The organism is Vibrio sp. Of7-15, assembly GCF_022347565.1.
GTDB lineage: Bacteria > Pseudomonadota > Gammaproteobacteria > Enterobacterales > Vibrionaceae > NORP241.
Genome location: NZ_JAKRGH010000006.1, coordinates 173,015 through 230,685, shown reverse-complemented (window position 1 = coordinate 230,685; position 57,671 = coordinate 173,015). Strand labels below are relative to the sequence as shown.

Here is a 57,671-nt window from a genome sequence, read left to right as displayed (position 1 = left end):
TAAAGCGCGCATTACTGTTTTGTCTTGCACTACTCACTTGTATGCTTTTAGGGATGCTTTTGATTGATACCACCATTTCCTTTCAAGGATCTGATCGTGTTTTTCAGAATATCGATGATTTACCTGAACGAGATGTTGCCTTAGTGCTTGGTACCAGTAAGTACATTGGCCGACAGCTTAACCCTTTTTATCAATACCGTATTGACGCTGCGATTAAGCTCCACCAACTAAAAAGAGTGAAAAACTTTTTACTCAGTGGTGATAATGCCCATCGTTCTTACAACGAGCCTTGGACAATGAAACGAGACTTATTAAAAGCGGGAATCGAAGATAAGAACATCACCTTAGACTACGCTGGTTTTCGAACCCTTGATTCTATCGTTCGTGCTAAAGAAGTATTTGAAGCGAACCATTTCGTGATCATCAGCCAAAAGTTTCACTGTGAACGTGCCCTATTCATCGCTAATCACTACGATATTGACTCTGTTTGCTTAGCCGTACCTTCCCCTGAAGGTCTTGCGAACATGAAAATTAGAATGCGTGAAATATTAGCGAGAACCAAAGCCGTTCTCGACTTATATGTTCTTAATGTGCAACCAAAATTTCTAGGCCCCAAAGAGCCCATTTCGATTCAAGAATCCCCTCAATAAATCTAACTTATTTTATATCAACAAGTTAGCCTATTTCGTATTCATGGGTATGTTTCTACCCATTCTTAATTTCCACTTTCACACTTTTTGTAACTGGTTTGTTATTCGTCTTTTTTATAAATCAAAACCCTTTAACATTAGCTCAACAGGTCATAACAAGTGACCGATTATAACGATAACAAAGACACCATCGGTGAATTCCGATAGGACTAATACTCTGGACATAAAGTAAGGAAAGCGATTATGACAGCACTCGTTGTTACTTTAAAAAACTGGCTACTTACCCGTAATAGCCTCATTTTTATTGGTAATATCCTATTATTTGTGACGCTATTAAACACACTCCCTCTTGATCCTAAAGTTGCTACAGGCTTAAGTATCATGGTTTTTGTAGCGGTTTTATGGTTAACAGAAGCCGTTCATGTCAGCATTACCGCCTTGTTAGTGCCCCTCCTTGCCGTAGGGCTCGGGGTCTTTAATACACCTACCGCCCTTAACAACTTTTCGAACCCAATCATCTTTTTATTTCTTGGTGGTTTTGCTCTGGCTGCGGCGCTTCACAAACAGAAACTAGACCAAGCCATTGCAGATAAAGTATTAACACTGGCTCAAGGCAAAATGTCCGTTGCAGTATTAATGTTGTTTGGTGTAACCGCTGGGCTTTCCATGTGGATTTCAAATACCGCTACCACCGCCATGATGTTACCACTGGTATTAGGCGTTTTAAGCAAAGTAAACAGCCAAAGTAATCGCAGCACCTACGTATTTGTTTTGTTAGGCATTGCTTACTGTGCAAGTATTGGTGGTATCGCAACCTTAGTCGGTAGCCCGCCAAACGCCATCGCAGCCGCAGAAGTTGGTTTAGATTTCATGGGCTGGATGAAAATTGGCCTACCAATCACCATTGTGCTATTACCGATTACTATCGCTCTGTTATATTTCTTAACAAAGCCAAACCTAAAACACACTTTTGAACTCGACCACAAACCCGTTGAATGGACAAACGCGCGTAAAATTACGCTGGCGATCTTCCTATTTACCGTTTCAATGTGGATTTTCAGCAAACCTGTAAATGCCATGCTAGGTGGCCTAAGTAAATTCGATACTTTAGTGGCTATCACCGCTATTGTTCTACTGGGTGTATCACGTGTGGTTGAATGGAAAGACATCGAAAAATCAACAGATTGGGGTGTTTTAATCCTATTCGGTGGTGGTATTTGTTTAAGTAATGTTCTTAAAGCAACAGGCACCAGTGTTTTCCTTGCCGAAAGTCTAAGTGGTTTTCTTGAGCAAGCAGGCATGTTCTTCACTCTACTGGCTGTTGTTGCTTTTGTGGTGTTCTTAACTGAGTTTGCCAGTAACACGGCAAGTGCTGCGCTGTTAGTGCCTGTGTTTGCGACCATCGCTGAAGCATTGGGGGTATCACCTGTTGTTCTTTCTGCTTTAATTGCTGTCTCTGCATCATGTGCCTTCATGCTACCTGTCGCTACACCTCCAAATGCCATTGTATTTGGCTCTGGTCACATTCAGCAGTCTGAGATGATGCGTATTGGTATCTTCCTAAATTTACTGTGCATCATCGCACTAACCTTTTTTGCATGGGTTTTCTGGTAAACACTGCTGTTCAATAAAAAACATCTTCTCTAACCTTGGGCGACTCCGGTCGCCCTTTTTTAGTTTTAAACACTTCACAGATCCGATCTGTCGTATTATTGTTAGCAAATCGAAATAATAAAAAGAGAGAAAAGATGTTCTACGCTGAAATAACTGGTTGGGGGAAGTGCCTACCACCTGCTGTACTGTCGAATGATGATTTAAGCACCTTCATAGAAACATCTGATGAATGGATTCAAAGCCGTACTGGTATTCAATCTCGTCGTATTAGTCACGTAAACACGTCAGATCTTGCCACTGTTGCTGCTCAGCACGCGATGGCGACCGCAGGCATTACGGGTGATGATGTCGATCTCATTATTGTAGCAAGCTGCTCTCCAGATACTTTATTACCGAATATTGCCTCTAAAGTTCAACTTAATATTGGGGCAAAGCGAGCTGCTGCCTTTGACATGAACGCCGCGTGTACTGGCTTTGTCTATGGCCTTGAAATGGCCACTCGTATGATTCAAGCAGGTAACTACCGCCATGCTATCGTGATTGGTGCTGAGCGCTTATCTTTCTACCTAGACTGGAGCAAACGCGATACCGCTGTTTTATTTGGTGATGGCGCTGGTGCCGCTGTACTAAGCCGTACAGAAGAGAAAGTAGGCTTAATTGAAGCTCAACTTGGTTGTGATGCTGAAGGCCGTGATGTACTGGCTATTCCTGAATTTGGGACGGCAATGGATCGCTTTAACCCGGAAAATGGCTATTTCGACTTTAACTTCGTTGGCCGTGAAATTTTCCGTCGTGCAGTTCGTGGGATGGGTGCAGCGGCTCACACCGTATTAGAACGAGCACAGCTCAGCAGTGATAAGATTGATCTTGTTCTACCACACCAAGCAAACAAACGTATTATTGAAGCCCTGTGTGAACATTCTGGTATTCCACTAGAAAAGGCGTTTGTGAACATTCAAAACTACGGTAATACCTCTGCCGCGACTGTGCCTATCGCATTATGTGAAGCGGTAGAATCTGGCCGCATTCAACCAAACAGTGAGATATTAACTGCTGCCTTTGGTGCTGGTTTAACTTGGGGTGCTGCACGTATTAAATGGGGCAGTCGAGTCACACCAATTGAAACCTCAACTGCCGAGTTACCGCCATGTGAGCAAACCGCAGTGGAATTACTGCAAAAAGCCATTACTCACTGCCAACAAAAAGCAGAACAAGAATAAATTGATTCTCTGAGTTAATCGCTTAATGAAACAAAAAAGCCGCAGCGTCAATTACAACTGCGGCTTTTCTTCAAACGATCTAGCAACTGTTTAGTATTTAGCCTTGGGATCGTAAACCATTTGAACTCATTAATTTAGCTAATACTTCAACTCGATTTCGGCCATTGTTTTTCGCTCGATACAATGCATCATCTGCCCGGGCAATCACTTCTGTAACACGCTCATTCCCTAATTCCGTTACACCAATACTGCATGTTAAACGCTGCTCATGACACCAATCATGCTGCTCGACACATGCTCTGATTGTATCCGCTTTTTGTTTCGCACTCCCCACATCCGTATTTGGACAAAAAACAATAAACTCTTCTCCCCCCCAACGAACCAAAAAGTCAGTACTTGGAATAACAGACGAGACGACCAAGACAAACTCTCTTAAAATATCATCACCCATCTGGTGACCATAGTTGTCATTGACCTGCTTAAAATGATCAATATCCAAATACAGTACAGAGAAAGATTGCTGCCCCCAGCGTACCTGCTGTGCCATACGATCCAACCAATCTCGTACTGCATTTCGGTTGCGTGCCCCCGTTAACGCATCACGGTGAGCGAGCTCCGCAAACTCTAGGCTTTGTTCTTTCAGGCTTTTATTCAACTTTTTAAGATGCTTCTCTCTCTTCTGGCTGCTCTGTACGCTCGATTGTAATTTTTTCCATTCCACAATAATCCAGACAATGGCAAACACAACCCACACCGCTAAAATAAATTTTAATAGTGTCTCTTCTTTAATCCATGAACCTTGTAGTGAGAGTTTATTAATTGTAATTTTGTGCTCCCCCACGAGCGCATTAGTGCCTGTGGCTATTTCAATCATAGGAACATTACTAAACTCAGGAGCAGATAATTCTACAGGCACTGAATAATCAGATAACCACCAGCTAAGAACTTGGAACGTGTTCAATGAAATCTCTTTCAGGCCAGATCCAGCTCCTGGCTGATACTCAATACCATTGAATTTCAGTGAAGCGGGATCATCTCGGCGAGTATAGGCCGGATTACTGTTCCTGAAGTACACTCTCAATCTCTGATGAGGGCCAACCCCCTGATAATCGATATCAAGTAGCACACTGGTATACCCTGAAAAGTCCACTCCTTTATAAAGGCTTTCTGTCAACTCAATGGAAATCTCACAAAAAGGCCAACTATGGTGGTCATCAAGGTGACACTCTAAGATCGCTTTACCATCTTCGATAACTAATTTTGATGTACTTTTTCCACCTTGCTGCCTGTCATCAATGTTTTTAAACGTGTACAAACTAGGGTCAAGTTCAAATACTTTCGACGCCCCCTTAGCATGAAACCACACAATGGATATCACAGTAGCGGCTATCATAAAAAGGAGCAGTACATGTACTTTTTTCACCATTTATGCCTCAGACTTTTTATAATTTACCGTAAGTTCACAATCCTTTGTTTAGCTAATACTGATATTACTGTTTTTTATGGGGCTCGCATTCCATTTGTATATTTCGAATCAACATAGCGTGAGATAAATCACACTCTTATTTTATCTTGAAAAAAATAACTGTTAATTAACAAAGTAGCAAAGTTATTCCTATACTCAAATTCATTCAATTTCCTCATATCCACCAGAATTTAAAACAAATGTTTCAGTGATAATAATTAAAAGAAAATAACTGTGCTTTATTACAGTGAACACCAAATAAGCTAAAAAATATAACCAATTGAATCTATTAAAAATAATATCAAGAAAAACAGAGTCCAACGACTGAGATACCTTTTTACTGACAGCGTCAAGACTTGAAGATCACAGCAGATAATGGTTTGATCTACTACGCTCAACTACAGCAAATTTAAGTGCCCTACCCGGCACTTTTTTCGTTTGTGGTCATGGTGAATTTTTCTAAGAATTTAAGGTGCATCTATAATGGCGAAAACCAAAAACGCAATTGACAGTGAATTTTCCAATGCTATCGATATTGCTTACCAATCGACTTCAATGGAGATCTGGGACAGTAAATACCGTCTAAAAGCAAAGCATGGAGAAGCTGTCGATCAAACGCTAGACGATACTTTTAAACGTGTAGCTAAAGCGTTGTCGGATCTAGAAAAGAAAGATCAGCAAGACAAATGGTATAGCAAATTCTTATGGGCCTTACGCAACGGTGCAATTCCAGCTGGCCGTATCACTTCAAACGCAGGTGCATTCGAACACAAACCTGCAACCTCGACCATTAACTGTACGGTTTCTGGCACCATTAATGACTCCATGGACGACATTTTAGGTAAAGTTCATGAAGCAGGCCTAACGTTAAAAGCTGGCTGTGGTATCGGCTACGACTTTTCCACTTTGCGCCCACGTGGTGCTTTTGTGTCTGGTGCAGGTGCCTACACATCGGGTCCACTGTCTTTCATGGACATCTACGACAAGATGTGCTTTACCGTTTCTTCCGCTGGCGGACGTCGCGGCGCGCAAATGGGCACAATGGATATACGTCATCCTGATGTTATCGACTTCATCCGTGCAAAACGTGAAGATGGCCGTTTACGTCAGTTTAACTTGTCACTACTGATCACTGAAGACTTTATCGAAGCAGTGAAAAATGACCAAGATTGGAAATTGATCTTCCCTATCACGGCAAAAGAAGCCAAGCAAGATGGCTTAGATCTTACGACCTCAGATAAAGTGGTTTGGGCTGACTGGCCAACAAAAGAAGGCTTAGTAGAAGACAAAGAAGGCCGTGTTGCTTGTACTATTTATCGTACGCTTCCCGCTCGTAATCTTTGGAATGTCATCATGACATCCACTTACGATTACGCCGAACCTGGTTTTATCTTGATCGACAAAGTAAACCAGATGAACAACAACTGGTTCTGTGAAGAAATTCGAGCAACCAACCCATGTGGCGAGCAACCACTGCCTCCATACGGAGCATGCTTACTTGGCTCAGTCAACCTAACTAAGTTTGTGCGTAACCCGTTCACAGCAGAAGCCTACTTCGACTGGGACGCTTATCGCGAGGTAGTTGCTGTCTTCACACGTATGCTGGATAACGTGGTTGAGATCAACCAGCTGCCACTTGAAAAACAGCGTCACGAAATTGAACACAAACGTCGTCATGGTATGGGCTTCTTAGGCTTAGGCTCAACTCTAACTATGCTTCAGCACAAATATGGTGATAAGGCATCGGTTGCGTTTACCGATCAAGTCGCACAAGAAATGGCGATTACTGGCTGGAAACAAGGCTTAGAACTTGCGAAAGAGAAAGGCGCAGCGCCAGTCATGAACGAAGATTTTGAAATCACGGCCAAAATGCTACGTCAGCGCCCTGAAATGGTGAAAGACGGCATCAAACTTGGTGATAAAATCTCAGGCAAAGTTCTTCACGCTAAATACAGCCGCTACATGCAGCGTGTTGCCAAAGTTGAGCCAGAACTTATTGAAGCACTAGCAAAAACCGGTTCTCGCTTTACACACCATAGTTCAATTGCACCAACGGGTACGATTTCACTTTCTCTGGCTAACAACGCAAGTAACGGTATTGAGCCAAGCTTTGCTCACCACTACACACGTAACGTCATCAAAGAAGGTAAAAAGTCCAAACAAAGTGTTGATGTATATAGCTTTGAACTATTAGCTTACCGTGAGCTAGTAAACAAAAAAGCCATGCCATACACAACAGATGAAGATGCAAAACTGCCTGAGTATTTCATTACTGCTGATGACATTACACCGGCACAGCACATCAATATTCAAGCCGCTGCGCAGCATTGGATTGACTCTTCTATTTCGAAAACAGCGAATATCCCAACAGACTTCCCGTTTGAAGATTTTAAAGACATCTACATGGATGCCTATGATCAGGGCTTAAAAGGCTGTACCACATTCCGCTTTAACCCTGAAGTCTTCCAAGGGGTACTGGTTAAAGAAGAAGATTTAGAAAATACAACGTACGAGTTTACTTTAGAAGATGGCAGCACATTCGAAGCCAAAGGTAATGAAGAAATCGAATACGATGGTGAAATCCATTCTGCTGCCAACTTATACGATGCCTTAAAAGAAGGCTACTACGGTAAGTTTTAAGTTACTTCATTTTTAAAAGTTAAGAATACTAGGTTCCAACATGACCAAGAAAATAAGCAGTAAAATTGTCGGCTACAAAGTAAAAAGCGCTCAAGAAGAACAAGCGCCGGCAGCACCTGTTCAAGAACCAAGCATCCAACAGATGCACGAAACACTACAGCGCCCTGAGAAACTATTAGGTTCTACTTACAAACTGAAAACACCAGAACATGTATCAGAGCACTCGCTTTTCATTACCATCAATGATGTGATTTTAAACGAAGGGACTGAGCACGAAACACGCCGCCCATTTGAAGTGTTCATTAATTCAAAAAGCTTAGAGCACTATCAGTGGATTGTGGCCTTAACTCGCATTATGTCTGCGGTATTCCGTAAAGGCGGTGACTGCACTTTCCTAGTGGAAGAACTTCGTTCTGTTTTCGACCCTCGTGGCGGCTACTGGAACAAAGGTAAATACGTTCCATCGTTAATTGCAGAAATCGGTAATGTGATCGAGCAACATTTAATGGAAATTGGCCTACTGGCAAACCCTGAGCTTGATCAGCACCAAAAAGCCTTTTTAGAATCCAAAAAAGCAGAGCTGGAAACAAAACCAGCAGAAGATGAAGAAGCGAATAACTCAAGCTTTCCACCAAGTGCTACGCTGTGCTACAAGTGCCACAACAAAGCGGTAATCGTAAAAGATGGCTGCCAGACCTGTTTAAACTGTGGTGATTCTAAGTGCGGTTAATCGCCTATTAAACCACTTATATAGTGCCATCTAAAGCCGACCTTAGTGTCGGCTTTACTTTTTCAACCCATTCATTTCGATCCAGTTCACTCTTTCAATTATTCAGCCAGCTTTATCACTCAATCGCATCAAGTTGTCTCCGATCCAGTCGCTATTATTAATATGTTACATATCAGAATGAAAAATACACAGCTCCTGGAAGATAAATTATGAACAAACTCAGAATGAGAAATAAGCTGTTACTCATTGCCATTGTGCCAATGGTTATTGTACTTACTGTTGCAATGAGCATTATTATTAGCTTGCAGAGCGAAACGGTTAACAAAAACGTTTCAGATTATCGCTCTCAGCTTCTATCAGAACGACAAAAACAAATTCGTGATGCCGTTGTGATAGCTCAAAAGAGCGTAGAACATGAGCTACAAAGTTACGACAACAAAGATGAGGCATTAGAAAAAATCCGAGCGATGCTGGCCCCTATCCGCTTCGCTGAAAATGGCTCTGGTTATTTCTTCATCTATGACAGTAAAGGCAACAATGTTGCTCACGCTGCCAATGCCAACGTCCACGGTAAGAACTTAATCAACCTGAAAGACCCCAATGGAGTTTACATTATTCAAGATCTCATCCGCGCAGGCCAATCTGGCGGTGATTTTTTTGAATACATTTACGCAAAACCGGGCTCACCAACACCACAGCCTAAATTAAGCTATGCCGGGCCAATCAGTGGCACCGACTGGTACATCGGCACGGGTGTGTATATTGATGATATTGACGCTGATACCCAAAAATTTAGCGATGCTGCATGGGAACAAATGCAAAGCCAATTTCAATCTGCGGCCCTTAGCTCAGTTGTCTTGGCCATTTTAACCATCATTATTATGCTTTGGGTTGCCGAGCTAGTATCTAAACCAATCAACACGATGGTTGACACACTCAACGACATTGCCGACGGTGAAGGCGATTTAACCCGCCGCTTAGAAATTGGAGGAAACGATGAAATTGCTCAATTAGCCAATGCGTTCAACCGTTTTGTTAGCAAACTTCATTCGATTATTTCTGATGTGTCTAGTGCAACGCTTCAGGTCTCTAGCGCAGCGGAAACCATCAATAATCAGACGCAACATATTTCCAAACAACTGAATACACATAATAACGAAACTGAGCAAGTCGTCACCGCAGTCACCGAAATGAGCTCCACAGCTCATGAAGTGGCCCAAAGTGCGACCCAAGTGGCCGAAGCAACCCATGCTGCCACTCAAGATTCTCAAACAGCACAAGAAAAAGTCTCTGCTTCTACCACCGCTATCGAAGCACTGGCCGAAGAAGTGGTACAAGCTGGCTCACACATGCATTCACTTCATGAGCAATCGCAAAAAATTGATGGTGTATTACAAGTCATCGGATCAATTGCTGAACAAACGAATTTATTGGCACTTAATGCCGCTATTGAAGCAGCACGCGCTGGTGAACAAGGCCGAGGCTTTGCTGTGGTTGCCGACGAGGTACGTAGCTTAGCTAGCCGTACTCAAGACAGTACCCATGAAATTAAAGAGATGCTAGATGAGCTACATCAGCTGGTATCGCAAGCAGTTTCTTCGATGACAACCAGCCAAGACACCAGTACCCTCGCCGTTGATTCCTCGAACCAAATATCAGAAAGTTTATCGTCTGTTACCGGGGCCGTTGATGCCATTAACGACATGACCAACCATATTGCTACCGCTGCCACGGAACAAAGCTCGGTAACAGAAGAAATTAATCGTAACCTAGTCGCCATACGAGATATTGTGGCTGAACTGCTTAATACCATACAGGAGTCTTCCCAAATATCTGAAGAGCTATCCAGTGCAGGCGGAAACCTCAAACACTTAGTTGGTCAATTTAAACTGTAGAAATAGCTTTAGTCATCTTAATAAATGCACATTCTTTCGAGTGTGCATTGTCTTTTTAGCCTCTCAATTACCCTCTTAATACTTGTTCGAATTTTTCGAATGAATTAGGCAAAAAATTACGCTTACATCCATCCCATGGTTTTCCTATTCTATTTACACAGCAACTAAAACAGCTAAATAAACAAATAGGAATCACAATTATGTCAAATGTACTCGTTTTAAAATCAAGCATTCTTGGTGAATATTCTCAATCAACAAAACTGATCGATCATTTCGTTAGTACCTTAGGAAATCAAACCATTACCACTCGTGATTTAGCCGCCGATGCTCTACCTGTTCTTGATGGTGAAATTGCAACAGGCTTACGTGGGGGTGATGAACTCAGTCAGCGCCAACAAGATGCCATTACTCTATCTGATACCTTGATTGAAGAAGTTAAAGCGAATGACACAATAGTGATTGCTGCACCCATGTATAACTTCACTATTCCCACTCAGCTAAAAAACTGGTTTGATTTAATTGCCCGTGCGGGAGTGACATTCACTTACACTGAACAAGGGCCTGTTGGCTTACTAACGGGGAAAAAGGCCATCATTGTGACGACACGTGGTGGTATGCACAAAGACTCTAACAATGATCACATCGTACCTTACCTAAAAACAATTTTAGGCTTTGTTGGCATTACCGATGTGGAATTTGTGTACGGTGAAGCACTGGCTATGGGACCAGAAATGGCGGAGAAAGCGTTAGCTGAAGCCAAAACACAATTAGACGCTATTTCAGCATAATAACTGAATTGCTATAACTCCGAGAAAATTTCATTCAATTACTCTTCCTTGTTTTGCGGCACTTTCATGCAAGTGCCGCTTTTTTCATTTGTATCTAGAAATCAAATTGGAGGTAAACGGTATTGTAGTTACTGCCCCCTTTAATGCGCCCGTACTGCGAGGCTTTTTCAAAAATAGCGGAGCGATGGTGGATACTGTAGCCTAGCCACACGCCATTCCATTCTTTGTAATTAAACAAATCCCCTAAATTTACGTCTACCGAAAAATCAAGGTAGTTGAGTAACTCACTTGGACGGTAGCCTTTCTCATCCATTTCAGTCTGTTCAATGTACGTAATATTATTGATATAAGACAGACCTTCCGCCACACCAAAGCGCCATTTCGTAGGCCATGATATATTAGCGTACGCTTTAATTGCCATTACGTATTCAGGGCTAGACGCTTGAACCTCAGAGCTCCAGTGCCACACTAAGCCCGGCGTAAGATAAATATCCACCGGCACTCCAAATAGCTCATCGGTTAATGGGTGACCATAAAATACCGAACTTAGCTGATTATTAAACTCATCTTTTTCAGTGTTGCCAGAGATAATATCGCCAATATTTGAAGGCGTTGCCCAACCATGAGCGACTCGTACATAAGGCTTATTTGATAAATCAGTGCGATAAAGTTTGTCCTTATTTTTAAACAAACCAAAACCAACATAAAACTCCCCCTGCCACTGATTATCAATGCTTTCACTAGCAAACGCATTGCCATCAAGTCGAGTGACGTAGGCTCCGCCTAGCAGATACAAATTAGAAGCAACATGGTAGCGTGTCATTGCCCCTAACTTAACATCCACCCCAGCCCCGATCTCTTCATTAGAAAACTCAGATAACGCATAGTAATAACTATTAAACTCGGCACTTTTCCAGCGAAGCTCTAACGAAGGGTTAAACCACCAATCACCACTTTCCATTTCACTGCTGATCCGAGTGTTCGCATGCCACCGATAACTAGGATCCAACATGAATTCGGTATCTAAGTCCCAAGTATCATCCAGATGCCGCCTTAACTGTATACCGCCATCCCCCACATCACCTTTCACTTGATTCTGAATTGACTGAGGCAAATCAAAAAAGCGTAAACGTAAAATTGCATTCATCTGCCAGTCGGAATAATCCCGTAAAGTAACACCACCTTCCAAGCCTTTGATGTAAAACCTCTCCCCTTCATAAAACATCATAGGAATAAAGCTAGAAACCAGAGAATCAGCGGCGGAGTAAGGAATAGTGGAGCTACGTACCACCGCAGCGATGCCCCAGTTTTGCTCTTTTTGAATCAAGATAGGTTCATTACTTATTTCTATCTCCTCCCCCTCAGTGCCATTAGAAGACACCGCAGAAAAAGAGCAAGCCAGTAATAATGAAAATAAGGAGTGCTTAAACAAGTACATACCAATAATTGAAGGGAGTTATAGTTAAAAGATTAACAAAAGGCACCGAGCTTGTGTACTCAGTGCCAGTCTCAGTCAGGATAAATTCAATCACAATGCTTAATGTTCAGCCCTGAGCGTTGCTCCTAAGCGCTCAACCCACCAATTGATGGCATCTTTCGCATCATCCGCAGAGTCAATCATAGTACTGAGGTCTTTATTACCTGTCCGTTTATCAATTGCTGCAATAATCGGATTGCCAGTATGGGCATCACTCAACATGAGTTCAATTGTTGCACTGCCTACGTTCGTATGTTCCCCTGTGATCACCTTAGACACAGTAGAAATACCTAATCCAAACGGTAAAACACTGCTGGTCACTGCCAGAATTGGGTTTGGTGTTTCTACGTTTGTCAGAGCCATACTTAACCTTAATGTTTTTTCTTTAGGTTCTGTCACTACTTCAAAGTGGCTATTGGCTTTAATTTTTAGCTGCTCAACTAAATAATCGGCTAAGTCTTTAATTTCATCACTATCTAGGCTGCCATAACGCTCTTTTTCGTCTAGAACAAGCCACACTTGATCAATAATGATACTGTTATACTTCATCAGCTCATTCTGTAGATCGGCTGGCGAACGAATACCACGCTTTGCCCATATTAAATCAACCCCACCTTCAGGGCCGGGCTTAAAATCATCAAAAGAATCAAACATCTGAGGCTTTCTGAATTCTTGAACAGCACTACAGCCAGTCAACATTAGGGATAGAGAAAGTAATAATATCTTCGTCATGGTTCTGGGTTGCCTTTATATGGAATAGGTGAACTATAAAAAAGATGAAGTGAAAAAAATGTCAAGCATAGCCAGAGCCCCAAAAAGAAGTGATGCTATCACGGTTATGAATAAGCTCACTCACAGAAGCGGGATGTAATGTCACAGAGGTGAGTTGACTGATTTCGACCCACAAAAAGTCTAAGTGAGGCTCACACGAATTAACCACAGATTGAAAACCCTCGCAGAAATGCGCTTCAAACACTAAGTTAATTTCTTGTTGCTGCTCACCTTTATGTAGCCAGTGATTTTCGATGCTGCCATAGAAACGACCAACTTGAATATCTAAACTCGTTTCTTCTTGTAACTCACGCTTCAAAGCCATTTTAGCTGGTTCATTAAACTCAATATGACCACCGGGCAAAAAATACTCAGTAGCCCCTTTTTCCCGAACCAGCAAAACAGAATCATCTTGTACAATAACGGCACGTGCGAGATAGTGAAACATAACACCTCATAACTCAGTTCTAATCCACTGATTTTAATTGAATATTATGTTTAACACCAAATAAGAAAGGTATTTCTAAGCTGTGCCCCTCATTATCTTGGATATCACCTTTAACGTGGTTATACACAAAGAAGAATAGCCAAATAATTAAGGGACACTGCCTAGGCAATTCTGGGGTTAACGCTCCTTGATTTTCTATGTCCACCAGATGATAGATCAGGCTCTACACTCAACCAGCTGTCTAATGTATGCCATAAATGCTGATCCACATTTGGGTTAAACTCTAAAAAGCTGGTACGCTGAGCAAACATTTCTTGATAACAAATATCTTCTGACATAGTCCCAAGCAGTGGGTATTTCATGTGTTTGATCACTCTGTCCACAAATTGTCGGCCCTGCTGTTGACCATTACACCGTGTGATCACAAACGCCAGCTCTACTTCGTTACTGTGAAATACTTTGGAAGAAATTAAGCTTTTTACAAAACCCAACATAGAGTGAACATCGATGGGCGAAGGCTGAACAGGAAAAATTATTTTATCAACCATTGAGACATATTTTTCCATCTCAAATTGGCTGAAATTAGAAGGAGAATCCACCACCGTTAAGTGTGTATCGGCTTCGAGCCTTAGTGCCAACGAAAAAGGTATGTTGGAAGTAGGTAAGAATTTCTGAGCACGCACCCCCTCGTTTTTCGACCCCCAGAAATAACTTGTTCCTTGAGGATCCAAATCTACGATTTCAGTTTTAAAACCTTGATGGGCATACCAAGAGGCAATCGAAATCGCCAACGTTGATTTACCCGCGCCACCTTTTCTGTTGATGACCAGCACTTTTTTACAAGCTGCTCTTTTATATCCGACTAATATAACCAACTCCTTAATGACGTTTTTTTACTGTAATCATCATCACGCCGCCATGGTTTACTAAGGCTCTTAAGTCTTGTTATTGTCGTTGTCACTGTTTAAAAACATAGTTTAAAAGGGATACAGCCGCCAGGTAAATCTTGTATTTCGCCGGATTGCTCAAACCCCAAAGAGCGGTAAAAAGATTCACCAGCATGAGAAGAGTTCAATGATAGCGAACCTCCTGGACAATAAGCCCGGCAGTCTTCTAAAACACTATTCACTAGCTTTGTTCCAACCCCTTGCCTTTGGTAGTCCGGGTGAACAAACAAATTCATTAAACGGGTACATTCTTTTAACAGAATCACTCCAATGATTTTGCCTTCTATGCGGGCCACTTTATGAATCGCCAACGCGGGATTTTCTTGCCACCACACTAAGCTTTGTAAAATTTCATCAATCAAAAATCGTTCTGTTAAACCACTTTCACCAATACAAGATTCGATGGTGTAACAGATTAAATCTTCAATACAAGCCATGTCTTTTTCTGTTGCGGTATCAATATGCACCTTTGAGAAATCCCTTCCATTAAATTAACAATATAGCCTTTCATATTGTGCTTAAAAAGCGAAGCAACTGTGTATGATTTTCATCTTGGTATACAATAGACAGAAGCAATAACCAAGGTTTTCTGCCAGATTGTAATAAGGCTACCCTTTTGAAAACATCCGAATTAATTCAAAAGCTGACTGAAATCAGTAAATTATCCCCGAATGATTGTGAAGTTGTAACGGGAGAAGAGTGGTTTCCAGAGCAGCTACTTGAAGCATCACATCAAGATCCACACGTTTTCCTTCATTTCGATAGCCCACCCGTTGACATGCCACGTGAAGTTGATGCCAGAGGCTTTATTGACCATGAAGTGGATTTAGTAAAGAAATCGATTACTGATATTGTTTTGAGCCAACAAGAGCCCGAGCAGATTATCGAAAAACTGACCGAGTTACTGATCTTCAGCCATGAACACATCAGTGCCGATGTGATTGAGCGATTAAGTGAGCTCGACGAAAATTAAAGTTCAATGAGGTAGCAGGAAGCTACCTCATCTATTATCCAGAAAGGCAGTAAACTAGAACGGATACCAAAACAGCGCTTCATCCATCATACGCTTTGCAATGGACAGTGCAAAAACAACCGCTAAACCCAATAACACCAAACCATCTTTTTTCGTCATTGGCTTTAAGCTATACCATGTTCGCTTCTTCGCACGGCCAAAACCACGCAACGTCATGGCATTAGAGATCACTTCTGCGCGATCTAAACTTGAAAAAATCAGCGGTGCTAAAATTTTCACTACATTACGTAGGCGAGTAAATAACGGCACTTTGTTTGATAGATCCACCCCTCGTGCTTGTTGAGCATGCATAATATTCACAAAGTCTTTTTTTACTTCCGGTAAATAACGCAAGGTTAAGCTCACGGCATAAGCGACTTTATAAGGCACACCTAAGCGATTTAAGCTGGCCGAAAACTCCGTTGGATGAGTAGTGAATACAAAGACCAAAGCAATCGGGAACATACTGAAATATTTTAGTGTTACCGTTACCAAGTAAAACAGCGTTTCAGCCGTAATATCATATCCGCCCATTAAAGGTAGAAGTACGGTTTGAGTACCCATGTATTCCATACCCTGCTGTGGGGCAAGCAAAAACATAAACAGAGCATTGATAAGTAGGACGGTACTTGTACCAATCAATAACGGTTTATATACCCGGAATGGTACTTTTGTTAGCTTTAAAAGCACTAAGCCAGCAACAATCAGCCCCGAAATAATACGTAAATCAAAAGTAACCAGTACCACGGTGACCCAAGTAAGGAATAAAAGAAACTTAGTCACACCATTTAGCTGATGTAAGCAAGATTGGGTATTAACATAATTAATCCCAAACTTCATTTTATTGGCTTTCATTTATTTCAAACCTGCTTCATGGGCAATAAAACAACGCATAAAACGATCGGCATCTGTCATGCCTATCTTATTCGCGAGTTGATACAAACTTGTTTCAGCTAAATTCGCCGATTGCAGCAATTCCGGCTGACTAAAAATAGAGGTAACGGTACCATCAGCCAGTAGTTTGCTGTCTGCAATAACAATTGCACGCGAGGTGTATTCCAATACTAAATGCATATCGTGTGAGATGATCAAAATGGTAATACCTAATGTTTCATTCAACTCACGTACAAACTGCATCATCGCAGTATAGTGACGGTAATCCTGTCCGGCTGTTGGCTCATCCAGAATTAATAATTCCGGCTCTAATACCAACATGGAAGCGATAGTTACTCGTTTTTTCTGACCATAACTAAGCGCTTCAATCGGCCAATTCCGATACTTCTTCAAACCACACAGCTCTAAAACTTGTGTGACTTTTTCATCAACCAGAGCGTCATCTGCCCCGCGATTTCTTAGACCTGATGCAATTTCATCAAAAATCATATGATGAGAGATCATATGATTCGGGTTTTGCATGACCACGCCCACTTTCTGGCTACGCTCAAAAATAGACATTTCTGCCATATCGCGACCCTTAAGAGAAATTGAACCCACATCAGGGCTTAATACACCCATGATCAATTTAGTAATGGTGGACTTGCCAGAGCCATTTTTACCTAAAATAGAAACAAACTCGCCTTTTTTCACCTCAAAAGAGATATCTTCAAGGGCGTTTCGATCGCCTTCATAAGAATAAGTGAGCGAATCAATACTCAATAATGTTTCTGAAGGTGATTCGAGTTCTGTCAAAGCAGCATCAGACACCCATTGGTGCAACTTTTCATGGTATGGCAATAAATTTAACGAAGATAAGTAAGCAGGTTTATCCTGTGCTGTCACATGACACCCTGCTGCTTTGAGCGCACTGATATAAAGAGGTTCACGAATGCCATATTCTGGCAAAAGAGGGCTGGCAATAAGAGCATCGGGTAATAAATCTGCCACAATTTCGCCATTATTCATCAAGATAATACGATCAACATGGCAATGCAGTACATCTTCTAAACGATGTTCAATAATCACAACCGTTTTACCAGTATCTTGATGTAGTCTATCGATGATTTCGATAGCCGCTTTACCCGTTTTTGGGTCTAAACTCGCCAAAGGCTCATCAAACAGTAAAGTATCGACATCATCAACCATGATACCTGCTAACGACACACGCTGTTTCTGACCACCACTCAAATCATGAGGTGACTTTTCAAGCATAGAGTCAAGATCAACCATCTTGGCCGTATCTCGCACCAGTGTGTGCATCGGCCCTTGTGGAATCATTTGGTTTTCTAATGCAAATGCAATATCTTCACCAATGCTTAGACCAACAAATTGACCATCAGTATCTTGTAATACCGTACCCACTTGTTCAGTACATTGGTGCAAATCTAAATCTTTAACATCATGTCCATTGATGCGAAGAGCCCCTGTCGACTCCCCTTTTATAGCAAATGGAATTAAGCCATTTAAACATTGGCCCAGAGTTGATTTACCACAACCACTCGGGCCAACTATGACAACCTTTTCGCCTTTCTCTATCCTTAGAGTAATATTCTTCAGTGTTGGTTTATCCAGTGACTGATACTTAAAAGAGAAATTAGAAAATTCGATTGTCATCCGTTATTGAGCCTCAGTTAGGTTACTGCTTTGCTTTTTACGTTTTGCTACTGAATGAAGAATAAAATAACCCACAACTGCAATCAGTACCGTATTACCAACCGCAATAATAGACAACTGCGTAAACACTTTAGTGAACGGTTCTGCGTAAAGCACTGTATCTAAGAAAGCAGAACAACCGTAACCCACGACATTACCAATTAAGGCTAGAACCACAAATAAGACAAAATCTTTAATATCAAATTGCCCTTTCTCGATACGACCTTTAGTGATTTTCGGGAATAAGCCGATCACAAGCCCCACAATGCCGGATCCTAGTACCCATGTGAACCAAACGCCCCATCCAGCAAATAAATCCGTTACCCAGTGGCCAATAAAACCAACTAAAAAACCAACCAATGGACCAAAAAGTACAGAGAAAAGAGCCAAAACTGCCATGGCTGGTTTTAATGTCGTATTTGCAAAGACTGGAATACCAAACATAGGTAGACCACCAATACCGTACAGGGCGGCACCAATAGCAATAACTACCACTGTTTTTGCTGAAAGATTCATAGATTAACCTTTTACTGTCATCGTAAGTTATTTAACTTCATTAAGTTACAGCGCATTCACATTAAATCTTAATAAAATTAACATCTTGTATTTACAAGCATTTAAGGGCGCACATAATACAGCATGGGCAAGTAGGAAGAAAGTTTTACATCTAGACGTCTATTTATTCAGCAATTATCGGCTGTGTCTATTTCTTGACACTAGGTTTATAGCAACTGCTTTGCTCGATTTATCGAATGAATAATGGCAACGCGATCTAAATCAGGCTCGTTGCTATCCAGTAGCAACTGCCACATTGTGATCGCTTTTGTATAACGCGCATTCATAAACAAATCAGAAGCCATTAACATAAGCGCTGTCGTATTATTGGGGTTCACTGCCAACGCTTTATCTAGTAAATATTGTACTTCTACCGTTAGGTTTTGTTTCTCTACATAATAGAGCGCTGAGGCTTTTGCTGAAAAAAGATTTGCAATCGGATCAGAAGATAATCGGATCGCATAATCAAAAGCAATCACTGCATTTTCGAACTCTCCGCTGTACATATAGGCGTGACCTAAGGCATACCACGCATCACCATCTTGAGTATTTTTACGAATTTCATTCTGAATCTCGGTAATACGTTCTTGCTGTGCCTGTTGAGGGTGTATGCTCACTCCTTCTTCAGGTTGAACTTGGCTAGTATTATTTAACAGATAGCTTGGCTCTCCTAAATAAGCATAGATTCCACCAGTACTCCCAATTGCCAACATCCCTATCATGAGTGACCACTTCATACTCTTTCTTAGTATCACGGTAAGACTCTCTTTAACATCTTTGATAAGCACATTATACCGTCTGTTTTTTCACCGATTTTGATGTTCCTCAACCTAAAGGGCTTGGCTCTCATTACCTCTATAAAAAGCGCTTTACACCAAAGTGCAAAGCGCATATCCAACTGACGGTGTTAACGATATTTAATGTATGCCTAACTGCGTGAAGGAGTACAATGCTGCACTTCAACCCATGGAGAGCTTTCTGTTAGCCCGGGCATTTCGAGCATGGTCCACCATTGAGCCTGCCAAGTTTTTCCTTGATAAGATACAGTATCACCCTCACTATAAGTATGATGTACTTTCCATTCTGCATCAGGGCAAACAGCAAGTGACTTCGGTTCTTTAACCCAATCAATGATCTGTTTATGAGTTACAAAGCGTACTTCAGGCTGCGCCAATGCGTATTTTACAAAACGGCTCAAGACATTTTGGCGGTTAACAACTGTAGTTTCAGGCATTCCCCAATGTTCATTACCGTCTAAATAACCGTAGAAGCCTGAATGTAAACCTAGCACTAACGGTGCTCTATTCCCTTCCAATCGAAGATCAAGGTTATATTTATAGATCGCAACGACATCGTCTTCATTTAAGCCAGCAGCACCAAAGTTGGGTGTGCTATATAGATTCCAGTCAAAGTTATCACCTTTGCCTGAAACTGGATCAAAATGCCCCACTCGGCTAGCAATTTTATCTCGCAGTGAATAAGCAAGACCATATTTGTCCATATGACTATCAGGCGGAACAATCAAGGTATGTAGCGGAACTTCCCATAAGCCCGGGTAATTTTTAATCGCCGGTTTCCACCAACCAGCAACAGCTAAATCATGAGTTGGACTGCCGCTGTCCAGCGTGTAAGGCCAATAGTTATTACGGCCATTTTGTTCAGGCATGATGCCAGCGGGGAAACTCACATCATAACGAACGCCATTATCAACAATAGCTTGTAACGAATTATCGTTATAAGTCAGGTATGGCGCTCGAAAACCTGCAACTGAATCAACACCAATCCCTCCTTCTTTTGTTGGCTTCGTTAACAGAGCATTACACAAGCTGATTTCATCCTGCCACTGCTCTGGCGTCATCCAATTTTCAAGCGGATTATAATTAACTTTATCGTCTGGGTGAGTATAAGTGTGGTTACCTATTTCATGACCTTGCTGTAGTAGCTGACGCCACAACGTTTTAATTTCTTCATCTTTTTCTGCTGGCTGACAGTTCATAAAAAATGAGGCCGCTAATGCTTGGTTTGCAAACTTATCTGCCCCCTCCGGATTTTTGTTATTAGCTAACAAATCCATCACCCAGCTTAAACCATCTTTATCTAGATTATCGTCAAAGCCTAAACCAATAAACATCGGTGTTTTTTCAACTGAAATAGGAGATACAGAAGAAGGGGCAACAGCATCAGTTGATTGAGTTGCAGCGTGCACAAATGCACTGGCTGCCACAGCGACGCTTAAAGAAATAAGCTGACTAATAACCTTTCGGTTCGTTCGAAGCATTAATAATTCCCTCTATTATTGATCACAAGATTTTTTACCGTTAGTCAATGTAGCAGTGCCGAGTAATAATCGAATGGCTCTTTCGTGACACAATCTTGTTTTGAGAGTGAATTCGAACTTTATTTGAAAGGGGTTGTTCACTTTTATTGCAAATTAAAACTTTGCTACGGCAACTCATCAAACCAAAATGCAACGGTTGCCGTAATTAGGGAAAAAGAATTACCAGTTCACTAATTTTAAACCTAAGCCAAAACGCGTCTGGTTATTATTGTAATCAATTAAGGTTTCACCGTAGCCATGCCATACTTGACCATAAAAGCCAACATACTCATTAAGATAAAAGGCGTAGCCAACTTCAAAACCACCTCGGTTATTATCGAAATGTTGGGAAAAACGAGCATTAAACTCCCCTAATGAATTATAGGTTTTTAGCCAAATTTCATACGGTGCAATATAGTCTTCTATATCACGGTTTTCAGAAGTGTCTCCCATCACGTACCAATATTCAAAGCCGTACTCGATCACATTACCTAAGTTTTCGATGGCAAAATAAAGTCGATCCCAACTGCGTGATAAATCTCCAGTTCGACCGTTCGATTGGTGCTTAAAGCCAACTTCTAAACTATTAAAAATAGGATAGCTACCCTGAGACATTAAAAATATCTGAGGCGTATAATTGGTCTCTCTAAATGGAGAAGAAATACTGGAATTGGCCAATTGCCATAAAGACATTTGAGTATAAGATGCCATTAAAGCCGTAGAACCATCAAAGGGAATCAATGGAATAGATAACGAAAATTGATACTTCGCTTCAAAGTGATTAAGCTCCTCCGCTCCTTCAAAACCACTTGCACTGTATACATCTTTATTAATATCAGACGTATACGTCCCTAAAAAATAGTTATCTTTATAACTAGATATTTTGCCAGTTTCTTTACTCTGAACGATGAAAGGCGTCGCTACCACCAGCAAGCAAAGACATTTCATTATTATTCTTTTCATATAAACGTACCAAATCCTATTGATTCCTTTAGTGTATCAACCTCTTATCCATTTTTTCTATTTACTTTCTACAATATTTAGCTCAACAACTCAGAAAAAGTAGGTATCTCAAATCACAAAATAGCTTAAATGACCGTCTCTTTTGCGTTGTATTTACACCACCAACATTTCACTCCAAGACCAATCATTAACGTAAATAGCAGCACTTTAAAATGCCAAATTAACGCCCACATACCCAATATGCCTGTCAATGGAAAAGTAATGACAGGCATATCTTTAAGAAGGTCAACCCAAAGTGGTGAGTAAAGGTAATACATCTCTATAAAATGGCTACCGTAAGGAAACGGTAAGATCACATCGTCACGGATACTTCTAAGAGCCCCTAATAACATCGGACTGTTTGGAAATAACGCAGTTGCGATAAAACAGCGACTATCGCTTTCTGAACTGGCGCTAGCTACTGAGCTTATCGCTTGAGTATATTGAATAGTGATGGCATTCGGTTCTGAATTTAAATCATAAGCACTCTGATCAGTCACACTTAAAATAGCTTGATGAGGTTGTACACTCACCGATGATTCAGTGCCCGTTGCAGAGCCATTAGAGATTAACTCGATATTTTGTAACGCCACATTGGTGGTATCTTTAACGGTTATGTTGATAAGGGCAAGTGGACTATCACTGCTGTCTACATCGATCTGGGTAATTACGGTTCCCTCTTGCGTAAACTGAGAAATAGCCGAAATCCCCCCCGATGTTGCTTCAATAAAAGTTTGCGACTGCTGTGAAGGAGTTTGCCAACTGGTTGAAGACATCACCTCCAAGTCGAAGCTTCGGCTCCAACTATTCGTATTATCCGTCGCTTGCAAGGTAAATGTATAATTACCAGCTTGGGTGGCTTGACCAGCAAGGTAGCCATTTTCAATCGTTAAGCCACTAGGCAATGATCCATCACTCAGTGTCACTTGCAGCTCACTGCTTACACGTAGTGGCAGCTTCACTGGCACATTAACGGGAATATCTGCCCACTGTAATAACTGCCACGGATTGTTTTGCCATGAGTGACTAATCGCAGCGCTATACTCAGACATTTGCTCTTGTAAAATATTTTGGTAGGGCGCTTGAGAAACATAACTTGTTTTCACCCGGTAACGTACTTCACCTTCTTGATTTGGGTTATCAGTAAACTGGGAGATAGGCGCTTCAACTCGCCCTAAAAATTTAAATCCTTCACTAGGTAATGCACGATATACATACGTTTCATTCACCGAGGCTGGCAAACGCCACGATAAAATGAATTCATCACCGTTAGCAATCAACGATAAGTTATCTGCGGGTTCAACCGGAGCGTAATAATATAATTGTGCCTGTTGGTCAGCAGTGGCTACCGTGATCATGCCAGATGCCACTGGAGGTTCAGTTAACTTTATTTGCTGACTACTGCTGTCATATTCAAAAGCCAATGACTGATTTTCTAAATGTGTCGCATCATAATCAATGTTGACTGCGGTGACTGAGGCCAGTTCTTGCCCGAGTAAATGCAGCTTATTTTGCTGCCAAGTTAAACCATATAAAGCGACTGGTTTCTGCTGATACGCTTGCAATGCCGCTTGAGCATTCACAATGCCGCCACTTCTAATTTTCGCCTTTAACACATCAGATTGAGTGACCGTTGAACTCAATACTGCTCGTATTTGCCCTGGCGTTAATGACTCATCTTGCTGCCAAAGCATAGCTGCAATAGCGGTAACAAACGGGGCTGACATAGACGTGCCCGTTCTGTGGGAGGAACCATTATTCAGATTTAAATTTAATATATCACTGCCAGGTGCTGCAACATCCACACTGCTTAAACCATAATTACTGCTACGATATAAAAGCCGTTCGTCCGTGTTGTTCGCAACGGCAATCACCCCAGAAATCGTCTGACTTAATTTTGCCGGATAAACATTATTACGATCGTTATTGGCTCCACTGTTTCCCGCCGCCGTGATGTGTAACATGCCTTGTGCAGTAGAGCTTGTCATAATGTCAGCAAGTGCTTGATTGTATGAATTCACTGTCCATGAATGGTTCATCAGCGGAATGTTATTATCAACAGCCCACGCGATGGCTTCAACCGCGTCACTCACACTGCCGCCACCCGCTTGGTTTAAAAATTTTAAAGGGACTAAACGTGCGCTTTTACAGGCACCTGGATGAACCACATCTTGTGAACCAATAATTCCTGCGACATGAGTTCCATGACCATAATCGTCAGTTGCAGAAACCGAACTATTGATAGTATTGACTCCAACCACAGAGCCCATGCTTTTTTCTAACACCGACTGTAAGTCTTCATGGTCAAAATCAATGCCACTGTCTAGCACACCAATCCGAATACGATCACATTGCCTTTCACTTTCTGACAATACGTCTATTTTTAATTGTTCTAATGCATAACTGGTTTCATTGGCTTGGAAAGTAGCTTGACGCTTAACTAAAGGTAATGAGGAAATCGGCTGATCAAACTCGACATAATTCACTTCTGAGTGATTTTTAAGTGCCAAATAGATAGTTTGCCAAGGTTCATTGTCACCCACTGTCACTAACACAATCTTTGGTTGATGCTGGCTTAAAACACGGTAACTCACTTCATACTGATCATTAATTTGCCAAAACAACTTTTCTTCTGGGGAAGTGGTTTTAAGCGACGAAGAAGGGAGTAAGCCAACAATTAAATGTGTATTCGAAAAAGCCGACAGAGGAATAACAAGAAGAGCCGTTAGCACAAGGAGCAATCGAGATAAAGACATAACAATCCTTATTAATAACGCCTTGAACATCCACTGTTCAAGGCGATTTCTCATTACTGGGTGAGGTTAAACTTCAGTATTGTATTACTCAATAACAACCCCTCCATCAACACCATAATCAACCTCTAAATTGGACGCTTTTAATGTAAATGGCTGAATACACATCTCGGCCTGCCATTCAGAAATAAACGCGTCTACCTGAGTGGTAACATCTGCTGTTGCTATGATCGTCACAAGTGACTCTATATAATCACCTTTGTCTGAGTATAGTTCATCATGGTCATACTGCAGTTCTAGGTTTTCAACAAATACGCCGGCTTCAAAGAGCTCCGCCGTTCCGTTGTCATCAAAGTCGAAGAAATTGGACAATTCCGATATTTGGGAGTTGTAGTGTGCGATGGCTTCCGTATAGGCAGAAACACGCCCTTGCTCCCATTGAATTTGATTATCGATATTTTCAAATTCAAAATAGCCATTCACACTTTTAGCGGCTTCTACATCAGCACGTAAAGGATCTAAGATGGCGCTGTTACTCTCAGAGCCAAATCTAAGCTCCGATAGCTCTCCTTCCGCAGTATTTAGTGCCGTTTCAGCATCATCCCTTGCGGCTTTTACCGCTCCCGCTTCAGGTGAGCCTTCACCAAACTCATCGACTGCATCCCAGTAGTCATCATTCAGATCATAATACGTCTCTCGTAGGCCATCGACTTCCTCTTGCTTGCTGGTAATACCTAAACTTGTTTCAGCCGTCATAAGTGCGACTTCAGCGTTATTAACAGCAATTCGAAGATCTAAGCCATAAGTGTTAATAAGATTGGCGATATCAGCATCAAAATTACCTAACCGATTTTCACTTTCAGATAAACGCTGCTCTGCCTCTTCTAATCGACGCTGTAAATCACTCAGTGGCCCATCAGAGTTAGGTAACAGATCGCGATTAAAGTAACCGCTTTGCCATTGCATCAACTCTTCATTCCATACGTAAGATGAGCTGTAATCTTCATAACCACCTTGTAATTTAGTGCATGTGGCATCGGCATCACCAGCGATCAAGCCTTCTTCAACCGCTACTGTTTGCAACGTTTTGGTTAAATAAGCATTTGGAGTTCGTTTATTTTCATCATTACCATCCTGTGAGCCTTGCCAAGTACTGACTCCTTCAATGAGCACCCCAGTAATGGTTTCTCCATCAGTGAAGCGATTTTCACTTCCCCCTAATGTGTTCACCATCACATCAAGCCAGTTCGTGTCTACACCATTACTGTCTTGGAAAGTTTCAGTTGAAGTGCTGATCCACACAACTTTATAATCACTTTCCACCCATCGCTGCTGCTCATAATCCCAGTAGCCAACTTCTTCTTGATAGTTAATGTGCCGCTCAGTACCAGCATCGCCCTCTTCTTCGGCCATCGTCGCATAACCAAATGCTAGCCAGGCATCAGCACCTTGGCTGCTATATCTATTTGCCGTCCAATCATCCGTTGAGTGCTCTTGCCATAGCTCCCATTCTCCTAACATTAATGCGTATTCATTGCCTTCATTTGTATTGTATTGCTGAATCAGCATGGCAGGTGTGCTATGTACACCGCCATTCATACGCTCACAACCAACAACATTTTCTCCTTCAGATAACGAATCGTTATGGTGCGTAGAGCAATTATCCCATTCATTGTTCCAGTCGTCGCCCCAGTCACCATTCCATTCATGATCCCACTCATCGTCCCAGCTGTCGCTCCAATCATCATCCATATCGCCTTCCATTGCTAATGCAGTCGTACCTTCCTCCAAGCCACTATCTAACGAATTGCCTTCTGAAGTCCCGTCCGAGCCATCACCAAGAACAGGCTCAGACTCAAAATAATAATCATTCATTGGTTCAATATCCGTTTCACCACCCGCCCCATCAGACACTCTTAAAATAGGGCGAAAAAACGTAGCAAGACCATGATCCGTTCCTAGGTTCCAAAAACCACCAGATAAGACTAGTAGTGGGTCTAAATCATCGCTTTCTTCCGCTTCAAAACCGTCAGGAAACGTCAGTGCTGAAGGTAAATGTAACCCGATTAACTCAGTTTCAATTCCTAACGCTTGAGCTGGCGTTTGAATACCATCGGTATTTCGATCCCAATCTAGGGCTTCACTATCAGTTTCAGGCACTACTGGTTGGTTTAATAAAGCTAAGTTTAGTGGCTCTTCTAGCGTCCAGCTAGCTTCCATAGCACGTAATACAATGTCATGATCGCCTTCTGCTAGTTCAACATACGCCACACTCACCTCACGGCGCTCACCCGAAGCATTCGCCACATGAGCTTCCACTCGGTATTTACCGGATAATAAATTAACAGCGACTTCTGGTGAGTCTGGGTTTAATAACACAGAGGTAGCAAAACTCCCTTCAAGGCCATTCCCCCTTAGCTCATTACACTCTAGCATGTCGCCATCAAGCTCAATCCACCCATCATCAGAGCCTCCCGAGTCATGGTCTTCACCAAAACCGCGACACATATCCAGCAGTTCAAACGCCTCTTCTGCCGATCCCACCAGCTCATGTGAGAAAAATTTAACTTCAATCTCACTTGCTGTCCCAATCCAAGCCACACCCGCACTGGATGGAAATTTTGTCGCCAGTGTTACTGTAGCTGATTCTGCTGCCAATATACTTGGCGTCGATGATCCTGATGTACTACCTGAAGAAGCGCTGCCTGAAGAACCACCGTTACACCCTGTCATGCTCAATCCTGCGAGTACAGCAACAGTCAGAGCGTTTAATCTAATCCTGTTTAACATGGCTGTTTTCCCTTTATTTATCTATTTATTAATTACTCGATAATCACGCCCACGTTGCCACTACTCGGCTCTAGGACTGTAAAGTCGACGGTTTGCTCAGTCACTAATCCAAATGGATCCGTCACTGTTAACGTCACTACATACTCACTCATTGGCACCGTGCCAGCTGCAAAGCGAATCCTTCTTTGGCTTTCGCTTACTTCAAACGGCACACTCGGAGAAACAGCCCAGTTAAACGTTAATTCATGATCACTTAGTACCGAAGAACGGACAACAATCTCGACGGGGTTAGTATTATTGGCATTTGCATTCTGGCGGCGAGGCTCCGTTTCCAGGTTGCTGATCACAGGGGCTGTGGGAGCCTCTGTTCTGATCGTGATAGAATTTTCAGTCTTGTTACCTTTTTCATCAGTAACCAATACTTGGGCCACTAAGGTACCATCCGAATTTAACGCACTCGGAATAATGTCTGTGGCAAGTACCATAATCGACCGCAAATCATCAGCCAAAGTAAATGGCAGCTCCGGCGTTAACGTCCAATTAAACGTCAGCAACTCCGTCGCGGTGACATCATCATCGGCTTCCACGGTCACCACAAGATTGCTTGCGGCACCATCCGATTCGGTGACAACGAGCACAGGCGTTGGTGTGGTGAGCTTCACTGTAGGGGGCTGATCAGGCGTCACACTAAACAGCCCTTCTGTTGTTGCCGACGTAGTGGTTTGACCCGCTTCTCCTGCCGTATTCAAATCCGTCACCATGACTTGTGCACGATAAGATCCTATTGGCAGGCTGCGAGCAGGAATAATGTCATTACTGTCACCTTCAAGAGTAATGTCCACTAGGGTTTCCGTCTCCCCGCTACGGCTATAAATTTGCCAAGTTTGCGTCAAGCTACGTAATGGAGTGAAATCATCATCAGTGAATGCAAATAAGAAAATAGGCTCATCATTGCTATCCGATTCCAGAGCTAAAGCTGGCGATGGGAAAGCAACCACTTCCTCCACTGTTGGAGGAGAGTCTGCTTTGACTTGTACCGTCACAGAGCTAGTGTCCGACGAGCTTGCATCACTAACCGTCACGGAATACACCACACTACCAAAGCTGTTAGTATCAATTTGGCAACTGCTTCCTTCACAAGTAGGAGATGCATCCGGCGTTGTCGTCCAGCTATAGGTAAGCACATCTCCATTACGATCAAACGCTCGTACTGCTAAAGTTGCACTTTGGCCCTGAATAATTTCAACAGTATCTCCTCTACCCAATGTTTCATTCACATTTGCTGTACCTATGGTGCTTGAAGCGTTGAAGCTGATGATTTTAGGCGGTTTGTTACCTTCAGAGTGAACCGTCACCACTTTACTGGCTGTTCCGGTATCCGTTCCATCACTGGCAGAAGCTTGCAACGTATACGTTCCGGCAGAAGTGAAATTCAATGCCCAGGCGTTTGTCCCCGTTTCGGTAATAGGACACGTTTGCGCAACGCCCCCCATTAAACACACTAATTCAGCTGGCTGAACATCATCGCCATTGGGATCAAAGGCATACCAGCCCAAACGATACGCCATATTCAAATTTACTTCAGATCGACCCGAGAGTGATATTTTGGGCGGTAAATTAGACTCAGTAAAATTCACTTCTTCCGTTAAATCCGCCAACTGGGCAGCAGATACACTTTGCGTCTGACCAAGTGCGGATACGGTTTGCGTTGCGCATAACGTTTTTAATGAATATGTGCCATTGGAATCAGTAACGGCAAATGACTGATTGGATGAATTTTTAGCAACAACCACAGTATTGGCAACAACGGTGCCATCCAGAGCGATTACGGTTCCAGTTATGGTACATTGCCAAGGGTTTGCTAACTGGTGATCAATATTCTGATTACAGTCAGTGCCTGTTACTAATGGGGTCGGTAAGGAGGTAAATTGCTCTGTTTGCTGAGTTCGAATATTAAAAACATCCAACGTCCACTTCGTCGGATCCGTAGTGTCCGCAGTGTTGATGACGTTAGTTTCGAAACGATACTGCCCATTATCTACATAGGTATAATTAAAACCGCCATCAGGCATCCGAATATTAATATGGCCGTTATATGGCTCATTACTGGTGCCGCTGTAAGTCACGCTCCCAGTAAGGCACATATTAACGACATCACCACCCGTTTGAATGGGCCAATCAAGGTTAATCCAACGTAACCACTGATTCGCATTATTAATAACTACTCTCGCAAACAAAGTGATAGAGCCAACCGCAGGGGTTATATCTAACTCATTATTCGTTTCATCAAATGTTTCACCGTTACTAAATGGAAAATCTGCCCCGCCATACACATTATCAAGCGCATTCACTAGGGTTCCATTACCCACAAAACGCCAGCCTTGACCGCTGTCATACACAAAAATAGGAACTTGAATACCATCCGTATTCGTATCTGCATCTTGATTAATGGTGCCGTAGCTTCCATCAGGGATCATCATCTTAATGATCACTGGCTCATCTGCGGCGGCACTGGCTTCACTTTCTAAATTGAGTAAATTGCCATCCTGATCTTCTAAAATAAGCTGGCTAAACGTACTGGAGATTAATCGATAATTATCTTGCGCATCCCCCGTCGTAGTGAGATCCACACTATTACCCGCATTATTTGGATCACCAAAACCTTCAAACTCACCGGGAAAGTTTTGAATATCCGTCGAATTACTGGAATCAAAGTAAGCAATACGGCTGGTCACGGCTTCCACTGAAGATTCAATGCGAGAGATTGGCATCGAGATATCAACCATAACATCTTCATCGGCTGCGACTGACGCTAATCCTGAACCTTGCTTAATGCTCACTTCACCCGATGAATTACGTACGAGCCCTAAATGCCAGCGAGGCACTCCATCTGAAGCCACCACTAAATTATCCGTAATGGATGCCACAGAGACTGTAGACTCCGTTAACTCAGACATAGGTAAAGGGATTTGAGCACTCAGCTGCCCTGAAGAAAGCGGGATAACTTTCTCCCCTTCTAAAAATCCATCTTTGCTGTAAGTAATCACGACTGAGGCTGGGGTTGCACTGTATGTGCCAGCCAAATCTAACTGATACAACCCATCAGAGTCTGTTGTCACTGTAACGGGATTAGTGAGTAGCTCATTACCACTGGCATCCAATAATTGGGCTTGAACTAAAACGTCAGACTGGTTGGTATCGGAAGCCCCTGTGGCTTGCTTACTGGGGTCAAACGCTTGACCAACAACGGTAGTTAACCCACTGGAAGCGTTAACAACGAATGCACTACCACTTCCACCGCCGCCATCAGTTGAAGATTCGCTGTCATCATCATCCAAATATTTGCAGCTTGAAACTGCAAAGACTAATAGGAACGTAGCAACAATCAGCTTAATTTGTTTGCCCATAGATCCCCCTCTATTTATCTATTGCAAATAAAACAATGAGGTTAGCTCTGTCAAATAACAGAAAGTGACCATCAGACAGCATGTTTTAGTTGAGGTGAATTAAGATATAAAGTGTATTTTTATTCACTTTGGATTATCAAAAAATTCACCATAAAAATTGTGTATGTATTTTTGTGATGAGTATAGAAAACAAAAAAGGGATAACAGGGAGAGATGGGAAAGAATGCATATGAAACACTTATTACACTTCCCTTGTGTGCAATAGATCACATATGTATATTCAAAAATAAGATCTAGGTTGCAGAAAATATAATTTTGACCATAAAGATCAGTAAAAATATCAAATAAAATATAAGGGATTGATTCAGTATAAAATTATTAAGATATTACTAAATACTTCTAAAACAACCCTAATTGTGGTGCAGTAATATCATCAAAATATTTACCAATGAAAGGCAAAATACCGTCCGCAACGGGTTTTAACTGTTTATCTAAGTAATGGTTATAATCAATTGCACTTTGGCGATATTCACGAGGCTCCGCACCAGAAAGTGTGAATACATATTCAATAGTCGCTTTACGCTGGTATTGTAATGGCCGACCTAACTTATGGTTCATTTCGTCTGCCAAGCGAGCAGCACGAACCTGCGGAGGAATATTTTTCTGATAATCAGATAAATTTCGTCTTAATCGCTTACGGTAGATCAACAAGTCATCATGTTCACCCGCTAGTGTTTTATTCACATAGTCGCGAATGTAGTCATCAGGGTTTTGGTCATGAAAAACCATGTGATATAAGTTTTTTTGAAATTGTTGCGCCAGTGCCGTCCAGTCCGTTCGCACCGTTTCTAGCCCCTTAAAGACCATAGACTCTTGATCGCCATGCACCACCAAACCAGCATAACGCTTTTTAGAACCCATCTCCGAACCACGGATAGTCGGCATCAAGAACTTATGGTAATGCGTTTCATACTCCAGCTCTAAATGGTTATCTAAACCGAACTCATTACGTAGATTATCCGTCCACTGCTGATTAATGCTTTCTACTAATTGCAGGCCAATAACATCGGCTTCTTGTTGTGTTTTACTGGCACCTAAAGACACAAAAACACTGTCCGTATCACCATAAATCACTTCATAGCCTTCAACTTCAATCATGTCTTTGGTTTTACCCAATACTTCATGACCACGCATAGTGATAGAAGACGCCAGTCGATGATCAAAAAACCGACAACCAGACGAACCTAAAACGCCATAGAAAGAATTCATGATAATTTTAATGGCTTGAGAGAAGGCTTTTTCCCCATTGCGTTTTGCCTGATCACGAGCCGCCCACAAATCTTCAATCAGTTTAGGCAGAAAGTGCTTTTCACGATGAAACTGACCACCACGAAACCCTGCAACAGCTTGATAAGATTCCCTTCCCTGATCTAGCTTTAAACCTTCCACCAGCCCCATAGGATCAATCAAAAAAGATCGGATAATAGATGGATACAGGCTTTTAAAATCCAGTACTAACACTGAATCATATAAGCCGGGCTTAGACTCCATAACATAGCCACCTGGGCTGGCGATCCAATTTTCACTTTCCAAGTTAGGGGCAATATACCCAGCCCGATGAAGGCGAGGTAAATACAGGTTCGTAAACGCCGCAACTGATCCCCCCACCCTATCTAACTCCACCCCTGTTAAGCGTGTACGCTCAATTAAAAACTCCAACAAATGTGTATGTTCAAAAATACGAGTAACCAGTACACAATCTTGAAGGTTATATTTAGCTAATGCGCACTTATCTTCACGGAACATGCGGTTAATTTCATCCATACGGTCATGAACGTTATGAATGTCCTTACCTTCATTTAACAGCTCTTGAGATACGGATTCCAACGACCAACTATTAAAATTGTATGTCGCCGTTTTTAAACTATCGATACCATCTAGCACCACACGGCCAGGGATAGAAATAAAGCCCTGACGGCTATTTTTATTCGATTGGCGCCAAAAAGGAGTACTGTTGCCACGCCCAATACGAAAAGACAGCTGATGCCATTGAGCACGCTTGACCAGTAACCGAAAGTCAAAATCAATCACACTCCAGCCAATCACCACATCAGGATCAAACTCAGTAAACCAACGTTCTAATGCAAGTAATAACGCTTTTTCATCAGCCACCCACTCAATGTGCAATTCACTTTCTTCTTGAGGCTCACCAATCATAATCACTCGGCTATCACGATCACTATGCAGGCCAACTGAATACAAAATGCCTTTTTCTGAGCACTCAATATCAAGAGACACCACAGAAAGCGCTGGAATATAGTCCCCCGCTTTCACCTTCGCCTTACGATACTCAGTAAACCCTTTTTTTGTTGTTGGTTGACCAATAAAATTGACTCCACCGCACACGAAACGCTCCATCAAATAACGATCTGGTAAGCGGATATCTGATTCAAAATAATGAATTTCTTGATTATCAAGTAATTGCGTTGCTTGAATTTTTTCTTTGTTAGTTAAAAAATAACAGCCATAAATCGCTTGATGATCAAACGTTTTCAACGTTAATGACTTGAAAGTATGACGGACTTTATGGGAGGAAAATACCGAGGATATTTGTGAAAAGTCATCCGCGAATACAAAAAAAACAGGTTGCTCGCCATCAACAACCACTTTGGCAGGGCCAGACTCTGTACTGAGCCATAACGTGATTTCTGTACTGTCAGCAAGATCTCTGCTTTGACGAGTTAAAACAAAACCTTGCTGCACAACTACCTACCAATTTGTATCGAAAGAAATTAACCAATTTTACGCTCAATACGAGCAAACTCTTTGACAACCCAGCCACCAAAATTATCTAAAAGCGCAATGACAGAACGCTTAGGGATACGTCGCCCTTGGAGTAAAATGTTTAAACGCTCAATTTCCAGTGACTTATCTGGGTAATAATCTAAAAATTTTTCACCACATGTCACAGGGTTGTCATACCAACTTTTGTCCCTGTGCATAACAAGCGAATAGCAGCTTCTCAGTAACTTCTTAGTGATCACGATTTGAGCAGGCACTTGAGCCTCTGGCGTCTGTGCTGCGACAATTTTTTTACGATAAGCGTCTAGCCACTCTTCAATATCCATATTGAGGTTTTTGGCAATTTCCCAACAAGGTTCAAACGAGCCAAACCGCGTGGCAAGATCATCACCATAAATACAAACACAGCAATGCTTTAACCAAAAGCCCCAGCTAAAAATACTCTCTAGGCTCAGGATCTCTTTGGTTTCTCCCACATTAAACGTAATACCGGTAATTTGTGGGTATTGCGACTTAAAACGCCATTTTATCGTATTTAAGATTGTCTGCTGCTTTGAGGTCAGCGGCACCGTGGACACAAACGTCACATCTAAGTTGGATTTACCTGGCTTGCCTTCTCGTCTTGCGACACTACCAAACAGATAAATACTATGTAAAGAAGGACCGATCGCTGCGCGTAAGTTAACGATAAGATCCTGTATTACAGGGGCAAATACAGGTTGAAATGGCGCTTTCGGGTCAATTTCTGTTAACTGGTTACATGGCGACAACGTTCTACTCCAACCTCTAATTCTAAAATGGACATCGACGCAAATGATCGCCTGACATGAACTGAGAATCAAGTAGTAGAAAGTGATTTCGATGAGCTTTTCATCACTTAAGGACAATAAGAGGCTTTTAGGTCGTAACAATAGAAAAACATTAAGCCATAGAGGCACCTCTACGACTTAACATTATAAGTACAGAATAAATAATTAATGATGCTTAGCTAGGAAATCAACAAGTGCTTTATTAAACACATCTGGCTGTTCGATATTCGAAACATGGCCAGCATTTGGGATCACAACAAATTCACTGCCATCAATAGAATCATGCATTAAGTAGCTTTCAAGATAAGGACGCTGCTTATCCTCTTGTCCTACCAACAACAATACAGGTAATGCCAGCTTTTCAAAGTCCAATAAAATCTCTCGGCGGTTAAACTGCATGTGCCCAACGACCACAATCGCAGGAATACGGCTAGCATCAAATAATGATAATGTAGAACGCATCTCATTCAGTAGTTGAGGTGTGTTTTGCTCAGCATTATGAGCAAAATAAAGAGGGACAATCTCCTCAATCGTTGGTGCAGGGATCAAGTTCAACTGCTGAATATTCGCTAACATCTTATTGTATTTTGCTGTTAATACTTCAGGCTCAAAACCTAAAAATGAATCAGCCATCACAAATGACGTTACTCGGCTAGGCGCTTTGATAGCCACTTCGGCTCCCCACATCGCACCAATAGAAAAGCCAACCAGAGAAAAGGTATCAATATCTAGGCTATCCATTAAAGTCAGCATATCATCGGCAACATCTGCCAATGAGCGAGTATTTTCAGGGATCGTGAGGCTTTCACCATGGCCCCATAAATCAGGAACAATACAACGGTATGATTGACTCAGCAGATCAATTTGCGAACGCCACATATCCATGTTCAATAAATAGCCATGACCAAATAACAGCGCGGGTCCTTCACCTACATCTAGAAAACGTAAAGGCTCTGATTTAATCGTAATAGATTTGATTGTCATGTGAATTCCGTAACTAAGAGTCGTTCAATTTAGTTGCGCTATGCTAACTGCCTCTGTTTAACACCACAAGAACTAAAGCCGTGAGATCTATCCCCCTTCTCTAAATTATGCTCTAATAAGTTCATCTTTACTGATAGTGAATCAATCATGACAACTGAACAAAATACGCTTATCTCTTACGATGATGTTATCGATGCTGCTTACGACATTTTTCTTGAAATGGCCCCAGACAACCTAGAGCCTGCCGATGTCATCATTTTCACGGCTCAATTTGACGACCGTGGTGCGGCAGAAGTCGTTGAAACAGGTGATGACTGGAGTGAGCAAGTTGGTTTCAATGTAGATAAAGAAACCTACGCAGAAGTGCGCATTGGTTTGGTTGATGAAGACAGTGACGTATTAGATGATGTGTTCGCTCGTATGCTAATCAGCCGCGACCCTGATAATAAATTCTGCCACATGCTGTGGAAGCGTGATTAATTAATAACCATCATCAAAAAAGGCATACTGAATTTCTTCACTATGCCTTTTTTATTGCCTGTTCTCAAAACCAAAGTATTACAGAGCAACTTCCAAATCTGACGTGTCTTTTTGGTTTCTCACCCATAACAGGCTCACAACCGTTAGTGTCGATACGACGGCCATGATAGCCCCAAGGTTAAACTGATTGTCCATCGCCATAAACGAAGCCGCCATTGCTGCAACACCTGCCCCTAAATTTTGTGCGCCACCCAGAACGGCACCCGCTGTACCGGCATGATTAGGAAATGGTGAAATAGCTGCCGTTGTCGCAGCCGGAAATAACACGCCCGCACCAAGGAAGTATAAGAAACCACCACCAATTAATGTACCTACCGTTACTTGCCCAGCCATACCTGGAACGATGATAACCACACTGCCTAATACAAGCGCAATAGAAGAAATAAACAACATACGACTACAAGGCATGTACTTAATTAAATAACCGGATAACCAACTACCTAAGAAGTAACCCGGTAATGGCATTACAAATAACCAACTTACCGTTGCACTATCTAGTTTTAAAACACCACCGAGTAACACCCCAACTGCAGCTTCATAGACGGCAATACCCGCAAAAGTCGCAATCAGGCAAAGTAAGTACCCTTGATAACGCGGGTTACCTAGTACATAGCGGTAACTTGTTAGTACTTTTTCAGGCTGACGACGCTCTTCCGGAAGTGTTTCCATAAAGAATAAATACATCACAACCGTAACAACGATGCCCATGATCAATAAAAACTGATAAGTCGCCGTCCAATCAAACCAGCTTGTTAATAGGCCACCTAGTACAGGGGCTAGCAATGGGGAGAAAATAACGCCCATACTCACCATGCTGTTTGCTTTATGAAGCATTGGGCCTTCAAAACAGTCACGAGTCACCGTTCGTGCCATCGCACCACTACACCCGGTCCCCATACCCTGAATAAAACTACCCACTAAGAATAGCTCGAAGTTCGGTGCTGTTAGCGACACGATCGAGCCCACAATAAAGATAGACATACCTATCAATACCACTGGACGACGACCAATACGATCAGACAATGGGCCATAAACAAACTGCGATAAGCCATAAGGAATTAAATACGCCGCCATTACCGCTTGTAAATAAGTAGCAGGCACCGAAAAATGCGAGGCCATATCAGCAATAGAAGGCACATACATCGTTTGTGTCATTTGGCCTACTGCTGCCATCACAACAACTAAAACGAGCAGTCTTGCCATTTTGTTCGCATAAGGTGAATGCTCCACAATAATCCTCTTATTTACTTAACAGAAGCAGAATAGTATTTGGTCAGATTTTAAACACTGATAAACACTCTAATAGTGGCAAGATGTTAATCTCGAAAAAGAACATCAGCAAGTCAGCAGGAGAGATTTATGCACGATAGTTTATAATGAAATGGATTAGAAAAAATAATCCGACTAGAATTTCAAAAAAGAATAACACTTGGCTCTATAATAAAACGCATTCTACTCCCCTCTATTTTAAAGGGATTGAACTTACCACCTTTAACCATTCCGCCTTTTTATCATCAATTTAAATTATAAATATTTTTAACCAAAATCATCACAATCAGTATGATACTAACCACTTTTACAATGAATATTCAGTCACTTTTAAAGAAAATAAAATCATAAAAATGGCGTTTATTCAGTCAATTTCACAGCATAACGTTAATAAAATAGAAGATCACAACTCTTATAAAAGTTTGCAAAAGTGGCTTTATTCTAAGAGATAGTCCTGATATGTTACTTTTTGAAATAATAGTTAACATAATAATAACAAATTCAAGTTTCGCTTGTTAAACAAAGGAAGTTACATATGACACGACTAATCTCCCTAGCGGCGTTGTTTGCCAGCGTAGGAAGTGCGCAAGCCAGTTCTATCGATGATCAAATAAATAATGTAGTTGCCCCCATCGTAAACCCTTTTGTTGGAATGATTTTCTCAACCATTCCACTCCCTTTTAGCGATGTGCAAATGCCTTGGATCGTATTGTGGTTAGTAATCGCAGCGGTTTTCTTCACAGTTTATTTAGGTTTTATTAATGTCCGTGGCTTTAAGCACGCGGTTAAAATTGTCAAAGGAGATTATTCCAACCCGAAAGACTCTGGTGACGTCACTCCCTTTCAAGCACTAACCACCGCTTTATCCGGCACTGTTGGTCTTGGTAACATTGCTGGTGTGGCTGTTGCGATTTCCATTGGTGGTGCGGGTGCCACGTTCTGGATGATTCTAGCTGGCTTATTGGGTATGTCGACCAAGTTTGTCGAGTGTTCACTGGCTGTTAAGTATCGTACAACTAACCCAGATGGCAGTATTTCTGGTGGCCCAATGTACTATCTGAGCAAAGGTTTAGAGAAACGTGGTAACGCCGCTTTCGGTCGTACGCTTGCTGTTCTTTTCTCAGTATTCGCAATTGGTGGTGCACTGGGTGGCGGTAACATGTTCCAAGCAAACCAAGCATTTAAGCAAGTAGTTGGCGTAACGGGCGGGGATGCCTCTTTCCTTGCCGACAAAGGCTGGTTATTTGGGATTGTGCTTGCTGTTTTGGTTGCTGTTGTGATTATTGGCGGCATCAAGTCTATTGCGAAAGTCACTGAAAAAGTCGTTCCTTTCATGGCGATTGTTTATGTAGGTGCCGCACTGATTATTATTGGCATGAACTTCGATCGTATTGACGATGCGTTTGCCGCTATTATCAATGGTGCCTTTACGGGTGAAGGTGTCACTGGTGGTGTGATTGGTGTTTTAATCCAAGGCTTTAAACGAGCTGCTTTTTCCAACGAAGCGGGGGTTGGTTCTGCCGCGATTGCTCACTCAGCAGTTAAAACTAAAGAGCCTCTTTCAGAAGGTTTCGTGTCACTACTAGAACCTTTCATTGATACTGTTGTGATTTGTACCATGACCGCTCTCGTGATCATCATTACTGGTCAACTGCAGGCCGATTCAGGTTTAACGGGTGTCGCACTGACTTCTGCCGCTTTTGAAAGCTCTATTTCATGGTTCCCACTGATTCTGGCAATTGCTGTTGTACTCTTTGCATTTTCAACCATGATCTCTTGGTCTTACTATGGTTTAAAAGCATGGACCTACCTATTTGGTGAAAGTAAACAATCAGCGCTTTCTTTCAAACTGCTTTTCTGTGTATTTGTTGTGATTGGTGCAGCCATGAACTTAGGCCCAGTAATTGACTTCTCTGATGCGATGATTTTTGCCATGGCTCTAGTCAACATTGTTGGCCTTTACATTATGGCGCCAGAAATCAAACGTGATTTAGGAGAGTACTTACAACGCTTGAATGCTGGTGAAATAAAAGAGTACAAAAACACAGCGGCTAGCGATTTAGCCAAAGATAAAGCGTAATAAACGTTCAAATAATAAACACAACCAAGCTAAAAGTCAGACGTTCACTGAACCTTTAGCGCTCCAAAGAAAAAGCCCGATCTAAATAATTAGATCGGGCTTTTTTCATCAATAACTACATCTTGAGCTATATCGAGTCGATTAACTCTCTTCGATTGGACCGCCGAAGCTTGTTACTGGTGGAACCGTACCGGTGTACTTTTCAAAGTCTACTAGACACGTATTCGCACTGGTTGCCTGCGCTAACTCAGAAGATGGAATATCTTGTGTTAGGGTGTTTGGATCACCGTATGTACAGATTGCACCGTCTTTTTCATTTAGAGGGCCATACCAAGCGCCTTCTTCAATACGAATCACACCTTGAGAATAGCTGTCCATTAATACCGCACCCGCCAGAAGCTGACCACGGTCATTAAATACGCGTACTAAGTCGCCGTCTTTAATGCCTTTCGCTTTCGCATCAATAGGGTTGATATAAACAGGCTCACGATCTTGTACGGTGTAAGTGGCACGGAATTCATCTGATTCACACATTTGTGAATGCAAACGCTTATCAGGGTGACAAGACTGCATCCAGAATGGGTGTTTTTCAGAACCAGGACCACCGTGTGAACGTTCACTCTTCTCAAACCACATTGGGTGGCCTTGACAGTGTTCGTAGTTGTAACGACCGATCTTACGACTTGAAATTTCAATGAAGCCTGATGGCGTACCTAATGCGTTGATTTCTGGATCTTTACGGAAATCAGCATGACGAACCCAAGGTTTACCTGTACCGAAATCTAAAACACCTTTTTCCCAGAAAGCATCGAATTCTGGCATCTCGAACTTATTTTCATTCGCTTTACGACAATCGTTGTACAGTGAGCGTACCCACTCCATCTCATCCATGCCACGGGTGTATTCTTTGTGCTTACCGAAACGACGCGCAAGCTCAGTAAAGATGTGGAAATCCGTACGAGATTGGTACAGCGGGTCAACCAGTTTCTGCATCGCAATTAAGCCACGACCAGAGTAAGAACCGTAAACATCAATATCGTTACGTTCAAACTGTGTACATGCTGGTAATACGATGTCTGAGAAACGACAGGTTGCAGTCCAAGCAAAATCGATAGTCACCACAGTCTGAAGCTTCTTAAACGCTTTCTTCATGCGGTTACGATCTTGGTGGTGATGCCACGGGTTGTTACCCGAAATCACCATCATTTTGTAATCTGGCAGTTTTACTTTTGAACCGTTATAACGGATCTCTTTACCCGGCTCTAGCAAACAGTCAATCCAACGAGCAACAGGGATCGTACGGCTGTAGCCGTTAAAGTCATTGTTGTCCCATTTTGGTTTTTGACCTTGGTCTACGTTACGTGGGAAACCACCCGGCGCAGCAAAACCTGTCGATGGTACACCGATACCACTATAGTGGTGACCATAAGAAATACCACCACCTGGTAAACCAATCTGACCAATCATCGCCGCCAGTACAGCACCCATCCAATATGGCTGTTCACCATGCTCTTGACGCTGAATACACCAACCAAACAGCAGCTGAGTACGTTCTGCCACTAGAAGACGTGCAAACTTACGGATTTCGTCAGCAGAAATACCACAGATCTCAGCAGCCCACTCTGGCGTTTTCTCAACTTTGTCTTTGCTCTCACCCATTAGGTAAGGAACAAACTCATCGAAACCTAAGCAGTAAGTATCAATGAACTTCTTATCGTACAGATCTTCTGTGTACAACGTATGAGCCAATGCCAGCATGAATGCCACATCAGTCAATGGGTTGATGTACATGTGCTCATTTTCTAGGTAACGCTGTGTTTTGTTTTTCACAGGGTCAACAGAAATCACATTGATCTCACCCGCAGCCACTTTCTCTTTCAGCTGCGCCAAGTATGGGAAAGACTCATGAGTTTCACAGTTCCAGCCAACCTGTAGGTTTTTCACTGGATCATTTGCCCATAAAATGATGTTCTTACTGTTAGATAAGATTTCAGACCAAGACGTACCTTGTGCATAAACCTCAGTAGAGCCAAGAACGTACGGTAAAATCGTCTGGCCAGCACCAGTAGAGTAATCCCCTACTTTGGTGATGAAGTTACCATGCATACCAACAGCACGTTGCATGTGGCTTGTACAGCTATGGAACTGACCTGTTTGACGCCAGCCCGTTTGGCCTGCATGCAATGCCCATGGACCGTAGTCTTTTTGAATACGCTCTAGCTCGCGGTAGAACAAGTCTAGTGCTTCATCCCATGTCACACGAACAAAACGGTTGTTACCACGAGTTTCTGTGCTGTATTTGTGCTTTTTCAGCCAATCTAAACGCACCATTGGGTAACGAACACGAGAAGCATTGTAGATCACCCCTCTCACGCCGTTGATCATGTCCGTTGGGTGCTTGTCTAGCTCAAGAGGCTTGATCTCTTGTACTTTACCCGCATAGATGTGTGCACGGAATGCACCCCAGTGAGAACCTGAAACTTTCCACGTTCCCGTTGTTTCTGCTGCACTTGCTTTTGATGACATTAATAAGCTAGGACCAACAACCGATACTGCACTTGTTGTTGCCACGCCCTTTAGAAAACTTCTTCTGCTAATAGACATACTTAATCTGCTCCATCAATCGCTTAGTGTGCTTCGTCAGAAAAATCTGAAGAGTGCTTCTGTAGGTACTTCAATACCAATGCTTTACTGTCTGTGTCGAAGTTAACGAATGCCATCATACCGTTAAACATGCCAGGCCAAGTGTTTGCGTCGAAGTGAGCTTCAGCTGGTTGTGTATGACATACAGAGCAGTTTGTTTTGTAGGATTGCTCTGCTTTGTCCCAAATAGGTTGAACATCTGAAAGAAGCGCTTCTTTCTTCATCCAAAGTTTTGCACTTACGCGCTGCCAAGGTAAGCCTGTTAGGTCATCTTCCTTCGTTTCAAACTTCTCAATGAATTGATCATTTTGCGCTGTTTCTTTCAATAGAGAACCCACAGCGATGTTCATACCGAAGTCTTCTTGAATTACGCGACCAAAGCCTTTCACTTTACGCCAACCAGACACTTCAACTTCGATTGCATCGTTACTTTCGTTAATCATAGTGACAGTCGATGCCGGATTCAGAAGACCCGCTTCCACTGACATTTCTTTGTCTTCATAAAGAGGAAGGTGACGAACACTTACGTAGCTGTTGCCTTTTTCATATTTCGTGTTTGAAGCCAGTTGCTCAAGTTCACCAATCATACCGCCACTGCTGTCCATATCTTTAGGAAGGTGGTGAGCGATACCTTTATGACAGTCAACACAGCTTTGATCACGCTCTTTTGCCTGCTTCATCTGAATACGAGCTGTTGGCTTCATTTTTTCGAAGTCCATGCCGTCGTAGTCATGACAGTTACGACACTCAAGAGATTTGTTCGCACTAAAACGGTCCCACTCATGTTGAGCTAAAATGATGCGGCGATCTTCAAATTTTTCTTGGGTATCGATAAAACCAAATACATGCGCGAATACTTCTTTACTTGCTTGCATCTTACGAGCAATTTTTGAAGTCCAGTCGTGAGGTACGTGACAGTCAGGACACGTAGCACGAACACCAGAACGGTTCTTATCGTGAATCGTACCTGCGTATTCTGGCTGAATGTTGTCAGCATGACAGCTCACACAAAACTCTTCGGTATTGGTCGCTTCTAGTGCCGTGTTAAAACCGCCCCAGAAAATAATACCAGCGATAAATCCACCAAGGGTTAACACACCTAGGCTGATATGGACACTTGGGCGCGCAAACACCGCCCAAGCTTTTTTAATAAATGACATCATACTCATTACTCTTGTTTTAGATTCTTATTTGTTTAATGGCAGAGCCGAGAAATCAACCGCCATGACCTGGAAGGCCTAAGAAAAACACCTGCATGAACCACACAGAAAAGCCGTATGCGCCCACGAAACCAACACTAAGGATTGGAAACAGAACCACAGTGATAAAGAAAAACGCTTTCCACTCTGATGAACGTGTTTTTTCACTATTCATATTTTTAACATCACTCATAATTAATTCCTGCTTTATCGTTTTAGCCCAGAATTTGATAGAAATTGTTAATGATTTAACTAACCACTTTTGGGTAAATGATAGACCACACATTTATTAGGGTTCAATCAAATATTCTCTATAAACCCTTTTATTCACTACTTTTTTGAGCTCATCCAGAGATGTATCCAGTTAAGGTTTTTTGTGAAAATTTATTAACAAATATGTCTAATTAATATAGTTATTAGTTTGTTATTTTTGTGAATAAGGTGGTATTGAAGCACAAAAAAAACCGCCTACAAGAGACGGTTTTATAAAATCAACAAGATAGAGAAATGTTAAGAAATGGGATCAATCTCTAAAATACTGTGAACGCCCGTTGTCGGTGCTAGCGACTCCTGACCAAACCCTCGTAACCCGACAACATGAACGTGTTCATGATCTTTGAATATCTTACGAACCAGCTTATAGGTCGTCCCTTTTTCTGGGCTAATGTTCTCCGGTGCAGCAATCAATAATTGCATATCCAATCGGTCACACAACTCAAACAGTGTTGAAATGGATTTCGCATCCAATCGGGCCGCTTCATCAAGGAACAACAAGCGACAAGGCAAAATGTCTTTGCTGCGTAAACGGCGAGATTCATCTTCCCAACTTTGAACAACCATCAGAAGAATGGACTGCCCCGTACCGATCGCTTCACCCGTAGAAAGAGCCCCAGATTCCGCACGGAGCCAGCCATCTGAACCACGGTTAACTTCAATACCCAACTCTAGGTAATTACGGTAATCCAGAAGCTCTTCACCCAATACCTGTGGTGAACGCTGTCCAAGTTCAATATGAGGGTTCAGACGCTGATACAACTTCGCAATGGCCTCTGAGAAGGTCAAACGTTGATTACCGAACAGATCTTGATGTTGGTCTTGCTGTTCTGCCAGTCCCGCCAGTAAGGTAGCGTGAGTTTCTCGAACATTGACATTCAAACGCACGCCTTTTACCTGACCAAAACCAATATTCGACAACCCTTGGTTCAGCATACGAATACGGTTTTGTTCACGCTGAATCGTCTTACGGATCAGATTAGCTACGCTTTCAGAACTGATCGCTAAGCGGCTTTCACGCTGAGTCAGCTCCTCAGTTAAACGAGCAAGCTCTACTTCCATCTCTTCAATGGCTTCAACCGGATCGTCAGTACGAATAATGTCGTGTCGAATACGCTCACGAAGGTGCTGATAAACGGCAATATAGAACAGAACTTTACGCTCTGGACGCGCGTTATCTTCAGAAGCACGTAACGAATCGCGTAAGTCTTCATTGTCCGCCACAGCCAAACGCAACGCACCCAACGACTTATCCGACATGGAGCGAAGCTCGCCCGCCGATAAGTAAGCCAACTCACGGCGGTGTAAACGACGCTCTACGTCATTTTCGCGCGCTAGGCGAAGCACTGAGCACCAGCCTGCTTTTGCCGCGACAACAAACTTACGAAACTCTTTGTACTCTTTTTCAACTTTACGAATGCGTTTCCCTAAAGACTTAATCTCAAGCTCAACCGATGTAATGCCTTTTTCAAGCTCACTACAACGTTGACGAGAGCTATGCAAACGCTCATTAAGCTCATCACGACGCTGTCTTGCACGTTCTTCTGCTTCGTGGTCCGCATGAACACCTAACTCTTGAAGCTCACGCTTAAACTCTTGAACCGTTTCTTGCTTCGCTTGGTGTGAGCTCTTCAATGAAGCCAACACTTGATTGTATTGGTTCATTTGCGCTTGAGCCTGCTTACGCTGATCACGACAACGCGTACGAGCGCGCTCTGCCTCTACCAGCTTCGCTTTTAATTGCTCACTCAATTCACTGCTTTTATTTAGCAAGTCAACCGAATCTGAATAACCAAAGTGATGACGGCGCTCAACCAAATCAGCAATTGCGAATAATTGCGCTTTTAGTTGTTGAAGATCGCTATCCGCTTGTGTGTACTCTTCTTGCAAGGCATCGAATTGCTCAGGATCAGCTTCTAACGCGGTTATTAGCCCTTCTAGTTCACTAACGGCTTTACCATGAAGGCTCATAAACTGCTGAGCTTCGCCAATATTCGATAACTGCTCTTGCACCTCTTCAAAACGGGCAAATACGGTATCGTCTTCCAATAAGCCAACAACTGGGGCTAGTTTACCCAGTAGTGACAAAGCTTCACGTGACTGTGATAACTGACTACGCTGTTGCTGTTCTTTGTTTTTGATCTCCGCAAGCTGGCGAGTCACTTGACCACGCTGTTCACGTGCAACTTTAAGCTCCTGCTCAGGATCCGGATCAAATGCCACACTCATGTGACTGGCAACAAAGCTATTAAAGCTCTGATATAAACGCTGCAATTTCTGAGCATCAAAAGCCGCTTTTGCATGGTGCTCAACCACTTCTTCACGCTCTTCACGCAGCAGTTCTAAACGTTGTTCACGAGCCGCACGGCCGAACAATGGAATCTCAGGAAAACGAGAGTAACGAAGCTGACGATCATTTAAGTGAACGCACACCGCCCCTTCCATTTCATCCGCATCGAACACGCTGTCATCAAAGGCATCAATATCACCTTCAATCACATAAAGATCATCTGGGCAGTCATCTAAGTCCACCAGTTTTTCTTTGATGCCCTTTAAATCTGGAACCACAATCGCGTGACGTGCTGGGCCATATAACGAACTAAAATACGGCGCGTCATCTAGGGTAATATCATCGTAAATTTCAGATAACAGCACACCACCTAGCGTATCAGCCAACCCTTGTAAACGGGCATCATCGCTGCCACCAGGAGATGCTAAACGCTCAATGTCTGAATCTAGTTGAGTCTTTCTTAAAGCAAGGCGATCTTTCTCTGTTGACAGTGTACGTTCACGCTCTAACGTCGATTGCATTTGCGCCATAACCGCTTGCGCATCATACAACTCTGCCTCGCTTTGCTCGGTTAGCTTTTCAAGGCTGTCGTTTGCTGCAATCCAAGCTGGAGCACTCTTTTCTAGGCGAGCAATGGTGGCTTGCAGCTGTTGATCTTGACGACCAAGCTCACCACGTTGTTCAACCGTTACTTCTTGGTCTTGCTCTAACGTTTCAAGTACAGCTTCGTGATGCGCTTGCTCTTCAGCAAGAACCAGTTCGCTATCAATCGTTGTAGAAAAACGTTTATGGTAATTTTGTGCTAACTCTTGAGCCTGACGTACGTTACGAACTGAACGCTCTAAGTCACGATACTGTGCTTTTAGTTGCTCAGCACGATCCGTCACATTAGCAAGCTGACGCGCTTTTACCACCAACTCTTTGGCTTTATTCGCGGCATCCGTACGTTCTACAACACCCGCAATGCTTGTGACGAGTTCTAACCCGCGCTCAAACTGCTTCGCTGCCGCAGAAGACATATCAACTTTATGTTTTAACGCCAATAATGCCGTTGTTTTTAGCTCTTCCTGCTTTTTAAGATCCGTTTGACGCTCTTGTGCATTCTCTTTGCTTAGCTCGTGGTCATTGGTGAGCTGCTGAGCTTTTTCTAACGCTTGCACCGCTTGCTGATATTGCAAAGCACGAGTTTGCTGCATGTCTAACGCTTGTTGATAATCAGCTAGCTGAGTTTTTAAGCTATCAACTTCATCTTCACTCAGTAGAGCCTGCTCTTCGGCAATAGCAAGCTGTTCAGCGGCTTCTTCAACCACCATGACTTGCTCTTCTAAGCGTTCCGTTAATTCCTCTAAATCTTCTTGGTAGCGTTCAATTTTTTCTTGCTGGCGAACCGCACTTTGAACCAATTGAAGGTGATCAGACGACGCTTGGTGATCTTGCTCTAACCCTGATTGCTGCTCGGTTAACTCACCGAGTTCAGACTGCATATTAGTGAGCAGGTTAGACTGGTCAAAAATCGTTGAGCGAGCGCCCATTAATTCCGAACGGTGCTTTAGTGTCTGCTCTAATTTACTACGGCGCTCATTAGCGTGACGCATGTAGTCAGCTGCCACATAATTCGTCGACTCAGTAATTAAGTGCTTGAACAAATCACGATCAGATTGAGTCAGCTTAATGGCTTCCAGCGTCATGCGGTTTTCACGCAACGCCGCTTCCATATCTTGGAACGCTTTTTTTACCCCGCCATTTTGTGGCAATAGGTAATCACGCAATGAACGAGTAATGGCACTGGAAATACCGCCGTAAAGAGATGCTTCAATCAGACGATAAAACTTAGAACGGTCACTACTATTACGTAATTTCTTCGGTAATACGCCCAACTCAAACATTTGCGCGTGATAATCAGTCACTGAGTTAAACGCTTTAAACTGAACTTCTTCGTACTGACTCGCCAGCTCTTTCACTTCATTAATTTGACGAACACGCGCCTGGTTCTCAGACACAGACTCAATCAGCATTTCCGTTGGTTTTATGTCGCTTGGTAAGCCTTGAATAATGAATGGTTTAATGTCCACTTTCTTATCTCGGCCAGCAACCTGCTGCAACTTAACAGCAAAAATGACACGTTGTTTACGTGAGTTCACAATTTCCAGCGCCGCATAACAGGCACCCGGTTTTAACTTACCGTGTAAACCTTTATCGCGAGAAGCCTGAGAGCTACCTGCTTCTGTCGTATTACGAAAATGAAGTAACGTTTGGTCTGGGATCAAAGCCGTAATAAATGCGGCCATCGTGGTAGATTTACCCGCACCATTACCACCAGAAAGAGTGGTAACTAGACTATCTATGTCAAACGTTCGTGCAAAAAAACCATTCCAGTTAACCATGGTTAATGATTGATATTTACCACGCTCAATCATCATACTTCACCTTCCAACACTGTTTTTTGTTCCTGTTCTTCAGTAGTAACGTCTGCTTCATCTTCTGGCAGTAAGCTCGACTGGCTTGGCTCTTGCTGATGAACAACCGCTTCACCATCGCGGATCAAGCGAAGCTGGGCATCACGCACATCGTCACCGACACGGACATCCGCACCAAAACGGAATACCGCTTCACTAATACGAAACTTACCGTTTTCACCCACCGGAATGATCATGCCTAAGCGGCGTAAACGGCGTAAAGACGTTCTGACTTTTTCGTACAGCTTTTCACGATCCAAATCTGAGCCAGTAGCACGGTTGGTCACTAGCTTCATTAATTTTTTTTCATCCGCCAGTGCAATCAGCTCTTCATACAACTCTTGATTGGTAAAAATGCCTTCGTGCGCCAAACGCTCTGGGCTTAAATACAAAAAGCACAATACTTTGCCAACCAGCATATCCAGCTCAGCCAGCACACTTCGGCCAATGAGTGACGTTGAACGAGGACGTAAGTAGAAAAAACCTTCCGGTGCTTTTACTAATTCAGCATTATAACGCTGATAAAACACACCTAGTTCTGAATCAAACTCACACAATAGTGCGTGGTTATCTAAATCTTCGCTCGCAATATGACGACCTGAACGCAGCAGGCTATCCAATGCCGGAAATAAAGGGTTAGCAATCGCTTTTGCTAGTTTTTCCGGCATAAATTCTTCAATATTTGTCAATGACATTGGCTTGTACCTTTGCACCGTATTCGTTAATAGACTGCCAATCGGGCTGAATGGCTTTGAAGTCCGCTTCGGAGTAGCCTAAGCGCACAGCCTGATCAATAACGAGTCGGGCTAAATCAAAATGTTGAGCTTGTGGATGCGACAATAAATACTCTTTTAAAACCGTACCCAAATCTATCGCAGCACCAGTTTCTTTATGGCGCAGTAGCATTTCTTCTATTTGTTCAGCAAGGTGATCATTCACCACGGACAACTCTTCATATTCCACTTCAGTAGGAACGATGCCGGTTACTTCATCATCACGCAGTACTAAGGTTTCATCGCGTAAATCACGCAAACGTTCAGCGTCTGCATAAGTAAGAAACCAAGGCTCATCAAAGTAATCGGTAATCGATTGACGTAACCGCTGACTGAAAGCTCGGTTCTTATCCATATCGATGGCTGTTCGAATAAACTTATGGACATGACGATCGTAGCCAATCCAAAGATCGATGGCTTGTTGGCCCCAGCTCACGATTCGGTCAAGCTTCATTTGAAGGGAATAAAGAAGAGATTCAATAAACTCAAGTTCAGGATCACCATAAACATGTTCTTGAATATCAAGCAACTGAGTCTGAAGCTGATCGCCAGCCGCTTGTAAAGTATCTTGCAACTCTTGTAACGTGCCAGATGTTTCATTCAGCAATTGCTCACAGCTTGAAATTGCTTCACGCCAATCTTGATTCAGAAGCTCAGCAATGTCGTCTTTGACTTGCTGTTGCTGCTCATCCATAACGCGTTGATTAAGATCGATTCGATCAAAGATCTCTGCAACAGAATACTTTAAGACTCCGTATACTTTTTTACGCCAAAACTGAGCGTTACCACCCTGCTTTGCCGATTCCGCCGCTTTATGAATTTCATCAGCTACCATGGCGAGCTGAATCGAGAGCTTCAATTTAGAGAACTCGCGGTGCCTTACATAGTAATCCGTAATACCAATAGCAAGCGGGGTTAAGCGATAAATACTTGCCCCTTCCGTCATTTCACTGGTAAAACGGCTGATAAGTCGCTGTCTCACCAATTCATTAATGGCATTATTGGCTCTAAATACTAGGGTTTCTTTGGATTGTTCGAACAGACCACTGACAATAGCAAACGCGTCTTGTAGCTCGCCTTCACCTAACTCTTCGTCAAATCTTTCGTTACTTAAAACAGCAATAGATAATAAAAATGCCAACCGTTCTGTTGGCAAGTTCAATGAGAAATCATGCTGTTTCACCCAACTCACCAGCTCATCTACTGTATGGCTAGGAACATCTTGGGAAAAATCACTCATTGGGTGTCCTTTACGTACATCTTATGTTTCATCGTTTTCACTCAGAGGCTTCTGAGCCCAAACGTGAATATAGCGACCAAGAGACAAATAGGGCTCTTGGCGGCACAACTGTTGTTCCAACTCCAGAACCTGCTCAGGAGTATAATCTCCCATGTACTCCATATTACCTATGTAGTCACTGAAAGAACGGATTCCTGATTTACCCTGAATAGTAAAGCCTGATTGTTCTATCCATTGGTAAACCTCTTCTGGTTTTAACCCTTTTTGAGGCTGAAGTTTAAACCGTTTTCGGTGTGGCATTCCTTCTAAAACATGAGGAATGTTGCCACAAATCACATTTTTCAACACCAAGCCATGATGGTTATAGAACATAATAGAAGCAACACCACCGGGTTTAACTTGCTCTAATAATGTTTCAAGGGCAACTCTAGGATCAACTAGCCACTCCATCACCGCATGGAATAATACAAGGTCAACGGGTTCATTCAAGTGATGCTGGATATCTTGTACTGGGCTGTGGATCAATCGATACTGCTCAAGCAAACCATTTTTTGCAATATCTTGTTCGGCAAGTTTCAGCATTTTAGAAGATAGGTCACATAATGCAACCTGATGCCCTCTTAATGCTATTCTTTGTGATATCTGCCCTAGGCCACCACCTGCATCAAGAATATGCAAAGCCGGACTACTAGGCTCCAATAAGGCTAAGATCTGCTCAATATCTTGCCAAACAATGGTTTGGCGTATATCACCTTTTTCAGATCCGTAGATGTTTTTTGCAAATTTGTGTGCAATATCGTCGAAATTTCGGTCTTCTAACACGTCAGCTAAGTTATGATACTCTTTCAAGACGCACATTGTCTCACAAGCACTACAAGAATAAAGGTTTGTGAGTGCTTTTCGCACTTAACTGATGGAATTTCGGACTACAAAGTATGTTTGAACTGAAAAAAATTTTCTCGTCGTTTCTGATGCCCCTGCCAGCGTTGCTGATAATTGGGTGCCTCGGTTTATTAATTTTATGGTTTACCCGAAAGAAAATTCTTGCCTCTGTACTCTTAACCACATCCATACTCGGGATCTTTGTTCTTTCATTCCAGCCCGTATCGACCCAGTTATTGCTGCCTCTTGAACGGCAATACACTGCTTTCCTGCCTCCCGAAAAACCACTCGATTTTGTGATGGTATTAGGCAACGGGCATGTGGTCGATGATCAAATCCCACCAACAGCAGAACTTAGCCGTGCAGCCTTAATGCGATTGTCTGAAGGCATTCGCATTTATCGTATGTACCCGGGGGCCAAATTGATCTTATCTGGTTACGCTGGTGGCTCTGAAGTAAGCCATGCAAGAATGTTAGCTAAAGTTGCCCTTTCCTTAGGCGTACATAAAACCGACATTATGCTACTCGAAAAAGCCCGTGATACATGGGAAGAAGCAAGACAAGCTGCTGTGTTTGTCGGTACAGGGCAAATGGCATTAGTCACTTCAGCCAGTCACATGCCACGTGCGATGAATGAGTTCAAAGCCGCGGGACTAACCCCAACCCCAGCACCCACTAACTACCTTGCACATGATGCAGCTGGTCAAGTTTGGAACAAATACATGCCTAAAGCACTGTATTTAGAACAAAGTGAACGCTACTGGTATGAACAACTTGGTTTATGGTGGCAAAAACTACGTGATAACGTCATAAGTAAAGAACAACAAGCTCACAATACGCCAAAGCTTGAGCCCAAGGAAATCTTGCAAAATGTCAGTGATAAGGTAACCGACATGACCAAGTAACTAACTTGCATACCAAGCAATTAAGCTAAATGCGTTAAAATGAATAATAAAAAAGGCCAGAGATAATTCCGGCCTTTTTTCTATCTGATGTTTATAGCCCCAAACAGAAACTATTGACTGCTAATGATAGCTCGCACCGTTTCTAAATCTTCTGGTGTATCGACACCCGCTGCTGGTGCTTCATGAGCAACGGCTACGTGGATCTTCTCACCATACCAAAGTACACGGAGCTGCTCTAAGCACTCAATTTTTTCAAGCGCACTTGGCTGCCAGTTAATGTAGGTATTAATAAAGCCAGCTCGATACGCATAAATACCAATATGGCGAAGCAGTGATTGCTTGATCTCAGCAGGCTTAGTAGCAAAGCTATCACGATCCCAAGGGATAGTCGCCCGGCTAAAATAAAGAGCAAAGCCATCTTTATCCGTTACCACTTTCACCGCATTAGGGTTAAACACTTCTTGCTCATCTTCAATCTCAATGGCTAACGTCGCCATTGGTGCAGATACCGATGCCAAGTTATCCGCAACCTGACGAATGATGGAAGGTGGAATGAGTGGCTCATCACCCTGTACATTCACCACAATTTGATCGTCTGCAATATCAAACTTTTCAATAACTTCTGCTAAACGTTCTGTACCAGAGTCATGATCAGGCGAAGTCATGCATACTAAACCGCCAAAACCTTCAACCACTTTTTGAATTCGTTCATCATCTGTCGCGATGATCACTTGTTCTGCGCCTGCTTTTGAAGCTTGCTCATAAACCCATTGAATCATCGGCTTGCCACAAATATCGGCTAACGGCTTCGCAGGTAAACGACTCGATTGATAACGGGCTGGGATAATGACCGTAAACGACATTTATTCCACCTCATCAATGCTTACACGGCGAGCTTCTGGCTCTAGCATTACAGGAATACCTTCTTTAATCGGATAAGCTAAACGATCCACTTTACAAATCAGCTCTTGGTTTGATTTGTCATAACTCAACTTCCCTTTACACACCGGACAAGCAACGATTTCAAGTAGACGATGATCCATACTGTTCTTTTACCTCTAATATCCGATTAATAATTTGTTCTGCTTGTAGCGTTGGTAATTCTGCATCCACAGGTAAATACCACCAATTTGGTTTAGCAAAACTGCGGCACTTCACCGCATCTTTTTCTGTCATCACTAAATGCTGCCCTTTTTGAGCTAACGCATCCAGCTCCGATTCTTTATAAGCCTGGTGATCGACAAACGCTTTGGTCGCGATCACGTTGGCATCTAGTTTCTCTAGCGTATTAAAAAAGCGTGGTGGATGCCCAATTCCCGCAAACGCAACCACATCTTCAAGCTCAGAAGCGTCTTTTTGCTCTAGGCTCACAAGATTCACCAGTTTACTTGGTGTGAGCTGCATTGGTATTTCTGCCCCTTGTGCTTCGCCACCATTGCAGATTTTAAAATCCACTTCTTTCAGGCGAGATAAGCCTTCACGCAACGGACCAAGCGGAATAAATTGATGGTTACCAAATCGGCGCTGACCATCAATCACCACAAGCTCTACATCACGCTGTAAAGCATAATGCTGAAGCCCATCGTCGGTAATAATGACATCCACATTGTGATCAAGTAATAGCTTAACAGCTTCACTTCGGTTCGGCGAAACCGCAACAGGCACTTGAGTACGACGCTGAATAAGCACTGGCTCATCACCCGCTATTTCCGCCGTTGTTACATCATCCACTAAATAAGGATAATGCGGCGCTTTACCACCGTAACCACGTGAAACCACCCCAGCCTGCAAGCCTCGTTTTTTCAGTTCTTCAACCAACCACACCACCACTGGCGTTTTTCCGTTACCACCAGCAGTAATATTTCCCACAACCACAACAGGCACTTTGGGACGATAAGATTCTTTTTTACCAACTTGGTACGCTTGGCGTCTGTTTACGCTAATAGAGGCAAACAATAAGCTCAGTGGCCATAACAGCGGCCACAATAGCCAACCTAACGGGTGATTGTTAAACCAAATTTTTTCAACCATAACAGACATCCAATACCGTTGAATTATTCACCAAATTGAACTTTATGCAGCTGTGCATAAGCGCCGTCTTTCGAGATCAGTGCGTTATGATCACCACGCTCGATGATCTCACCTTCATCTACCACCAAGATCTCATCAGCATCTTCAATAGTTGAAAGGCGATGCGCAATCACGACAACAGTGCGATCTTTTTGCAGCTCATCTAGCGCGGCTTGAATCGCACGTTCTGACTCTGTATCTAGGGCAGACGTTGCTTCATCTAAAATCAGTACTGGTGCATTACGTAATAATGCGCGTGCAATGGCTAAACGTTGGCGTTGCCCACCAGATAAGCTTACGCCATTTTCACCAATTACTGTATCTAGGCCGTTGTCCATTTCCTTGATAAAGTCCATGGCATACGCCAGTTCTGCGGCTTTTTCTATGTCTGCACGGGTGTATTTACCTTCGGCGGCATAAGCGATGTTATTGGCAATCGTGTCGTTAAATAAATGTACGTTCTGAGACACAAGAGCAAAATGCTCACGCAGATTAGACAGTTGATATTCTTGGATCTCCTGACCATCAAGAGAAATACTCCCTGAATCAACATCATAAAAACGCGTAAATAAATTGGCAATAGTACTCTTACCGGAGCCGGAACGCCCTACCAAAGCCAATGTTTTACCCGCTGGTAAATCAAAACTAACATTACGCAATGCTGGCGTATCTTTGGTTGGGTAAGTGAAAGTTACATCGCGAACTTGGATATCACCCTTCACTTTTTTCGTAGCATAAGTGCCATTGTCTTTTTCTGTTTCTAAATCCATCAAGCTAAACAGAGTTTGACAAGCTGCCATACCACGTTGGAACTGAGAAGTAACATTCGTCAGGGCTTTTAATGGGCGCATTAAGCCAAACATAGCCGAGAAAACAACCGTAAACGTACCTGGTGTTAGTTCACTACGAATCGCATCATTGCTGGCCAAAAACAACACAACAACTAATGCAGTAGAAGCAATGATTTGAATCACTGGGTTTGCCACAGCCTGTGCCGTCACTAGCTTCATGGTTTGCTGACGCATTTGATTACTGACATTATTAAATCGTTCGCGTTCTACTTTTTGACCACCATAACTCAATACCACTTTATGGCCTTTCAGCATTTGCTCAGCCGATGAAGTCACATGCCCCATCGTGTCTTGCATGTCTTTACTGATCTTACGGAAACGCTTAGAAATAACACCGATACCCATAGCAACAATGGGAGCAACGACTAATAGAACCAAAGACAACTGCCAGCTATTCCAGAACATTAGAATAAGCAGGCCAATAATGCTGGCACCTTCACGAACAATACTGACTAAAGAGCCACTGGTGGCAGCGGCGACTTGTTCAGAATCGTAGGTAATGCGTGATAAGAGAGAACCTGATGACTCTTTATCAAAAAAGCCAACGGGCATTTTCATAAAGTGGTTAAACATGTCGCGACGAATGCGCATCACTACATGGCCAGAAACCCAGTTCAAACAGTAAGCGGAAACAAAACTACTTAAACCACGAATCACCATCATACCCATTAACAAGAATGGCATAATCATCAAAAAGTCAGACTCGGCATTACCAAAGCCTTCATCTAGTAAAGGCTTAAGTAATGACACCATATATGTGTCGCCAGCCGCATTAATGATTAATGCAATAACCGCAACAACTAAGCCTTTTTTATAATCTCGAATGTATGGCCACAAACGTTTAAACGTTGTAAGCGTTGACTCATCTTTATTTATAGACATGAACTGCTTATTTTAAAATGGAATTATCGGCATTCTACTCCTTTACACTCAGTGCGCCAAATAACTTCCGATACCAATTCATCTTATTATCTTTTCGATGCTGAATTATTGTTCTATTTTTGCCATTAAATGTAATGGTGATCTGGCCAGAACTTGCTGTTTCAAGCCATTTAATACTTCGGTCTTGATATCGATCCACCACCACTTTTGCCGGTAGATTCCAAGGATTGTATTTTGCCGTAGAAGCGATGGCATATTCAGGCTGGACATGGTCAATGAGCTTCACAGAAGAGGACGTTAAGCTACCATGATGCGGAACAAGTAAAATATCGGCGGTTAAATTAGGGTATTGATTCAGCATCAGCATTTCAGCAATACCATCAACATCCCCCGTGAGCAGTACAGAATGTTCATCATCGGAAAGTAAAATCACACAAGAGTGAGGATTAAACGCGCGATTTACTTGCTTAGGAGGCCAAAGAACCTCAAACCTTAATCCTTGCCATTCCCAATCATTACCTTGGATACATGGCATGAAACCATCGCGTCTATCACTGCTTCTACGCCATTTAGGATCAAAATGCTGATTAATGCTTTCTATACCACCAGCATGATCACTATCAGCATGGCTTAAAATGACACCTTCTAGCTGAGAAATCGTTCGTTGATGTAAAATTGGCTTTATCACTCGATCAGCAATACTGTTATTTAACCAACGATTTCCCGTATCGTACAAAACCGCTTCCCCATTACGTTCGATCAATACCGCTAAACCATGCCCTACATCTAATATATCGACCTGCCACTCTGATGTTGAAGGTTTAGGATAAAGAATGACCAAAATCATAGACATCAACCACCAGCGAATTTTTCGCCAAGGCATAAGCAAAATGGCAATAGCAACCAAGGTACTCAGCATCAAGGTCGGTAAATGCTCCTTTGAAAGAATCAACCAGTAGCCAATTCCCCACTGCGCGATTTCCCACACAGGCACTAAAGACCAGTTAGCCAACTGCCACAGTGTTTCACCTAACGAGTCAACAAGCCATTCAGCCAGCAGACCCGAGAGTACCAACGGCACCGTGATCAGACTGACCCAAGGAATAACGATAAAATTAATGACTGGCGAGATTAAGCTGATGCCACCAAAGTTTTCTACTTGAACGGGAATTAAAAAGACAAAGAGTAAAGCTTGTAGAAAAAGGGCTAATTTCACCTTTAACTTCCAACGTAAAACCCAAGAAGAAGCTCCAGAGCGTGTAACAGGGTTAATACTCAATCCAAGAATCAAAATGGCAACGGCACCAAATGAAAGCCAAAAACCAGAAGAAAGGGCTGAAAATGGATCAACCAATAGGCAAACCAATAAGGTAAATAACACCGACTGCCACTTCGCCCAATACAGCCTAAATAAAGTACAAAAACTAAACACCAAACACATGATAAGTGCCCGAGTGGTGGGTAATGAAAAACCAGCTAGCCATGCGTATCCACACGAAATAATAGCCGCAATGATCATCGGCAACCATATCAAATAGGGAAACTCAGGCAGTAAAGCTTTAAACCATCTACCTAACCACCAACCAAACCCGAATGCCAGACCAATATGCAACCCAGAAATCGCCATTAAATGAGCCAAACCGCTGTCCCGGA

42 protein-coding genes (2 of these 42 running past the window's edge) are annotated in these 57,671 nt (G+C 42.6%); 11 read left to right on the top strand and 31 right to left on the bottom strand.

Features of this window, described 5'->3' with window-relative positions:
• The 3 genes from MHO82_RS09745 to MHO82_RS09735 all read left to right on the top strand — a co-directional run.
• Positions 1–650, top strand: partial view of an ElyC/SanA/YdcF family protein gene (locus tag MHO82_RS09745; protein ID WP_343299964.1) — the 3' portion only. Its footprint begins 46 nt before the window's first position; only the last 650 of its 696 coding nucleotides appear in the window; its start codon lies off the left edge, out of view; it ends in the stop codon at positions 648–650.
• A gap of 243 nt (positions 651–893) precedes the next feature.
• Entirely contained in the window at positions 894–2,264 is a 1,371-nt protein-coding gene (locus MHO82_RS09740) for a DASS family sodium-coupled anion symporter (protein ID WP_239183743.1), read from the top strand.
• A gap of 134 nt (positions 2,265–2,398) precedes the next feature.
• On the top strand, positions 2,399–3,484 hold the full coding sequence (locus MHO82_RS09735) for a ketoacyl-ACP synthase III (RefSeq protein ID WP_239183742.1): 1,086 nt from the start codon (positions 2,399–2,401) through the stop codon (positions 3,482–3,484).
• A 97-nt stretch (positions 3,485–3,581) separates the two neighbouring features.
• On the opposite strand, the gene MHO82_RS09730 is transcribed toward MHO82_RS09735, so the two are convergent.
• Positions 3,582–4,910 carry a GGDEF domain-containing protein gene (locus MHO82_RS09730; protein ID WP_239183741.1) on the bottom strand — a complete coding sequence of 443 codons (1,329 nt, stop codon included), beginning with the start codon at positions 4,908–4,910 and terminating at the stop codon, positions 3,582–3,584.
• Between the two features lie 522 nt (positions 4,911–5,432).
• Between MHO82_RS09730 and MHO82_RS09725 the strand changes: the two genes are divergently transcribed.
• The 4 genes from MHO82_RS09725 to MHO82_RS09710 all read left to right on the top strand — a co-directional run bounded on the left by MHO82_RS09725 (position 5,433) and on the right by MHO82_RS09710 (position 11,002).
• Positions 5,433–7,589: an adenosylcobalamin-dependent ribonucleoside-diphosphate reductase gene (locus MHO82_RS09725; RefSeq protein ID WP_239183740.1), complete on the top strand. Its 2,157-nt coding sequence runs from the start codon at positions 5,433–5,435 to the stop codon at positions 7,587–7,589.
• 40 nt (positions 7,590–7,629) lie between these two features.
• Positions 7,630–8,319, top strand: coding sequence for an NrdJb (locus tag MHO82_RS09720; protein ID WP_239183739.1), 690 nt, complete (start codon positions 7,630–7,632; stop codon positions 8,317–8,319).
• A gap of 209 nt (positions 8,320–8,528) precedes the next feature.
• A complete protein-coding gene (locus MHO82_RS09715) occupies positions 8,529–10,214 on the top strand; it encodes a methyl-accepting chemotaxis protein (RefSeq protein WP_239183738.1) in 1,686 nt (561 codons plus the stop codon).
• Between the two features lie 200 nt (positions 10,215–10,414).
• A complete protein-coding gene (locus MHO82_RS09710) occupies positions 10,415–11,002 on the top strand; it encodes an FMN-dependent NADH-azoreductase (protein WP_239183737.1) in 588 nt (195 codons plus the stop codon).
• 94 nt (positions 11,003–11,096) lie between these two features.
• On the opposite strand, the gene MHO82_RS09705 is transcribed toward MHO82_RS09710, so the two are convergent.
• The 5 genes from MHO82_RS09705 to MHO82_RS09685 form a co-directional block, all read right to left on the bottom strand.
• On the bottom strand, positions 11,097–12,353 hold the full coding sequence (locus tag MHO82_RS09705; protein WP_239183756.1) for a MipA/OmpV family protein: 1,257 nt from the start codon (positions 12,351–12,353) through the stop codon (positions 11,097–11,099).
• Positions 12,354–12,539: 186 nt separating this feature from the next.
• Positions 12,540–13,211, bottom strand: coding sequence for a DUF3313 domain-containing protein (locus tag MHO82_RS09700; RefSeq protein ID WP_239183736.1), 672 nt, complete (start codon positions 13,209–13,211; stop codon positions 12,540–12,542).
• 61 nt (positions 13,212–13,272) lie between these two features.
• Positions 13,273–13,698 (bottom strand): NUDIX domain-containing protein, encoded by a 426-nt coding sequence (locus MHO82_RS09695; RefSeq protein ID WP_239183735.1) that lies wholly within the window; start codon positions 13,696–13,698, stop codon positions 13,273–13,275.
• Between the two features lie 161 nt (positions 13,699–13,859).
• The gene (locus MHO82_RS09690; RefSeq protein ID WP_239183734.1) at positions 13,860–14,531 is read right to left on the bottom strand and encodes a ParA family protein; all 672 of its coding nucleotides are present in this window, start codon (positions 14,529–14,531) and stop codon (positions 13,860–13,862) included.
• A 131-nt stretch (positions 14,532–14,662) separates the two neighbouring features.
• Entirely contained in the window at positions 14,663–15,112 is a 450-nt protein-coding gene (locus MHO82_RS09685) for a GNAT family N-acetyltransferase (RefSeq protein ID WP_239183733.1), read from the bottom strand.
• Between the two features lie 149 nt (positions 15,113–15,261).
• On the opposite strand from MHO82_RS09685, the gene MHO82_RS09680 reads away from it, so the two are divergent.
• The gene (locus tag MHO82_RS09680; protein WP_239183732.1) at positions 15,262–15,618 is read left to right on the top strand and encodes a hypothetical protein; all 357 of its coding nucleotides are present in this window, start codon (positions 15,262–15,264) and stop codon (positions 15,616–15,618) included.
• A 54-nt stretch (positions 15,619–15,672) separates the two neighbouring features.
• On the opposite strand, the gene MHO82_RS09675 is transcribed toward MHO82_RS09680, so the two are convergent.
• From MHO82_RS09675 to MHO82_RS09620, 12 genes are all read right to left on the bottom strand, one after another.
• Complete coding sequence (locus tag MHO82_RS09675) at positions 15,673–16,512, bottom strand: energy-coupling factor transporter transmembrane component T (RefSeq protein WP_239183731.1); 840 nt, start codon at positions 16,510–16,512, stop codon at positions 15,673–15,675.
• Positions 16,513–18,207, bottom strand: a complete 1,695-nt coding sequence (locus tag MHO82_RS09670) for an ABC transporter ATP-binding protein (protein ID WP_239183730.1) — start codon at positions 18,205–18,207, stop codon at positions 16,513–16,515. It lies immediately after the preceding gene.
• Between the two features lie 3 nt (positions 18,208–18,210).
• Positions 18,211–18,762 carry an ECF-type riboflavin transporter substrate-binding protein gene (locus MHO82_RS09665; RefSeq protein WP_239183729.1) on the bottom strand — a complete coding sequence of 184 codons (552 nt, stop codon included), beginning with the start codon at positions 18,760–18,762 and terminating at the stop codon, positions 18,211–18,213.
• Between the two features lie 206 nt (positions 18,763–18,968).
• The gene (locus MHO82_RS09660) at positions 18,969–19,538 is read right to left on the bottom strand and encodes a tetratricopeptide repeat protein (RefSeq protein ID WP_239183728.1); all 570 of its coding nucleotides are present in this window, start codon (positions 19,536–19,538) and stop codon (positions 18,969–18,971) included.
• Between the two features lie 191 nt (positions 19,539–19,729).
• Positions 19,730–21,079: a polysaccharide deacetylase family protein gene (locus MHO82_RS09655; protein ID WP_239183727.1), complete on the bottom strand. Its 1,350-nt coding sequence runs from the start codon at positions 21,077–21,079 to the stop codon at positions 19,730–19,732.
• A gap of 219 nt (positions 21,080–21,298) precedes the next feature.
• Positions 21,299–22,066, bottom strand: coding sequence for a phospholipase A (locus MHO82_RS09650; RefSeq protein WP_239183726.1), 768 nt, complete (start codon positions 22,064–22,066; stop codon positions 21,299–21,301).
• Positions 22,067–22,206: 140 nt separating this feature from the next.
• The gene (locus MHO82_RS09645; RefSeq protein ID WP_239183725.1) at positions 22,207–24,876 is read right to left on the bottom strand and encodes a S8 family serine peptidase; all 2,670 of its coding nucleotides are present in this window, start codon (positions 24,874–24,876) and stop codon (positions 22,207–22,209) included.
• Between the two features lie 84 nt (positions 24,877–24,960).
• Entirely contained in the window at positions 24,961–27,663 is a 2,703-nt protein-coding gene (locus MHO82_RS09640; protein ID WP_239183724.1) for a hypothetical protein, read from the bottom strand.
• Positions 27,664–27,695: 32 nt separating this feature from the next.
• The gene (locus MHO82_RS09635; protein ID WP_239183723.1) at positions 27,696–31,070 is read right to left on the bottom strand and encodes a hypothetical protein; all 3,375 of its coding nucleotides are present in this window, start codon (positions 31,068–31,070) and stop codon (positions 27,696–27,698) included.
• Positions 31,071–31,469: 399 nt separating this feature from the next.
• Entirely contained in the window at positions 31,470–33,833 is a 2,364-nt protein-coding gene (locus MHO82_RS09630) for a DNA polymerase II (protein ID WP_239183722.1), read from the bottom strand.
• Positions 33,834–33,862: 29 nt separating this feature from the next.
• Positions 33,863–34,642 (bottom strand): nucleotidyltransferase domain-containing protein, encoded by a 780-nt coding sequence (locus MHO82_RS09625; RefSeq protein ID WP_239183721.1) that lies wholly within the window; start codon positions 34,640–34,642, stop codon positions 33,863–33,865.
• A gap of 204 nt (positions 34,643–34,846) precedes the next feature.
• Entirely contained in the window at positions 34,847–35,665 is an 819-nt protein-coding gene (locus MHO82_RS09620; RefSeq protein ID WP_239183720.1) for an alpha/beta hydrolase, read from the bottom strand.
• Between the two features lie 147 nt (positions 35,666–35,812).
• Here MHO82_RS09620 and MHO82_RS09615 point away from each other — a divergent pair, with 147 nt between their 5' ends.
• Positions 35,813–36,145, top strand: a complete 333-nt coding sequence (locus MHO82_RS09615; RefSeq protein WP_239183719.1) for an HI1450 family dsDNA-mimic protein — start codon at positions 35,813–35,815, stop codon at positions 36,143–36,145.
• Between the two features lie 78 nt (positions 36,146–36,223).
• On the opposite strand, the gene emrD is transcribed toward MHO82_RS09615, so the two are convergent.
• The gene (gene emrD, locus MHO82_RS09610; protein WP_239183718.1) at positions 36,224–37,408 is read right to left on the bottom strand and encodes a multidrug efflux MFS transporter EmrD; all 1,185 of its coding nucleotides are present in this window, start codon (positions 37,406–37,408) and stop codon (positions 36,224–36,226) included.
• 601 nt (positions 37,409–38,009) lie between these two features.
• Between emrD and MHO82_RS09605 the strand changes: the two genes are divergently transcribed.
• Positions 38,010–39,554: an alanine/glycine:cation symporter family protein gene (locus MHO82_RS09605; protein WP_239183717.1), complete on the top strand. Its 1,545-nt coding sequence runs from the start codon at positions 38,010–38,012 to the stop codon at positions 39,552–39,554.
• A 141-nt stretch (positions 39,555–39,695) separates the two neighbouring features.
• Here the strand turns inward: MHO82_RS09605 and torA are convergent, their stop codons facing one another.
• From torA to cmoM, 7 genes are all read right to left on the bottom strand, one after another.
• The gene (torA, locus tag MHO82_RS09600) at positions 39,696–42,158 is read right to left on the bottom strand and encodes a trimethylamine-N-oxide reductase TorA (protein WP_239183716.1); all 2,463 of its coding nucleotides are present in this window, start codon (positions 42,156–42,158) and stop codon (positions 39,696–39,698) included.
• Positions 42,159–42,181: 23 nt separating this feature from the next.
• On the bottom strand, positions 42,182–43,360 hold the full coding sequence (gene torC, locus MHO82_RS09595; protein ID WP_239183715.1) for a pentaheme c-type cytochrome TorC: 1,179 nt from the start codon (positions 43,358–43,360) through the stop codon (positions 42,182–42,184).
• A 52-nt stretch (positions 43,361–43,412) separates the two neighbouring features.
• A complete protein-coding gene (gene torE, locus MHO82_RS09590) occupies positions 43,413–43,589 on the bottom strand; it encodes a trimethylamine N-oxide reductase system protein TorE (RefSeq protein WP_239183714.1) in 177 nt (58 codons plus the stop codon).
• 317 nt (positions 43,590–43,906) lie between these two features.
• Positions 43,907–48,376 (bottom strand): chromosome partition protein MukB, encoded by a 4,470-nt coding sequence (gene mukB, locus MHO82_RS09585; protein WP_239183755.1) that lies wholly within the window; start codon positions 48,374–48,376, stop codon positions 43,907–43,909.
• Positions 48,376–49,110 (bottom strand): chromosome partition protein MukE, encoded by a 735-nt coding sequence (gene mukE, locus MHO82_RS09580; RefSeq protein WP_239183713.1) that lies wholly within the window; start codon positions 49,108–49,110, stop codon positions 48,376–48,378. Before mukE ends, mukB begins: the two co-directional genes overlap by 1 nt.
• Positions 49,091–50,428 carry a chromosome partition protein MukF gene (mukF, locus tag MHO82_RS09575; RefSeq protein ID WP_239183712.1) on the bottom strand — a complete coding sequence of 446 codons (1,338 nt, stop codon included), beginning with the start codon at positions 50,426–50,428 and terminating at the stop codon, positions 49,091–49,093. Before mukF ends, mukE begins: the two co-directional genes overlap by 20 nt.
• 21 nt (positions 50,429–50,449) lie before the next feature.
• Positions 50,450–51,250, bottom strand: a complete 801-nt coding sequence (gene cmoM, locus MHO82_RS09570) for a tRNA uridine 5-oxyacetic acid(34) methyltransferase CmoM (RefSeq protein WP_239183754.1) — start codon at positions 51,248–51,250, stop codon at positions 50,450–50,452.
• Between the two features lie 113 nt (positions 51,251–51,363).
• On the opposite strand from cmoM, the gene elyC reads away from it, so the two are divergent.
• On the top strand, positions 51,364–52,215 hold the full coding sequence (gene elyC, locus MHO82_RS09565; protein ID WP_239183711.1) for an envelope biogenesis factor ElyC: 852 nt from the start codon (positions 51,364–51,366) through the stop codon (positions 52,213–52,215).
• Positions 52,216–52,325: 110 nt separating this feature from the next.
• On the opposite strand, the gene kdsB is transcribed toward elyC, so the two are convergent.
• The 5 genes in view from kdsB to MHO82_RS09540 are tightly spaced (at most 34 nt apart) and all read right to left on the bottom strand, a layout consistent with a single transcriptional unit that may run on beyond the window.
• A complete protein-coding gene (gene kdsB, locus MHO82_RS09560) occupies positions 52,326–53,078 on the bottom strand; it encodes a 3-deoxy-manno-octulosonate cytidylyltransferase (RefSeq protein WP_239183710.1) in 753 nt (250 codons plus the stop codon).
• Complete coding sequence (locus MHO82_RS09555) at positions 53,079–53,258, bottom strand: Trm112 family protein (protein ID WP_239183709.1); 180 nt, start codon at positions 53,256–53,258, stop codon at positions 53,079–53,081. It abuts the gene before it with no gap.
• Positions 53,239–54,246, bottom strand: a complete 1,008-nt coding sequence (lpxK, locus tag MHO82_RS09550; RefSeq protein WP_239183708.1) for a tetraacyldisaccharide 4'-kinase — start codon at positions 54,244–54,246, stop codon at positions 53,239–53,241. Before lpxK ends, MHO82_RS09555 begins: the two co-directional genes overlap by 20 nt.
• A gap of 23 nt (positions 54,247–54,269) precedes the next feature.
• Entirely contained in the window at positions 54,270–56,018 is a 1,749-nt protein-coding gene (gene msbA, locus MHO82_RS09545) for a lipid A ABC transporter ATP-binding protein/permease MsbA (RefSeq protein ID WP_239183706.1), read from the bottom strand.
• Between the two features lie 34 nt (positions 56,019–56,052).
• Positions 56,053–57,671, bottom strand: the 3' portion of a protein-coding gene (locus MHO82_RS09540; protein ID WP_239183704.1) for a DNA internalization-related competence protein ComEC/Rec2. The gene runs 676 nt beyond the window's last position; only the last 1,619 of its 2,295 coding nucleotides appear in the window; the start codon falls outside the window, past its right edge; its stop codon occupies positions 56,053–56,055.

Coding starts and splice junctions, on each gene's coding strand:
- emrD (WP_239183718.1), bottom strand. CDS start 37,408: ATGGCAAGACTGCTCGTTTTAGTTGTTGTGATGGCAGCAGTAGGCCAA.
- kdsB (WP_239183710.1), bottom strand. CDS start 53,078: ATGTCGTTTACGGTCATTATCCCAGCCCGTTATCAATCGAGTCGTTTA.
- MHO82_RS09735 (WP_239183742.1), top strand. CDS start 2,399: ATGTTCTACGCTGAAATAACTGGTTGGGGGAAGTGCCTACCACCTGCT.
- MHO82_RS09675 (WP_239183731.1), bottom strand. CDS start 16,512: ATGAAAGCCAATAAAATGAAGTTTGGGATTAATTATGTTAATACCCAA.
- elyC (WP_239183711.1), top strand. CDS start 51,364: ATGTTTGAACTGAAAAAAATTTTCTCGTCGTTTCTGATGCCCCTGCCA.
- torC (WP_239183715.1), bottom strand. CDS start 43,360: ATGATGTCATTTATTAAAAAAGCTTGGGCGGTGTTTGCGCGCCCAAGT.
- MHO82_RS09640 (WP_239183724.1), bottom strand. CDS start 27,663: ATGTTAAACAGGATTAGATTAAACGCTCTGACTGTTGCTGTACTCGCA.
- MHO82_RS09615 (WP_239183719.1), top strand. CDS start 35,813: ATGACAACTGAACAAAATACGCTTATCTCTTACGATGATGTTATCGAT.
- MHO82_RS09645 (WP_239183725.1), bottom strand. CDS start 24,876: ATGTCTTTATCTCGATTGCTCCTTGTGCTAACGGCTCTTCTTGTTATT.
- mukB (WP_239183755.1), bottom strand. CDS start 48,376: ATGATTGAGCGTGGTAAATATCAATCATTAACCATGGTTAACTGGAAT.
- MHO82_RS09620 (WP_239183720.1), bottom strand. CDS start 35,665: ATGACAATCAAATCTATTACGATTAAATCAGAGCCTTTACGTTTTCTA.
- mukF (WP_239183712.1), bottom strand. CDS start 50,428: ATGAGTGATTTTTCCCAAGATGTTCCTAGCCATACAGTAGATGAGCTG.
- MHO82_RS09670 (WP_239183730.1), bottom strand. CDS start 18,207: ATGACAATCGAATTTTCTAATTTCTCTTTTAAGTATCAGTCACTGGAT.
- MHO82_RS09715 (WP_239183738.1), top strand. CDS start 8,529: ATGAACAAACTCAGAATGAGAAATAAGCTGTTACTCATTGCCATTGTG.
- MHO82_RS09555 (WP_239183709.1), bottom strand. CDS start 53,258: ATGGATCATCGTCTACTTGAAATCGTTGCTTGTCCGGTGTGTAAAGGG.
- MHO82_RS09660 (WP_239183728.1), bottom strand. CDS start 19,538: ATGAAGTGGTCACTCATGATAGGGATGTTGGCAATTGGGAGTACTGGT.
- msbA (WP_239183706.1), bottom strand. CDS start 56,018: ATGTCTATAAATAAAGATGAGTCAACGCTTACAACGTTTAAACGTTTG.
- MHO82_RS09695 (WP_239183735.1), bottom strand. CDS start 13,698: ATGTTTCACTATCTCGCACGTGCCGTTATTGTACAAGATGATTCTGTT.
- torE (WP_239183714.1), bottom strand. CDS start 43,589: ATGAGTGATGTTAAAAATATGAATAGTGAAAAAACACGTTCATCAGAG.
- mukE (WP_239183713.1), bottom strand. CDS start 49,110: ATGTCATTGACAAATATTGAAGAATTTATGCCGGAAAAACTAGCAAAA.
- torA (WP_239183716.1), bottom strand. CDS start 42,158: ATGTCTATTAGCAGAAGAAGTTTTCTAAAGGGCGTGGCAACAACAAGT.
- MHO82_RS09710 (WP_239183737.1), top strand. CDS start 10,415: ATGTCAAATGTACTCGTTTTAAAATCAAGCATTCTTGGTGAATATTCT.
- MHO82_RS09655 (WP_239183727.1), bottom strand. CDS start 21,079: ATGCTTCGAACGAACCGAAAGGTTATTAGTCAGCTTATTTCTTTAAGC.
- MHO82_RS09730 (WP_239183741.1), bottom strand. CDS start 4,910: ATGGTGAAAAAAGTACATGTACTGCTCCTTTTTATGATAGCCGCTACT.
- MHO82_RS09720 (WP_239183739.1), top strand. CDS start 7,630: ATGACCAAGAAAATAAGCAGTAAAATTGTCGGCTACAAAGTAAAAAGC.
- MHO82_RS09650 (WP_239183726.1), bottom strand. CDS start 22,066: ATGAAATGTCTTTGCTTGCTGGTGGTAGCGACGCCTTTCATCGTTCAG.
- MHO82_RS09605 (WP_239183717.1), top strand. CDS start 38,010: ATGACACGACTAATCTCCCTAGCGGCGTTGTTTGCCAGCGTAGGAAGT.
- lpxK (WP_239183708.1), bottom strand. CDS start 54,246: ATGGTTGAAAAAATTTGGTTTAACAATCACCCGTTAGGTTGGCTATTG.
- MHO82_RS09700 (WP_239183736.1), bottom strand. CDS start 13,211: ATGACGAAGATATTATTACTTTCTCTATCCCTAATGTTGACTGGCTGT.
- MHO82_RS09740 (WP_239183743.1), top strand. CDS start 894: ATGACAGCACTCGTTGTTACTTTAAAAAACTGGCTACTTACCCGTAAT.
- MHO82_RS09635 (WP_239183723.1), bottom strand. CDS start 31,070: ATGGGCAAACAAATTAAGCTGATTGTTGCTACGTTCCTATTAGTCTTT.
- MHO82_RS09725 (WP_239183740.1), top strand. CDS start 5,433: ATGGCGAAAACCAAAAACGCAATTGACAGTGAATTTTCCAATGCTATC.
- MHO82_RS09665 (WP_239183729.1), bottom strand. CDS start 18,762: ATGAATCTTTCAGCAAAAACAGTGGTAGTTATTGCTATTGGTGCCGCC.